Source organism: Collinsella sp. AF14-35, assembly GCF_003464565.1.
Taxonomy (GTDB): Bacteria; Actinomycetota; Coriobacteriia; order Coriobacteriales; family Coriobacteriaceae; genus Collinsella.
This window is the reverse complement of the sequence record NZ_QRZD01000006.1, coordinates 57672-106991: the sequence shown is the minus strand read 5'-3', so window position 1 is coordinate 106991 and position 49320 is coordinate 57672. Positions and strand designations below refer to the sequence as shown.

Annotated in this window: 38 protein-coding genes, 4 tRNA genes and 1 other RNA gene (1 of these 43 cut by a window edge); 7 read left to right on the top strand and 36 right to left on the bottom strand. The window is 62.1% G+C overall.

Translation table 11 applies throughout. The features are described 5' to 3' along the window. Positions 1-198: 198 nt before the first annotated feature. Together thrS and DWW12_RS03600 are read right to left on the bottom strand one after the other, a co-directional pair. Positions 199-1962, bottom strand: coding sequence for a threonine--tRNA ligase (gene thrS / locus DWW12_RS03605; protein ID WP_117855028.1), 1764 nt, complete (start codon positions 1960-1962; stop codon positions 199-201). Positions 1963-2191: 229 nt separating this feature from the next. Further along, a complete protein-coding gene (locus DWW12_RS03600; RefSeq protein WP_117855026.1) occupies positions 2192-2623 on the bottom strand; it encodes a zinc ribbon domain-containing protein in 432 nt (143 codons plus the stop codon). A gap of 486 nt (positions 2624-3109) precedes the next feature. Between DWW12_RS03600 and DWW12_RS03595 the strand changes: the two genes are divergently transcribed. The 4 genes from DWW12_RS03595 to DWW12_RS03580 all read left to right on the top strand — a co-directional run bounded on the left by DWW12_RS03595 (position 3110) and on the right by DWW12_RS03580 (position 7522). Continuing rightward, positions 3110-4564, top strand: a complete 1455-nt coding sequence (locus DWW12_RS03595; RefSeq protein WP_117855025.1) for an NAD(P)/FAD-dependent oxidoreductase — start codon at positions 3110-3112, stop codon at positions 4562-4564. A 1-nt stretch (position 4565) separates the two neighbouring features. Further along, on the top strand, positions 4566-5912 hold the full coding sequence (locus DWW12_RS03590; RefSeq protein WP_117855023.1) for an NAD(P)/FAD-dependent oxidoreductase: 1347 nt from the start codon (positions 4566-4568) through the stop codon (positions 5910-5912). Positions 5913-5915: 3 nt separating this feature from the next. Next, on the top strand, positions 5916-6308 hold the full coding sequence (locus DWW12_RS03585) for a DUF1667 domain-containing protein (protein ID WP_117855021.1): 393 nt from the start codon (positions 5916-5918) through the stop codon (positions 6306-6308). Positions 6309-6433: 125 nt separating this feature from the next. After that, positions 6434-7522: a Xaa-Pro peptidase family protein gene (locus DWW12_RS03580; RefSeq protein WP_199570669.1), complete on the top strand. Its 1089-nt coding sequence runs from the start codon at positions 6434-6436 to the stop codon at positions 7520-7522. A gap of 347 nt (positions 7523-7869) precedes the next feature. On the opposite strand, the gene DWW12_RS03575 is transcribed toward DWW12_RS03580, so the two are convergent. From DWW12_RS03575 to glp, 28 genes are all read right to left on the bottom strand, one after another. Then, complete coding sequence (locus DWW12_RS03575; RefSeq protein WP_117855020.1) at positions 7870-9213, bottom strand: folylpolyglutamate synthase/dihydrofolate synthase family protein; 1344 nt, start codon at positions 9211-9213, stop codon at positions 7870-7872. A 246-nt stretch (positions 9214-9459) separates the two neighbouring features. After that, the gene (locus DWW12_RS03570; protein ID WP_117855018.1) at positions 9460-12156 is read right to left on the bottom strand and encodes a valine--tRNA ligase; all 2697 of its coding nucleotides are present in this window, start codon (positions 12154-12156) and stop codon (positions 9460-9462) included. Between the two features lie 211 nt (positions 12157-12367). Continuing rightward, positions 12368-13780 (bottom strand): ATP-dependent Clp protease ATP-binding subunit ClpX, encoded by a 1413-nt coding sequence (clpX, locus tag DWW12_RS03565; RefSeq protein WP_117855017.1) that lies wholly within the window; start codon positions 13778-13780, stop codon positions 12368-12370. 1 nt (position 13781) lies between these two features. Then, positions 13782-14402, bottom strand: coding sequence for an ATP-dependent Clp protease proteolytic subunit (locus DWW12_RS03560; RefSeq protein WP_022095182.1), 621 nt, complete (start codon positions 14400-14402; stop codon positions 13782-13784). A 162-nt stretch (positions 14403-14564) separates the two neighbouring features. Continuing rightward, positions 14565-15866: a trigger factor gene (tig, locus tag DWW12_RS03555; RefSeq protein WP_233544219.1), complete on the bottom strand. Its 1302-nt coding sequence runs from the start codon at positions 15864-15866 to the stop codon at positions 14565-14567. Between the two features lie 88 nt (positions 15867-15954). Continuing rightward, a tRNA-Leu gene (locus DWW12_RS03550) sits at positions 15955-16038 on the bottom strand. A 254-nt stretch (positions 16039-16292) separates the two neighbouring features. Next, the gene (locus DWW12_RS03545; RefSeq protein ID WP_117855013.1) at positions 16293-19124 is read right to left on the bottom strand and encodes a molybdopterin cofactor-binding domain-containing protein; all 2832 of its coding nucleotides are present in this window, start codon (positions 19122-19124) and stop codon (positions 16293-16295) included. Further along, positions 19124-20038 carry a xanthine dehydrogenase family protein subunit M gene (locus tag DWW12_RS03540; RefSeq protein ID WP_117855012.1) on the bottom strand — a complete coding sequence of 305 codons (915 nt, stop codon included), beginning with the start codon at positions 20036-20038 and terminating at the stop codon, positions 19124-19126. The genes DWW12_RS03545 and DWW12_RS03540 overlap by 1 nt, the downstream gene beginning before the upstream one ends. 230 nt (positions 20039-20268) lie before the next feature. Then, entirely contained in the window at positions 20269-21624 is a 1356-nt protein-coding gene (gene gdhA, locus DWW12_RS03535; protein ID WP_117855010.1) for an NADP-specific glutamate dehydrogenase, read from the bottom strand. Positions 21625-21887: 263 nt separating this feature from the next. Beyond that, a tRNA-Sec gene (locus DWW12_RS09820) sits at positions 21888-21984 on the bottom strand. Positions 21985-22046: 62 nt separating this feature from the next. Further along, on the bottom strand, positions 22047-24011 hold the full coding sequence (selB, locus tag DWW12_RS03530) for a selenocysteine-specific translation elongation factor (RefSeq protein WP_117855009.1): 1965 nt from the start codon (positions 24009-24011) through the stop codon (positions 22047-22049). After that, on the bottom strand, positions 24008-25465 hold the full coding sequence (gene selA, locus DWW12_RS03525; RefSeq protein WP_158564368.1) for an L-seryl-tRNA(Sec) selenium transferase: 1458 nt from the start codon (positions 25463-25465) through the stop codon (positions 24008-24010). The genes selB and selA overlap by 4 nt, the downstream gene beginning before the upstream one ends. A gap of 185 nt (positions 25466-25650) precedes the next feature. Further along, a complete protein-coding gene (locus DWW12_RS03520; protein ID WP_117855005.1) occupies positions 25651-26487 on the bottom strand; it encodes a formate/nitrite transporter family protein in 837 nt (278 codons plus the stop codon). Between the two features lie 323 nt (positions 26488-26810). Next, a tRNA-Gly gene (locus DWW12_RS03515) sits at positions 26811-26884 on the bottom strand. Positions 26885-26890: 6 nt separating this feature from the next. Further along, positions 26891-26967 (bottom strand) — tRNA-Pro (locus tag DWW12_RS03510). A 91-nt stretch (positions 26968-27058) separates the two neighbouring features. Next, positions 27059-28417, bottom strand: a complete 1359-nt coding sequence (brnQ, locus tag DWW12_RS03505) for a branched-chain amino acid transport system II carrier protein (protein WP_117855003.1) — start codon at positions 28415-28417, stop codon at positions 27059-27061. A 66-nt stretch (positions 28418-28483) separates the two neighbouring features. Beyond that, the gene (locus DWW12_RS03500) at positions 28484-29623 is read right to left on the bottom strand and encodes an aminotransferase class V-fold PLP-dependent enzyme (RefSeq protein ID WP_117855001.1); all 1140 of its coding nucleotides are present in this window, start codon (positions 29621-29623) and stop codon (positions 28484-28486) included. After that, entirely contained in the window at positions 29620-29871 is a 252-nt protein-coding gene (locus DWW12_RS03495) for a DUF3343 domain-containing protein (protein ID WP_117629429.1), read from the bottom strand. The genes DWW12_RS03500 and DWW12_RS03495 overlap by 4 nt, the downstream gene beginning before the upstream one ends. 18 nt (positions 29872-29889) lie before the next feature. Further along, a complete protein-coding gene (yedF, locus tag DWW12_RS03490; protein ID WP_117855000.1) occupies positions 29890-30516 on the bottom strand; it encodes a sulfurtransferase-like selenium metabolism protein YedF in 627 nt (208 codons plus the stop codon). A gap of 59 nt (positions 30517-30575) precedes the next feature. Then, positions 30576-31625, bottom strand: coding sequence for a selenide, water dikinase SelD (gene selD, locus DWW12_RS03485; RefSeq protein ID WP_117854998.1), 1050 nt, complete (start codon positions 31623-31625; stop codon positions 30576-30578). Positions 31626-31695: 70 nt separating this feature from the next. Next, complete coding sequence (locus tag DWW12_RS03480; RefSeq protein ID WP_117639211.1) at positions 31696-32460, bottom strand: acyl-CoA dehydratase activase; 765 nt, start codon at positions 32458-32460, stop codon at positions 31696-31698. 154 nt (positions 32461-32614) lie between these two features. Next, complete coding sequence (locus DWW12_RS03475; RefSeq protein WP_117637557.1) at positions 32615-33778, bottom strand: double-cubane-cluster-containing anaerobic reductase; 1164 nt, start codon at positions 33776-33778, stop codon at positions 32615-32617. Between the two features lie 150 nt (positions 33779-33928). Then, positions 33929-35212 carry a double-cubane-cluster-containing anaerobic reductase gene (locus DWW12_RS03470; RefSeq protein ID WP_117854997.1) on the bottom strand — a complete coding sequence of 428 codons (1284 nt, stop codon included), beginning with the start codon at positions 35210-35212 and terminating at the stop codon, positions 33929-33931. A gap of 429 nt (positions 35213-35641) precedes the next feature. Further along, positions 35642-36712 carry a sulfate/molybdate ABC transporter ATP-binding protein gene (locus tag DWW12_RS03465; RefSeq protein WP_117786470.1) on the bottom strand — a complete coding sequence of 357 codons (1071 nt, stop codon included), beginning with the start codon at positions 36710-36712 and terminating at the stop codon, positions 35642-35644. Between the two features lie 3 nt (positions 36713-36715). Further along, complete coding sequence (gene modB / locus DWW12_RS03460; protein WP_233539111.1) at positions 36716-38158, bottom strand: molybdate ABC transporter permease subunit; 1443 nt, start codon at positions 38156-38158, stop codon at positions 36716-36718. A gap of 68 nt (positions 38159-38226) precedes the next feature. Then, positions 38227-39099, bottom strand: a complete 873-nt coding sequence (gene modA, locus DWW12_RS03455) for a molybdate ABC transporter substrate-binding protein (protein ID WP_117854994.1) — start codon at positions 39097-39099, stop codon at positions 38227-38229. 204 nt (positions 39100-39303) lie between these two features. Next, positions 39304-39783 carry a molybdenum cofactor biosynthesis protein B gene (locus tag DWW12_RS03450; RefSeq protein ID WP_117786467.1) on the bottom strand — a complete coding sequence of 160 codons (480 nt, stop codon included), beginning with the start codon at positions 39781-39783 and terminating at the stop codon, positions 39304-39306. A gap of 10 nt (positions 39784-39793) precedes the next feature. Beyond that, positions 39794-41056, bottom strand: a complete 1263-nt coding sequence (gene glp, locus DWW12_RS03445) for a gephyrin-like molybdotransferase Glp (protein ID WP_117786466.1) — start codon at positions 41054-41056, stop codon at positions 39794-39796. Positions 41057-41267: 211 nt separating this feature from the next. On the opposite strand from glp, the gene DWW12_RS03440 reads away from it, so the two are divergent. Next, positions 41268-42689, top strand: a complete 1422-nt coding sequence (locus DWW12_RS03440) for a chloride channel protein (protein ID WP_199570665.1) — start codon at positions 41268-41270, stop codon at positions 42687-42689. 86 nt (positions 42690-42775) lie between these two features. Next, entirely contained in the window at positions 42776-43738 is a 963-nt protein-coding gene (locus tag DWW12_RS03435; RefSeq protein ID WP_117854992.1) for a diacylglycerol kinase family protein, read from the top strand. A gap of 21 nt (positions 43739-43759) precedes the next feature. On the opposite strand, the gene DWW12_RS03430 is transcribed toward DWW12_RS03435, so the two are convergent. From DWW12_RS03430 to DWW12_RS03415, 4 genes are all read right to left on the bottom strand, one after another. Beyond that, on the bottom strand, positions 43760-44140 hold the full coding sequence (locus DWW12_RS03430) for a peptide chain release factor-like protein (RefSeq protein ID WP_369832413.1): 381 nt from the start codon (positions 44138-44140) through the stop codon (positions 43760-43762). 83 nt (positions 44141-44223) lie between these two features. After that, entirely contained in the window at positions 44224-44802 is a 579-nt protein-coding gene (locus tag DWW12_RS03425) for a xanthine phosphoribosyltransferase (protein WP_117854990.1), read from the bottom strand. A 157-nt stretch (positions 44803-44959) separates the two neighbouring features. Further along, positions 44960-46264: an MFS transporter gene (locus tag DWW12_RS03420; RefSeq protein WP_117854989.1), complete on the bottom strand. Its 1305-nt coding sequence runs from the start codon at positions 46262-46264 to the stop codon at positions 44960-44962. Between the two features lie 142 nt (positions 46265-46406). Further along, positions 46407-47690: an O-acetylhomoserine aminocarboxypropyltransferase/cysteine synthase family protein gene (locus DWW12_RS03415; RefSeq protein WP_117798163.1), complete on the bottom strand. Its 1284-nt coding sequence runs from the start codon at positions 47688-47690 to the stop codon at positions 46407-46409. A gap of 137 nt (positions 47691-47827) precedes the next feature. Between DWW12_RS03415 and DWW12_RS03410 the strand changes: the two genes are divergently transcribed. Next, positions 47828-48370, top strand: coding sequence for a C-GCAxxG-C-C family protein (locus DWW12_RS03410; protein ID WP_233544217.1), 543 nt, complete (start codon positions 47828-47830; stop codon positions 48368-48370). 67 nt (positions 48371-48437) lie between these two features. Here DWW12_RS03410 and DWW12_RS03405 read toward each other — a convergent pair whose 3' ends face one another. Beyond that, positions 48438-49076, bottom strand: a complete 639-nt coding sequence (locus DWW12_RS03405; RefSeq protein WP_199570661.1) for a YigZ family protein — start codon at positions 49074-49076, stop codon at positions 48438-48440. 78 nt (positions 49077-49154) lie between these two features. After that, positions 49155-49320: RNase P RNA component class A (rnpB, locus tag DWW12_RS03400), an RNA gene on the bottom strand; it runs 196 nt beyond the window's last position.

The window sequence follows — 49320 nt, the reverse complement described above, 5'->3', positions numbered from 1 at the left end:
AACGACCTATTTGCTCAATGTGTTCGGCTGAGATCGGAAATCAACCGAAAGGACACATCTCCATAGCCCTCTACAAAAACCTGTACCTTTTTGCACAACAAAAAAGGCGCTCTACCAGCGGCTTTTTCTCGTTTTGGCATTAAAAAAGGCGACCGCCCTTTGTGGACGGTCGCCTTTCGTTGTTTCTGTTGGGTTGCCTTAGGCGCGGGTTTTAATCTCCTCGAGTACCTTGGCAACAAACTCGTCAACGCTCATCTGAACGGTCTCGTTGGAGCGATCGCGGACGGAGATGTTGCCGGCCTCGACCTCCTTCTCGCCCAGGATAAGCATGTAGGGCACGCGGTCGATGCTGCGGGCCTCGCGGATCTTGTAGCCAATCTTCTCGTCACGGTCGTCGCAGACCACGCGGATGCCGGCCTCCTCCAGCTTGGCGCACACCTCGTGGGCGTAGTCGCGGCTCTTCTCGGAAACCGGAAGCGCCTTGACCTGCACGGGGGCCAGCCAGGTGGGGAACTTGCCAGCAAAGTGCTCAATCAGAATACCGATGAAGCGCTCGATGGAGCCAAAGCACACGCGGTGCAGCATGATGGGGCGCTTCTTGGTGCCGTCGGCGTCTACGTACTCCAGGTCAAAGTTGAGCGGCATCTGGAAGTCGAGCTGGACGGTACCGCACTGCCAAGTGCGGCCGAGCGAGTCCTCCAGGTGGAAGTCGATCTTGGGGCCGTAGAAGGCGCCGTCGCCCTCGTTGACCTCATAGTCCATATGCAGCTGCTCCAGAGCGGTGCGCAGGCCCTCCTCGGCGCGCGCCCAGTCCTCGTCGGAACCCATGGAGTCCTCGGGGCGGGTAGAAAGCTCAACGTGGTACTTAAAGCCAAACTTTTGGTACACGGAGTCGATGAGGTTGACCACGCCCACGATCTCGTCGGTCAGCTGGTCGGGACGCACAAACAGGTGAGCGTCGTCCTGGTTAAAGCAGCGCACGCGGAACAGGCCGTGCAGGGCGCCGCGCAGCTCGTGGCGGTGCACCAGGCCAATCTCGCCGGCGCGAATGGGCAGCTCGCGATAGGAATGCGGCTTGGAGGCGTACACCAGCACGCCGCCCGGGCAGTTCATGGGCTTAATGCAGTACTCTTCGTCGTCGATGACGGTGGAGTACATGTTGTCCTTGTAGTGGTCCCAGTGACCCGAGGTCTTCCACAGCTGCTTGTTCATGATGAGCGGCGTGGAGATCTCCACGTAGCCGGCCTTGTGGTGGATCTCGCGCCAGTAGTCCAGCAGCGCGTTCTTAAGGATCATGCCGTTGGGCAGGAAGAACGGGAAGCCGGGGGCCTCGTCGCGCATCATAAAGAGGTCCATCTCGCGACCGATCTTGCGGTGGTCGCGCTTCCTGGCCTCCTCCAGCATGTGCATGTGCTCGTCGAGCTCTTCCTTGGTGGCAAAGGCGACGCCGTTGATGCGGGTGAGCATCTTGTTGTCCTTGTCGCCCTTCCAGTAGGCGCCCGAGACGCCGGTGAGCTTAAAGGCCTTGAGGGCCTTGGTGTAGCAGATGTGGGGGCCGACGCACATGTCGATGTAGTCGCCCTGCTGGTAGAAGGTAATGCGGGCGTCGTCGTCCAGGTCGCCGATGTGCTCGACCTTGTACTTCTCGCCGCGCTCCTCCATAAGGGCGATGGCCTCGGCGCGGGGCTTCTCGTACACGGAGAACTTGAGGTTCTCCTTGACAATCTTTTTCATCTCGGCCTCGATCGCGGGGAAATCGTCCTCGCTGATCTTGACGCCCTCGGGCAGGTCGACGTCGTAATAGAAGCCGTTGTCGGTCGCGGGACCGTAGGCAAAGTCGGCCTCGGGATAGAGGCGCTTGATGGCCTGCGCCATGATGTGCGCGGCGGAGTGGCGGATGACGTGCGTGACCTCGTCCTGCGGGAGCTCGGCCACCGAACCGTCATTGTAGAGTGCCTTCATGGGTATGTTTTCTCCTCTCGGATGCCTGATGCAAGTGCGTGCGATGCGCTCGGCGTTTTTGACTTGCATCATTATAGGCAGGTTGCCTTGGTATACAAGCGCCCGCCGCACCTTAATGGCACGGCGGGCGATTTTCTACGCATGCTTCATCGTGTGGGGCGGGGTGCGCGTGTGGCTTGCGCGGGACGCGCGCTGCCCGTGGCTTGCGGCCGGCCCGGCGATGGATGCGTTACTGGATGCGAGTTCGGCAGTAGGGGCAGACCTTCCAGTGCGCATCGAGCGGGCGATGGCAGCTGGGGCACACGTTGCGAACCTGGGTGTCGCACACCGGGCAGACGACGAAGTCCTTCTCGATGGGCGCGCCGCACTGCGGGCAGGTGCCGTACTGGGCAAGCTGACGCTCGCGCAGGGCCATGTCCAGCTCCTGCTCCTCGCGGTCGGCCGCGTAGGAGTGCGGGCGCAAGACCAGGTAGGCGATGAGGCCCACAAACGGGATGAGGGCGATGATGCCCCATGCCACGTAGGCGCTGGCGCCGCGGCGGCGAGCGTCGATGAACACATAGACGACCGACAGCACATACAGGGCGATGATAAAGCCGACGAAGGCATAGACGACGCCCATAAGCTGCGGCGACATGAGCTCGTTGATGTATTTGGACATTGAGGTGTACCTTTCGGAATATTTACAGTTCAGTCAAGTTTACCACGGGGTTTGTTTATATGGGACCACGGCTGGATACGGGGCTGGCGCGGACACAAACATCTCAATCTGTAACAGGTGGGAGCGGAATTCAGGTCTAGATGTTACAGATTGAGACACAGGGGTCCCTCCCCGACTTCAATCTCGATCTGTAACATCTTGGGCCCCAAAACCCCTCTTACTGTTACAGATCGAGACATTCAAAATCCGCCGGAAGGTTTGTCTTGATCTGTAACATCTAGAACCCAAATCCTCGTCTAACTGTTACAGGTCGAGACAAACGGTTGCCGTAGCTGTCGGCAGACGAGCTTGTCGACGTTGCTGGGTCTCCTCTCGTCTGCCGTTGGCGGGTGTTGCGGGGCTGTTCGCCGCATTGCCGCCGCGCTGGGGGTGTGCAGACCGTAGGATAGTCGTATTGACAGCCTGTCAACTCGTCTGGGAGGCACTGTGACAGAAACGTTTGATATCGCGATTGTGGGCGCGGGCATCACCGGATGCGCCATCGCGCGGCAGCTCGCGCGGTTTGACCTGTCCATTTGCGTGGTCGAGGCGGCTAACGATATTGCGCTGGGCGCGTCGAAGGCCAATGGCGGCCTGGTGCACGCCGGCTACGATCCGACACCGGGCACCGTAAAGGCGCAGGTCAACGCCCGTGGCTGCGAGTTGTACGGTGCGTGGGCGCAGGAGCTGGGCTTTCTGTTCTGCCGCACCGGGTCGATGGTGTTGGGCTTTAACGACGAGGACCGCGCGCATCTGGAAAAGCTGCGCCAGAATGGCCTGGCCAACGGGGTGCCCGAGCTGTCAATCGTCGGACCCGACCGCATCCACGAATTAGAACCGCGCGCCAGTACCAAGACGACATGCGCGTTGTGGTGCCCATCGACTGGGTTTGTCGACCCGTTTGAGGTTGCCATCGCCGCGCTGGAGAACGCCGTGGCCAACGGGGTGACGTTTATGCGCTCCGCACCGGTGGAGGCGATTGAAATCGCGGGCTCGGGCGACGACGTGCGCTTTACGTTGGCGACGCCCGCCGGAGACGTGCGCTGCCGCTACATGATCAACGCCGCGGGCAACGGCGCCGCGGACATCTCGCATATGGCGGGCGCCGAGGAGTTCCGGATGGTCTGGCGCCAGGGCAACATCGTGGTGCTGGACAAAGAACCGCGCTCGCTGATGCCACTCTACCCCGTTCCCACGCCGGTGTCCAAGGGCGTTATCGTCACGGGTACCGTACACGGCAACACCGTGATTACCGCGACCGCCGCCGTGCGCGAGCCGGGCGATACACAGACCTACGCGACCGATATCAACGCGCTCCTGACCGGTGCGCGCAAGCTGGTGCCCGATCTGGACACGCGCCGCGTGGTGCGCGCGTTCGCCGGGGGGCGCCCGGTCATTCAGGGTACAAACGACTTTTCTATTGGGCAGTCGGCCGTGGTGCCGGGGCTATTCCAGGCGGCGGGCATCCAGTCGCCGGGCGTGGCGAGCGCACCGGCCATTGCCGAGCGCATGGAGCAGGTACTGCGCAATTCCGGCGTAGCCCTGCGCGAACGTGCCGATTGGAACCCGATCCGCCGCGCGCAGGACGACTTTGACCGCGCACCGCTGGCGCGCAAGGAGGAGCTGATCGAGTCCGATCCCGCGTGGGGACAGATTGTTTGCCGCTGCGAGACGGTGCCCGAGGCCGAGATTGTGGCCGCGATTCGACGCCAACCGGGCGCGGTTTCGGTCGAGGGCGTCAAGCGCCGCTGTCGTGCCGGCATGGGTCGGTGCCAGAGCGGCTTTTGCCAGAGCCGTGTGGTGACGATTCTTGCCCGCGAGCTGGGCTGCGACCCCAGCGAGGTATTACTGGAGGACGCCGGCTCCTGGCTGGTCGAGGGGCCTTTGAAGGGGGTGCGCTAGGATGGCGGAATTCAAATCGAACGCGATTGATTGCGGCGTCGTGGAAGACGTACAAACGCAAGTCTTCGACGTGGTCGTTATCGGAGGCGGACCCGCCGGCATGGCGGCCGCGCTTGCCGCACACAAGGCCGGCGCGCGCGTGGCCATCGTGGAGCGCGAGCAGCATCTGGGCGGCATCCTGCGCCAGTGCATCCACCCCGGCTTTGGCCTGTCGCACTTTAAACAGGAGCTTACCGGTCCCGAGTACGCGCAGCGCTTTATCGACCAGGTGCACGCAACCGACATTGCGCTGTTCCTAAACAGCATGGTGCTTGGAATTGATTCAGGCGAGCCTGCGGAACACACCGCGGTCCATACCGTCACGCTCATGAGCACCGCCGGCATGCTGCAGCTCACCGGACGCGCGGTCGTCCTTGCTATGGGATGCCGCGAGCGCACGCGCAGCGAGATCAAGATCCCCGGCAGCCGTCCCGCCGGCGTGTTTACGGCGGGCCTGGCGCAGCGATACATCAATATCGAAAACCTCAAGCCCGGCTCGCGCACCGTCATTTTGGGCTCGGGCGACATCGGGCTTATCATGGCGCGCCGTTGCACACTCGAGGGGATTTCGGTCGAGGGCGTGTACGAGCTCATGCCGTACGCCAACGGCCTGCGCCGCAACGTCAAGAACTGTCTGGACGACTTTGGCATTCCGCTGCACCTGTCCACCACCGTCACGCGCGTGATCGGACACGATCGCGTGGAGGCCGTCGAGGTAAGCCAGGTCGACGAGCACCTGGCGCCCATTCCGGGGACCGAGCGCATTGTTCCGTGTGACACGCTGCTGCTTTCGGTGGGCTTGATTCCCGAGAACGAGCTTTCGGTTGCCGCGGGCATAGAGCTTGACCCACGCACGCGCGGCGCCGTGGTGGACCAGAGCCTGCAGACGGGCGTGCCCGGCATCTTTGCCTGCGGCAACGTGCTGCACGTGCACGACCTGGCCGACAACGTGACGGCCGAGTCCGAGCGCGCCGGTGCGGCTGCGGCGGCGTACGCGCTGGGGACCGGCGCGGGCGCCGTTCCGGACTGCGAGCTCACCGTCTCCCCTGCCGGCATTGCGGGATACGCGCTGCCGGGACGCATTACGGCTGTGGCGCTCACCAAGCTCAACTTCCGCGTACGCCGACCGGTCGATACCGCTCGAGTACGCATCTTGGCCAACGACGAAGAAGTGTTTGCGGGCAAAGTCCGCGCGTTTAAACCGAGCGTCATGGAAAGCTTCCCGCTGCCGGCTAAGGTGATTCAACGCGCACTCGACCTGGGTGCCAGCGAAATCGTCCTGTCCGTCGATCCCGTTGAGGAGGCATAGCTCATGAGTACGAATGTGACCGAGACGCTGCAGTTCAACTGCACCACCTGCCCATCCGAGTGCCTCCTGACCGTAGAGGTGGAGCACGACGCCAATGGCACCGTGGTGGAAGTGCGCTCCGTAACCGGTAACAACTGCCCGCGCGGCGATACGTTCGCACATCAGGAGCTCACCTGCCCCATGCGCGTGCTCACAACGACCGTGGCCGTCTCCGGCGGCGACGAAGCCCTACTCCCCGTGCGCACCGCCGAAGCCATCCCGCTAGAACTCCACGCCCAAGCCATGGCCCTCATCCGAGGCCTAGTCGTCAACGCCCCCATCCGCATGGGCGACGTCGTGCTGAAGGACCTCCTCAACACCAATATCAACCTAATCGCCAGCATGGACATCGAGTAGCTAAATTGGGACGGGGCTCTTTTAGCTGCTTTTGCAAGGAGTGTCCCCCGGTGCCGTCATAAAAGGAACGTCCCTATGTGCCGGGCTTGGGATACCATGGTGGCAGCCTAGCGAAAGGACGATGTATGGCACATATCGATGACCAGCGTGTGGTGCGCGTGCTCGATGCGCTCGAGGCTCAGCACCCCGGCGCGCAGCTGCTCGTAAACGACCCGTGGTCGATTTATTACCTGACCGGCTTTTATGCCGATATGTTCGAGCGTTTTTGCGGCGTGCTGCTCGCGCGCGATGACGAGCCCGTGATCTTGGTCAATGCCCTGCATCAGCTGCCCGAGTACGACAATGCCCGCGTCGCCTACCACATCGATACCGATGTCGTGACCGACGCCATCGCGAGTGAGATCGACCCAGCCAAGCCGCTTGGCATCGACACTGTCATGCGTTCCGGCTTTTTGATGCCGCTCATGGAGCGCCACGCCGCGAGCGAGTTTTTCCTGGGCGACTTTGCCGTCACCGCCGCGCGCACCTACAAAGACGCCGCCGAGCAGGAGCTCATGCGCGTGTCCTCGGCAGTCAACGACGCCGTGATGGCCGACGCGATCAAACTCGTCCACGAGGGCGTGACGGAGCGCGAAATCGCCGACCAAATGCTCGGCCTGTATCGCAAGCACGGCTGCGAGGGCTTTAGCTTTCCGCCCATCGTGAGCTTTGGCGCCAACGCCGGCGACCCGCATCACGAACCCGACGACACCGTGCTCAAGCGCGGCGACGTGGTGCTGTTCGACATTGGCGGACGCCGCTGCAACTATTGCTCGGACATGACGCGCACGTTCTTTTGGGGCGAGCCGGACGAGGAGACGGCACGCATCTACGACATCGTGCGCCGCGCCAACGAGGCCGCCGAAGCGCTCATCGCACCGGGCGTGCGCATGTGCGACCTGGACCGCGCCGCACGCGATGTGATCGAGGACGCAGGCTATGGGCAGTACTTTACGCACCGCTTGGGACACTCGATCGGCCTGCAGGACCACGAGCCGGGCGACGTCTCGCTGGTCAACGAGCAAGTCGTAGAGCCAGGCATGACGTTCTCCATCGAACCGGGCATCTACCTCCCCGGCCGCACCGGCGTCCGCATCGAGGACTTGGCCCTGGTGACCGAGTCCGGCGTCGAGATCCTCAATGCCTACCCCCACGATCCGGTCCGCCTAGACTAGGCAATGCGGCAAAGGGGCTGTCCCTTTGCCGCATCACATGAATGCCGCCACAAAAACGGCCTATCTACTACGTTTAGCCCGCATGGGTCGACCATACCCGTGTTTTCGCAAAACTGGTAAGCCATCTACCTGCGGTTTTCATTTCGCAATTCTCGGTGTGGTCGGGGGTAGTCGGTAAAACGTAGTAGATAGGCCCATTTCGTGGCAAGCGAGTCAACTCGGGGCACAGGGCAGCCAAAAAGCCCCGTCCCAAATTGACTGCTTTTGAGTTGCGGTGATATACGGACTGTTTGAGGCTTCTTGCTTGTAAAACAGTCCGTTTTCACCGCAACTGATGTGGGGATGGGTTAACGGAGCAGGCCCGCTACTTCGCCGGCCAGGGTGATGGTGCCGGCGGCAACGAAAGCCTCGCCCGCGGCATCGAGGGCCGCGAGGGCCTCGGGCACGCTGGGATACACACCCGCGAGCTTGTCGGCGTCCACTAGGGCGGCGAGCTCCTCTGCCGGCAGAGCGCGGTCGGAATCGGTCTGGGTCACGACCACGCGCGGGAAGGCCGGGATCAGTACATCGACGATGCCGGCCACGTCCTTATCGGCCAGCGCGGCGCACAGCAACGTGGGGCGGTTCTCCACGCACGGATCGATCTCGTCCAGCGCGCTCACAAAGTTCTCGCAGCTCTGAGGGTTATGACAGGCGTCAATCAGCTTGAGCGGATCGGTTCCCAGCACATCAAAGCGACCCGGCGTGGGACAGCCCATAAACGACGCATCGAGCTTGTCATGATCGAGCTCGCGACCCAGATACCCCTCGCACAGCATAATCGCGCACGCGGCATTCTGCGGCTGATACGCCGGCTTGACCATGCTCGACGTATAGATCGCACGCGGCGTGGTGCAGCTAAACTCAACCGTGTCGCCCACATGTGCCGGCACCGTGGTCGTGGCATGGTTCACCACCAGCGGTACTATGCCGCACTCGCGACAACGTGCATCCATCACGCGCTGAACGCTCGCCTCGTGCGTGCCCTCGCCCAGCACAACCAGGCGTCCGGGCTTAATGACCGCAGCCTTCTCCCCCGCAATGGCCTCGAGCGTATCGCCCAAAATGCGTGTGTGGTCGAGTCCAATGCCCGTAATGGCAACGGCGACGGGATCGGTCGCGCTCGTGGCGTCCCAACGACCGCCCATGCCAACCTCGAGCACGGCAACATCCACCGCGGCCTCGGCAAACACCACAAGCGCAGCGGCCGTCAGCAGGTCAAACGGCGTGATGGTATAGGCACGCTCCCCCGCCGCCACACGACGGGCATTCACGCGATGTCCCGCCTCAACAGCGGCGGAAACGCCACGGGCAAAGGCCTCATCGCTCACGACGCGCCCATCGACCTCCATGCGCTCGGGATAGCGCACCAGCTGCGGCGACGTATACAGCGCGGTCTTTAACCCCTCACCACGCAAGATAGCAGCCGAAAAACGCGTGGTCGAAGTCTTGCCATTAGTACCGGCAACCTGAATGCAATCGAAATACTCGTCCGGACGTCCCAGCTCATCAAGCATATCGACAACGGTCTCAAGCAGAGGCCCAGCATCCCCAGAAATCCGCCCCGTGTCGGCAGCAAGCCCCACAGCCTCATTAAACGAAAGCAAATCAAACTCAAAAGGAACGGTATACAAGCCAGAACGCTTAGGCATTTTTAGAACCGCCATTCATAGATAAATAAAACAGTATAGGTTGAGGATAGTCAGCGAAAACGCCTCTGATGAGCCAAGGTGCCGTGAAACAAGGGCGCATAGGGCTTATGCCCATGCGCCCGAAGTTGAACGGCAGATTGGCCATCAGAGGCGTTTGCAGCGTCGAGTCAGCCGCCGTTCGTTAGAACGGCGGAATAGGTGTCCGCAGTAGCGAGCAATGCCCCAAACCGCGTCCCCCAGTAACGCCTACGAGAAGTCAGCAACCTGCGAGGTCAGCGCCGCAAGGATCTCCTTGAGCTCAGCTGCACGGTCCCTCTTCTTCTGGACCACCGCGGGCGCGGCCTTGGCCACAAAACCCTCGTTGGCGAGCGTCTTCTCGCAGCCGGCGAGCTCCTTCTGGGCCGCGGCAATCTCCTTCTCCAGGCGTGCCTTCTCGGCCGAAAGGTCAACCTTGCCCTCGAGCACCACAAAGACCTCGACGCCGCTGTCGACCACGGCGATGCTCGCGGCCGGCTTCTTGACGTCGGTACCCATGACCAGCGAGGCGGTGTTGGCCAGCGGCTCGATGGTCGAGCGCAGGCTCTCGAGCTTCTCGATGTCCTCGGCACCGGCGCGCACGACCACGTCGAGCTCAGCCTTGGGGCTCAAGCGATAACGCGAACGCGTGGCGCGGGCGGCAGACACGACGGTACGGCACAGCTCAAATGCGCGCTCGGCGTCCTCGTCAACATACTTGGCGTAGTCGGCGGGCTCGGGCCACTTGGCGATCATGAGCGCCTCGGCGCGGTCAACGTTGCCCTCGGCGTCCAGATCGAGCACGCTCGCCGGCATGTTGTCCCAGATCTCCTCGGTGACAAACGGCATAAGCGGGTGCATCAGGCGAATGGAGGTGTCGAGCACAAAGATCAGGTTGCGCTGCGCCTGCAGACGGCCCTCGCCCTTCAGACGGGCCTTGGTGACCTCGACGTACCAGTCGCAGACCTCGTTCCAGAAGAACTGCTGCACGCCGCGGGCCATATCGCCAAAGGTGTAGTTCTCAATACCCTCGGTGACCATCTTGACGGCCTTGGCCAAGCGGCTGAACATCCAGGCGTCGGCCGGCGTCTCCACGACGGGCTCGCCGGGCGTGTAGCCCTCCATGTTCATAAGCAGGAAGCGGCTGGCGTTCCAGATCTTGGTCACAAACGACTTGGCCTGCTCGGTGCGCGGGCTGTCGATGAGCTTCTTGGTCTTCTTGTCGATGTTCGCGTCGAACTTGACGTCCTGGTTGTTGGTGCACAGCGTAAGCAGGTTGAAGCGCATGGCGTCGGCGCCGTACATGTCAATGAGGTCCATGGGGTCTACGCCGTTGCCCTTGGACTTGGACATGCGGCTGCCGTCCTTGGCCAGAATCGTCGGGTAGATGACGACGTCCTTAAACGGCACCTCATCAAGGAAGTACAGCGAGCTCATGACCATGCGGGCGACCCACAACGCGATGATGTCACGCGCGGTGACGAGCGCCGTCGTGGGGTGATGGCCCTCGAGCAGCTCCGGCTTTTGCGGCCAGCCCTGCGTGGCGAAGGTCCACAGCTGCGAGCTGAACCAGGTGTCCAGCACGTTCTCGTCCTGATGCACGTGATGGTCGCCGCACTTGGGGCACACGTCGGTGTCCTCGGTGAGGGCGTCCTCCCAGCCGCAGTCCTCGCAGTAGAACACGGGGATGCGGTGGCCCCACCACAGCTGGCGGCTGATGCACCAGTCCTTGAGGTTCTCCATCCAGGTGGTGTAGGTCTGCGTCCAACGCGCGGGGTGGAAGGTGACCTTGCCAGAGTTGACGGCGTCGAGCGCCGGCCCCTTGAGCTTGTCGACGGCGACGAACCACTGCTCGGACAGCCACGGCTCCAGGGCGGAGTCGCAACGGTAGCAGTGCATGACGGAGTGGTCGAGCTCTTCGACGTGGTCGAGCAGGTCGTGCTCCTCGAACCACTTGATGACCGCCTCGCGGCACTCGTCGCGGTTCATGCCGGTGAACTCGCCATAGCCCTCGACGACCACAGCGTGCTCGTCGAAGATGTTGATCTGCGGCAGATCGTGGGCCTGACCCATGGCGTAATCGTTGGGGTCGTGGGCCGGGGTAACCTTGACAAAGCCGGAACCGAAGTTGGCGTCGACATGCCAATCCTCAAAGATGGGGATCTCGCGGTCGACGATGGGGAGCATGACGGTCTTACCCACAAAGGCGGCCTTCTCGGGGTCCTTCGGGGAGACGGCAACGCCCGTGTCGCCGAGCATGGTCTCGGGGCGCGTGGTGGCGACGACGATGTAGTCCTGGCCGTTGACCGGCTCGGTCAGCGGGTAGCGCAGGTGCCACAGGTGGCCCTTCTCGTCCTTATACTCGGCCTCGTCGTCCGAGATGGCGGTGGTGCAGTTGGGGCACCAGTTGACGATACGCTTGCCACGGTAGATCAGGCCGTCGTGGTACCAGTCGCAGAAGACCTTACGCACGGCCTGGGCGTAATCCTCGTCCATGGTGAAGCGCTCGTTGTCGAAGTCGACGGAGCAGCCCATGCGCTTGATCTGCTCGACGATGATGCCGCCGTACTCGTGGGTCCAGTCCCAGCAGGCGTCAACAAACTTGTCGCGACCGATCTCCAGGCGGCTGATACCCTCGCTCTTGAGCTTCTTGTCGACCTTGGTCTGCGTGGCGATACCGGCGTGATCGGTGCCCAGCACCCAGCGCGTGGACTTGCCGCGCATGCGGGCCATACGGACGATGGCGTCCTGGATGGAGTCATCGGTGGCATGGCCCATGTGGAGCTTGCCAGTCACGTTGGGAGGCGGAATGGTGACGGTGCAGTCGCCCACGCCCTCACGGCGCTTGTAGTAGCCGCCGTCGAGCCACTTCTGCAGGATCGCCGGCTCGTTGGTCGACGGATCGTAGTTCTTGGGCATCTCTTCCATATATCTCTCCCTGTCCCGCCGGGGAGGAATGTAGGCCCGCTAGGGTCTGCATTCCTCCCCTTAGGTATCGATTACTTCAGTCTGATATGACTTCGCTGAGGCTTAAACAAACACACAGAATAACACAGGTAGTTGGGGTTATTGCGTATATATAAAATAGCCTCCGACCGCGGATGGTCGGAGGCTATTTGCAAGCACGTTTTTGGCTGGTTTACCCGTAGATGCGTTGGGGCTGTTCTTCGCCCTTAACCGCCGCTTCGGTTACGACGACCTTAGCGACGCCCTCCTCGCTGGGGAGGTCGAACATCGTCTGCTGCAGCACGTCCTCGCAGATGGCGCGCAGGCCGCGAGCGCCGGTCTTGCGGGCGAGCGCCATGCGGGCGATCTCGTGCAGGGCCGCGTCGTCAAACTCAAGATCGACGTCCTCGAGCTGGAACATCTTGCGGTACTGGCGCACCACGGCGTTCTTGGGCTCGGTCAGGATCGACACCAGGTCGTCCTCGTCGAGCGCCTGCGTCTGGGTCACGACGGGCGTACGGCCCACGAACTCGGGGATCATGCCAAAGGCGTTGAGGTCTTGCGGGAGCACCTGGCGCAGCAGGTCGTTCTCGTCGACCGAGGTGGGGCCGGCGATCTCGGAGTTAAAGCCCACGCCCTTGTTGCCCACGCGATCGGCAATGATCTTATCCAGACCCACAAAGGCACCGCCGCAGATGAACAGGATGTTCGTTGTGTCGATCTGCAGCAGCTCCTGCTGGGGATGCTTGCGGCCGCCGGTGGGCGGAACGCTGGCCACCGTGCCCTCAAGGATCTTAAGCAGTGCCTGCTGAACGCCCTCGCCCGAAACATCACGAGTGATGGAGAGGTTCTCGGCCTTGCGGGCGATCTTGTCGATCTCGTCCACGTAGATGATGCCCACCTGCGCGCGCTCAATGTCGCCATCGGCAGCGTTGATGAGCTTGAGCAGGATGTTCTCAACGTCCTCGCCAACGTAGCCAGCCTCGGTGAGCGCGGTGGCGTCGGCGATGGCAAACGGCACCTCGAGGATGCGCGCGAGCGTCTGGGCCAGCAGCGTCTTACCGGTACCGGTGGGGCCGAGCAGCAGAATATTGGACTTGGCGAGCTCCACCTCGTCCATATCGTCATCAAACTGGGCGTCCATGCCCGATGCCTCGTCTAAGGCGGATACCGCGGCACCGCCCTCGATCACGCGACGGTAGTGGTTGTACACGGCCACCGACATGGCGCGCTTGGCGTCCTCCTGGCCCATAACATAGGCCGAAAGCTCGTCATAGATCTCGTGCGGCGTCGGCACGTGCGTGATGACCTGACGGTCGTCCTCGAGCTCAAAACCCTCGGCCTCGGGGTCAACGGCGGGCTGGGACGCAGCCTGGCCGTGGTCGCTGAGGAAACCCGGCAGTTTGCCGTTGCGGGCGGCGTCCATAAAGTCCGAAGCCAGCGACTCCTCAAGAATCTCGGAACAGGCGGCGACGCACTCGTCGCAGATAAAGATGTTGGTCGGACCCTTAACAAGGCGGCGAACCTGGCCCTGCTCTTTTCCGCAGAAGGAGCAGCGGATGGGGTTGCCGTTCTCGTCAAAGTTGTCCTGCATGTTACCTGCCATCCTAGGCGTCCTTCGCGGCGAGATCGCGCGAGGTGACGATACGGTCGATCAGGCCGTAGTCGAGGGCCTCGGCAGCGGTCAGGTAGTTGTCGCGCTCGGTATCGGCCTGGACTTTCTCGATGGGCTGGCCCGAGGCGTCGGACAGGATCTGGTTGAGCTCGCGACGGGTCTTCTTGATCTCCTCGGCCACGATCTCGATCTCGGTCTGCTGGCCCTGGGCACCGCCGCTGGGCTGATGAATCATGACCTTGGAGTGCGGCAGGCAGAAGCGCTTGCCCTTGGCGCCGGCCGAAAGCAGCACGGCGGCCATAGACGCGGCCATACCGACGCAGATGGTGGAAACCTGCGGCTTAATAAAGTTCATGGTATCCAGAATCGCCAGACCGGAGTAGACCTCGCCACCGGGCGAATTGATGTAGAGCGAGATATCCTTCTCGGCATCCTGGCTCTCAAGATGCAGCAGCTGGGCAACGACCAGGTTGGCGCTGACGGAGTTGATCTCCTCGCCCAAGAAGATGATGCGGTCGTTGAGCAGGCGCGAATAGATATCGTAGCTGCGCTCGCCGCGCGGCGTCTGCTCGATAACGTATGGCACGAGGGCGGAATCGAACTTAGCGATCATACGCATCTCCATTTCTCTTACGGACCAATAATGGTTCTAGACAGACGTACGGTGCCCGCATGCTGTGCATTGGCTGGCACCGTACGAAGCAACCGGATAACCGGCTTATAACTTTACCCCATCACGGGCGCATCCATGCGCTCGCGGGAAAGGTGGCGAGAATTACTCGGCGTCCTTGGCGGTCTCGTCGACCTCGGTCACCTTGGCGTTCTCGACCAGGTGATCGACGGCCTTGGAGCGACGGATGGACTCACGGACGGCAGGCATGCGGCCATCGGCAATGAACTCGGCCTTGGAAGCCTCGACGTCCTTGACGCCGGCCTTCTCGAACTCGGCGTTGATGTCGTCCTCGGTGACCTCGATCTTGAGCTCACGGGCGAGAGCGTCGAGCGCCAAGGACTCACGGGCAACGTCGTTGGCCTGCTTGTGCAGGTCGCCGACGAACTGCTCCATGGTCAGGCCGGATGCGGGCAGCCAGGTGTCCAGCGTCATGCCGCGGGCAGCGAGGTTGGACAGGAAGTTCTGGCCGAGCTCCTCAAAGACGGACTGCTCGTAGTCGGCGTCCATCTCGTCGAGCTGCAGACGCTCGGCGAGAGCGGAGACGCAACGGTTCTCCTTCTCGGCCGGCAGGCGGGAAGCCTTGTCCTGCTCGATCTCGAGCTTGATGGCGTCGCGCATGGCGTCGATGCTGTCGAAGCCAAAGTCGGACTTGACGAGCTCGTCGGTGAGCTCGGGGGTGTTGCGGACCTTGATGCCCTTGACGGTGACCTCGACGGTGTGAGTCTCGGCCTCCTCGCCCTCCTCAGCCTCGTCGGTCCAGGTGACGGTCTTGACGTCGTCAACGTTGGCGCCGATCAGGGCCTCGTTGAGCTCGGCGGGGTTGCTGTCGCTGCCGGCGATGAGCATGCGACCCTCGGCGGCGAAGTTGTCGGCGTTCTCGACGGCCTTGAGGTCGACGGTCACGTAGTCGTCAGCCTCGACGGCGCGGCCCTCGACGTCCTCGAAGGTAGCGCGGTAGTTGAGGAGCATCTCGACCTGGTTGTTGATCTCGGACTCGGTGACCTCAGCGGGAGGCATCTCGATCTCGACGGCGTCGTAGGAGGAGAGCTCAGCGGCGGGACGCAGGGAGAACTCGACGGTATAGGTGTAGTCCTCGTGATCCTTGGCGAGGTCGAGCTCCTTGTAGTCACCGTTCTTGGTGGGGACGATGTCCAGCTCGTTGAGGACGGCGGGCTCGTTGGCAGCGATCAGGTCGTTGGTGGCCTGAGCGAGGGTAGCCTCGACGCCCAAGGCGGAGTCGATGACCGGACGGGGAGCCTTGCCGGCGCGGAAGCCTGGGAAGCGGTACTTCTTAGCGGTGTCCTTGTAGGCCTTCTTGATCGCGGCGTCGACGTCGGCGGCCGGGATGGTGACCGTAGCGGTGAGCTTGGCGTCCTTGACGTCAGAAGCGGTGATGTTCAACACGTTCCTCCTCATACTGCCCAGCTTATCTGAGGTGCTGGTACCTTTATGCAACAAAGAGTCGCGACGGCGGGAGCCGACGCAGGTGCGATGGTGCGGGCGAAAGGACTCGAACCTTCACGGGAATCCCACCAGAACCTAAATCTGGCGCGTCTACCAATTCCGCCACGCCCGCATGAGCGCACAGACTAGGAATGATAGCAGATACAAACGACAAGAGCACGCACACGTTTTTAGCTCACGACCTCACCACGAGTTACAGCGGAACAGGGTAGCTAATTTGGGACGGGGCTTTTTTAGCTACCCCGCTTGTGGGGGTAGCTAAAAAAGCCCCGTCCCAAATTAGCTACCCTGCAGCCCACAATTCGGTCGAAAAGTGGGCTGCAGTTTCTCCGGGCTTGTCAAAGAGCGGCGACAGCCGCGCCTCGCCTACTCCCCCAGCAGAGCCTTCTCCGGTGTGATCGGCAGCGAGCGGACCTGGTGGCCGGTGGCGTGCGCGACGGCCGAGGCAACGGCGGCGAGCGGCGTGTTGATGACGACCTCGCCGATCGACTTGGCACCAAACGGGCCCGTCGGCTCGTAGCTCGGCTCAAAGGCCACGCGAATGCTGCCGATATCCAGGCGTGTGGGCAGCTTGTAGCTCATGAAGTTACCGGTGCGCAGGCGGCCGCGGTCATCGTGCTCGACAATCTCGTAGAGCGCGTGGCCGATACCTTGGGCAATGCCGCCCTCGGCCTGGACGCGCGCGAGCGCCTCGTTGATCACGGTGCCGCAGTCCACGGCCGCCGCATAGTCCACCACAGTCACCTTGCCGGTGGCCTTGTCGACCTCGACCTCGGCAATGCCGGCCATAAACGGCGGAGGCGAAACGGGCAGGCAGGCAGAGGCGTGCGAGGTCAGCGCGTCGCCGCCCGCGATGTTCTTGACGCACAGGTTGGCAAAGTCGCGCAGCGTGAGGTAGCGGCCGCACTCACGGGCGGCGCGCTCGTCGGACAGGCGCACGTACTGGCCGTCGAAGACCACGTCGGCGGCGTCCACACCCCACATCTGGGCAGCCTTGGCGCAAATCTTCTCGCGCAGCTCGGTCGCGGCGTTCTTGGCTGCCAGACCCGTCACGTACGTGCCCGAGCTCGCGTACGAGCCGGCGTCGAACGGCGACACATCGGTGTCCACGCCGCGCACCACAATGAGAGAGCTCTCCACGCCCAGCTCCTCGGCGGCAATCTGCGCCAGGATCGTGTCGACGCCCATACCGTTATCGGTGGCGCCGGTGCCGATGGTAATGAAGCCGTCCTCTTCCAGGCGCATGTCGATGCCGGCGATATCCACGTTGGAAATGCCCGAGCCCTGCATGGTAAGCGCACAGCCCAGAGCACGCACGCGGTCGCCCAGGTCCACGGCCAGCGGCTTGTCGCGCCAGCCGATCATATCCATCGCGCGCAGCAGGCAGCGGTCGAGCGCGCAGGCGTTGAGCTTCTCGTTGTAGTACTGCGGCATGATCTCGCCCTCGTGCACCATGTTCTTAAGGCGCAGATCGGCGGGGTCCATGTGCAGCATGTCGGCGAGCTCGTTGACGGCGCTCTCCACGGCAAACTGGCCCTGGGTGGCACCGTAGCCGCGATACGCGCCGCCGCGGTTGGTATTGGTGTAGACGGCGTCCCACCTAAAGCGGCTCGCCTTCACATGGTTGTAGATGGGCAGGCTCTTGTGGCCCGACAGACCGATCGTCGTGGTGGCGTGCTCGCCGTACGCGCCGGCGTTGGACAGCGTATGCAGATCGATGGCCGTGATGGTGCCGTCGTTCATGGCGCCCAGCTTGACGGTCATCTGCATCTGGTGACGCGAGTTGCCCGCGGTGATGGTCTCCTCGCGGGTATAGCAGCAGTAGCTCGGACGGCCGGTCTGCTGGGTGACGAACGCCACGAAGATCTCGCAGCAGCCAGCCTGCTTGGAGCCAAAGCCGCCACCGATGCGCGGCTTAATGACCTGCACCTGCGACTGCGGAATATCGAGCGACTGCGCGACCATGCGGCGCACGTGGAAGGGCACCTGCGTAGAGGTGGTCACCGAGATGCGGCCGAAGGCGTCGGTCGTCGCGAAGGCACGGAAGGTTTCCATGGGCGCGGTCTGCGTGGCCTGGCTGGTGTAAGTGCGCTCAAAGACGATGTCGCTCTGGGCGAAGGCCTCTTCAAGGTCGCCATAATCGCTGGTACCGCTGCACACCAGGTTGCGAGCAACGTCGCCGCCCTGCGGGAACATAAAGGTCACGTCGCCCTCGGGGTGGACCACGATGTCGTTATCGAGCGCCTGGGTAAAGTCGAGCAGGGGCTCGAGCACCTCGTAGTCGACCTTGATGAGCTTGAGCGCCTTGTCGGCGGCCTCCTCGGTCTCGGCGGCGACAATCGCCACCTCCTCGTTTTGGTAGCGCACGAGGTTCTCGAGGATCAGGCGGTCGTAGGGCGAAGGCTGTGGGTAGCTCTGACCGGCAATGGTAAAGCGGCGCTTGGGCACGTCCTCGTAGGTGTAGACGCCCACGACACCGGGCACCTTCAACGCGCGCGAGGTGTCGATGGAGCGGATCTTGGCGCGGGCATAGGGGCTGCGCTTGAGTTTAACAATGAGCGCGCCGGCGGGCACCATATCGCCGGTGTAGACCGGACGGCCCTCGAGCAGGGCCTTCGAGTCCTTCTTGGGCTGCTTGTGGGTAATCTGCTTGTAGGTAACGCCGTCAGAGCTGGTGTTATTGACCGGCAGCTCGGGCATCTCGAAGCCCACCTGTACGCCGGACTCGTTAAGAAAGCGGACGATGGCGCGCAGCTGGCTCTCGTAGCCGCTGCAGCGGCAGAGGTTGCCGGCGAGCTGGCGCGACAGCTCCTCGCGCGTGGCGACGAGGCTCGGGTCATCCTTGGCGGCGCGGGCAAGCGCCAGCACATTCATGATGAGGCCGGGGGCGCAAAAACCGCACTGCTCGGCGCCTTCGGCAGCCATCGCGCGGGCGAGCGCCTCGGACTCGGCCTTGAGACCCTCGAGCGTGGTGATGGCATGGCCCTCGACGCGCGCGGCGGGAACCGAGCAGCTCAGCACCGGGTCGCCGTCGAGCCACACCGTGCACAAACCGCAGTTGGTGGTCTCGCAGGCGCAGCGCACCGACGCACAACCCTGCTCGCGCAGCAGCGCAAAGAGCATGGTGTCGGGGGCAATCTGGACCTTGACCTTACGGCCGTTGAGCGTAAAGGAAAGATCGATGAGTTTGGCAGCCATTAGCGCACCTCGCTAGAATCGACGCCGGGCACGCGGCGGCAGGAATACTCGTCCGTGGCAAATTTAGGGATCTGCACGCCCTCGAGCTCGCGGGCAAGCGCGGCCGAAAGCTCGATGCCGGCGGCGCGGCGCACGGCCTGCACGGCGAGCGGCGCCGAGATGCAACGGCGGTACTCGGCCGAGCCCCACAGGTTGGTGCCGTAGCTCAGCGCGCGTACGGACGCTGCAAGGGCACGCAGCTCGTCCTCGGAAGGCTGCTCGCTGGCAAGGCCGCATGCCTCACCCTGCAGCAGGGTCGCGCGCAGCGGACGGGCGCCCACGGTGACATGCCAGCTGTTGTCCCACCAGGCAGCGGTGACATTGAGCGAGGGGAAGTCGGTCGCGGCCTTGCGCACGGCCTCATAGCTCGCGCGGTAGTCGTGCTTAACGACCACGACGCGCTCGATCACGTCGCGCACGTAGCCCATCCGCACAAACTCCGCGAGCGGTACGCGGCCGGCGCCCGTCAGCTCAACATAGGAGTCCAGCGCCAGGAACGCCGAGAGCACGTCCGAGAAGCCAAAGCGACCGTAGATGCTGCCGCCCACCGTGGCGGTGTTGCGCAGCTGAACACCCACGATGTCGTGGACGGCAAACTCAAAGACATTGTTGACAAGCGCGTTGAGCCCGACATGGCGCTCGAGCTGGCGCAGGGTGCACATGGCACCGATGCGAAACTCGGTCTCGGTCTCCTCGATCTGATCGAGTCCGCAGGCCGAAAGGTCAATCGCCGTCGCGACGCGACGCGAACCCAGGCGCATCCAAATGCCACCGCCCACAATCTTGTTATTGCGGTTCTTCTGTAAGAGCTCATAGGCTTCGGCCGCGTTTCCAACACGGACGTAGGTACCGAACTTGAGCACGTTCTCCCCCATCTCTTCACTTGTCCAGTACTTTTAAGTGTACCAAACGAGGGGCCGCACACCGTTTTAGGACAAAATCCACCCACCCATCCATAACTTGCGGTGATATACGGACTGATTAGCCGTTCTGGAACGCAAAACAATCCGTATTCCACCGCAAGTTATGAGGAGTCCTCCGGGATAGAGAAGGCTCCCAGCCAAGATGACTGGGAGCCTTCTGCGATGCTATATCGAGCGAAGATTTAGCAGACGCCCTGAGCGAGCATGGCGTCGGCGACCTTCAGGAAGCCGGCGATGTTGGCGCCCATGACAAAGTTGCCCTCCTGGCCATACTCCTTGGCGGTGTCGTCCACGTTGTGGAACATGCCGCGCATGAGCTGCTCGAGCTTGCCGTCGACCTCGTCGAAGGTCCAGGACAGGTGCTCGGCGTTCTGGCTCATCTCCAGGCCGGACACGAGCACGCCGCCGGCGTTGGCAGCCTTACCGGGCATAAAGGCGACGCCGTTCTCCTGGAAGTAGGTCGTGGCCTCGATGGTCGTGGGCATGTTTGCGCCCTCGCCGACCACCTTGCAGCCATTGGCGACGAGCTCCTGGGCGTCCTCGAGCAGCAGCGTGTTCTCGCGAGCGCAGGGCAGCGCGATGTCGCAGGGCAGCTGCCACACGCCGCGGCCGTCGCCCTCGTGCCACACGGCGTTGGGCTTCTCGTCAACGTACATGGCGAGCGTGACGCCCTTGTCGTGGCCGGAGCGCTTCTGGTTGTAGACGTGCTCGAGCACGGAGTAGTCGATGCCGTCGGGATCCTCGACCCAGCCGTGGGTATCGGAGCAGGCAAGCACCTTGCCGCCGAGCTGGGAGACCTTCTGGACGGCATAGATAGCAACGTTGCCGGAACCGTGAACGACGACGTTCTTGCCCTCGAAGGAGTCGCCGCGGCTCTTGAGGTACTCGTCCACAAAGTAGACCAGGCCGTAGCCGGTGGCCTCGGTACGGGCGAGCGAGCCGCCAAAGGAGAGGCCCTTGCCGGTGAGGACGCCGGTCCACTCGTTGGTCAGGCGCTTGTACTGACCGAACATGTAGGCAACCTCACGGCCGCCAACGCCCAGGTCGCCGGCGGGAACGTCGGTGTTGGGGCCGATGTGGCGATAGAGCTCGGTCATGAAGGACTGGCAGAAGTGCATGATCTCGTTGTTGGACTTGCCCTTGGGGTCAAAGTCGGAGCCGCCCTTGCCGCCGCCCATGGGAAGGGTGGTCAGGCTGTTCTTGAGGATCTGCTCCAGGCCCAGGAACTTGAGCATGCCCAGGGTGACCGTCGGGTTAAAGCGCAGGCCGCCCTTGTAGGGCCCAATGGCAGAGTTGAACTCGACACGATAGCCGCGGTTGACCTGAACCTTGCCCTGGTCATCGACCCAGGGGACACGGAACATAACGATGCGCTCGGGCTCGACGAGGCGCTCAAGCAGGGCGGCCTCCTCGTACTCGGGATGGGCGTCGAGCGCCGGCTGGATGGTGCCGAGGATCTCGGTCGCGGCCTGGATGAACTCAGGCTGCTCGGGATAGCGGGCCTTGAGCTCGTCGAGAACTTTCTGCGTGTAGCTCATGCTTCCTCCAATGATAGGAAACGAAAAGTGTCGGTCGCGGCACCCTGTGCGCCGCGAACTTTATCGTGTATGGATAATATCGCACTGTTGCGGGAAAGTTTCGCATAAGCAGACGAGCAGATGTTTCGTTTTGATTACGATGCAGGTAGATAGCTTTTTGACCGCCTGACGAGCAAATCGCGTGTTTCGAAGCTGTTTCCCGCACGTTTCGAAACCACCACAAAGGGGACAGGCACCTTTGTGGTGGTTTTGGCGAGATGCGTTGGCGGGAACGGATGTGAATCGAACACATCCAAGACGTTTTGCACGCCTCACAACGGTTTTGAAGACCGCGGGGCCCACCGGAGCCCATCCGCTCCCAAACGTGGCGGTATTTTACCAAACCCAACAGACCACAACCGAAAAGAGCGATGCGGAAACCGCTAACGCAGCGATCTCAGACCGCCGGCCTCCTTGTCGAGTACTGTAAAGCGCACGGCATCCAGGTGCTCCAAGATGCTAATGGTTCGTTTGCGCGACACGCCCAGGGCTTCGCGCAGCACACTCGTGGTGGCGGCGCCGCCAGCAGCCTCGATAGCCGTCGCAACAACCTCACGCGCATGGGCCTCGGCAGCGGCGGACAAGGCAACGTCGCGCTCGACCTTAACGATCGAGTGGTTGAGCGAAAGCTCGCGCAGTGCACGCGTCATGGTGTCGCGATCGAGCTGCAACTGTTCGCTCACCTCGGGAAGCGTCGGCGCATTAAGACCGGCCTCATCCAGCAGGGCCACGATACGCTGGCCAGCCTCGCGCACCACGCGTATCGCCGCGGCGGCGGAATGCGGGTCGAACACCTCGGCACCGTCGACGGCGCACACGCCACGTGCACAGCCCTCGGCAATAAGTGCCATCGCGACATCGTTACCGGCGCCCGGCCAAGCCGCGTGCGCGACCGCACCGGACGTAAAGCCGATCTCCTTGGGAGCCGCCGCGTGCATGGAGGACAAGGCCGCAGCCAGCACATCCATTGCAGCATCGAGAGCCGAGGCATCTGCGTAGAGCACCGCACCGCCCGCAGCAAGCTCGCACACGGCAGCCTGGTCCACAAGCCCACGCAAAACGATCTCGACCTCGCCGGTAACAAGATCGAGCGCTGCGGCAACACCGGCAGCAGCAACAGGCAGCGTTTGCAGCGCCAGCCACGCGTGTACGCCGTCCGCGACATCTCCGGACTCAAGCGCCGCATACAACGCGCGCTCCCCCGCCGACAGGACCCGCGCGCGGCGACAGCGCGATAGCAGGACGCGTCCGCCGCCAAGCAGCGAAATCGGCGAATACGACAGAATGACGGCATGATCGCCGGCGCGCAACGGCAGCGGCCGTTCCAGGCGCACCTGCACCACACGCGTCTCGCCGACCGCAATAGGCGGCTCGTCGTCTAAAAGCATAATGCGGCCGAGCACCTCAGCCGTGCCCGCCATAACGTGCACGCGTGTACCCGAAGCAAGAACGCCGGCTCGCACGCCATCGCGCCCCACATATGTCAGTTGCATCAAAAAGCGCAGCGTCTGGCCCACGCGACCCTCGACGCCGAGCATCTCGCCGCGCTTGAGGCCCGCCACGCCATCGTCCACCAGGTTCAGGGCGACGCGCTGGCCGGGAACCGCGCACTGGGTATCCCCGTGAACCTGCACCCCGCGCACGCGACAGCGCGTTTGCGACGGCAGCGCAACGAGCTCATCGCCAACCGAAACGGGACCGTCGTGCAGCGTACCCGTCACGACGGTTCCGGTGCCGCGGATGCTAAAGCAACGGTCGATGGGAAGACGGGGCGCGGCGCCCGAGCCAGCGGTCGCCTCCAGATGCTCCGACCAGCACGAACAAACCGTGTTATCGAGCGTCGTAAGCAGCTCGTCCAGGCCCTCGCCCGTCTTGGAGGACACCGACACTATAGAGGCACCCGCAAACACGGTCCCGTCCAGAAACGCCTCGACATCGAGCTCCGCCAGCGCGGCAATCTCGTGGTCGGCCAAATCGCGCATCGTGAGTGCGACGACCATGCGCGTCACACCCAACAGCTCCAGAACCCGAACGTGCTCGCGGGTCTGCGGCATCACGCCCTCAACGGCCGAAACCGCCAGCAACGCAACGTCCACGCCGGTGGCGCCCTGCACCATGGCGCGCAGATAGTGCGCATGCCCGGGTACGTCGACCAAGCCGACAAGCTTGCCGCTGGGAAGCTCGAGCTCGCCAAAGCCGAGCTCAGTGGTCATGCCTCGGCGCCGTTCGACCTCCAGACGGTCGGGATTTTTGCCGGTCAGCGCCTCGATAAGGGCCGACTTTCCGTGGTCGACGTGTCCTGCCGTTCCGACGATAACGGGACATTCGACAAGCTCGCGCGCGGTCATCGACGCAAACCTGCCCGCACGGCATCCGCCAACGCAGACGCACACAGGTCAAGGTCGGTGTCGCGCAAAAGCGTGCGAACGTCAAAAAGCACCTGGTCGTGCCGCACGCGCGTCACAACCGGCGTATCGGGCTCCTGTACCATAGCGCGCTTTAGGCCATCGGCGGATAGGCGCCCATCGACGGGACAGACGGCAACGCAAAAAGTTGGGAGCTCGACGGTCGGCAGCGAACCGCCGCCCGGAGCAGACACGCCCTCGACAACCTGCAGCTCCACCGCCTCCTCACACTGAGACTCGCGAAGCTTGCGCAGCATGCGGTCATGCAGGCGCTTGGCCTGACGCTCGAGCGGAGCCGGCGCGCCGGAAAGCATGTTGAGCACCGGGATCTCCCGATGCGCTGTATCGGATCCGGTCACATACAGGCGCAAAGTGGCCTCGAGCGCCGCGAGCGTGAGCTTGCCGGGGCGAAGCGCGCGCATAAGCGGATGCGAGGCACAGGCGGCGATTACCTGGGCGCTACCGAGAATAATGCCCGCTTGCGAGGCGCCGAGCAGCTTGTCGCCCGAGCACGAGACGACGTCAACGCCGGCGCAAAGCGAGGCGGACGTGGGCTTCTCCCCAGCATCGACGAGCACCTCATCTGTAAGCAAAGCGCCCGAGCCCTGGTCCTCGTACAGTAACAGCCCGTGCTCATGCGCCAGCGCAGAAAGCTCCGCCGCGGAAACCTCCTCGTGGAAACCCTCGATACGGTAGTTAGAAGGATGAACTTTCAAGATCATCGCCGTATTGGGCGTAATGGCGCTTCGGTAATCATCCAGATGCGTGCGGTTGGTGGAGCCCACCTCGACAAGCTTGGCACCCGAAGCCGCCATGATATCGGGAATGCGGAAGCTGCCGCCCACCTCGACCAGCTCGCCGCGACTCACGATGACCTCTTTGCCGCACGCATGCGCGGCAAGCACCAGCAGCACCGCCGCGGCGTTATTGTTGACGACCAGGGCGTCCTGCGCCCCCGTGAGCGTGCGCAGCAGACGCGCGGCATGCTCTTTGCGGCCCCCGCGAGCGCAGGTTGAGACGTCATACTCAAGCGTGCTGTAGCCGCGAGCGACATCGGTCACCGCCCGCACCGCCGCGGGCGCGAGCGGAGCGCGGCCCAGGTTGGTGTGAATCACAACGCCCGTCGCGTTAACGGCAGGGCGCAGGGTCGGCAGCGACAGGCGGTGGCACCGCCGCTCGATAGCCAAGGCGAGCTCGCGCTTATTCCTAGCGGGGGCGCCAGAGCGAATCGCCGCGCGCTCGGCATCGAGCTCGGCGTCAATCGCCTCGCGCACCAACGTGTCGCCCGCATCGCCGGCAGCCTTCATGACCGGCCACTCGGCCAGCAGCTCGTGCACGGCGGGAATGGAGCGCAGGCGGTCGCGCACCTCGGCAGGCATGGATTCGCAGTCGCTCATGGAAAGCCCTTCGACATAATCAATAAAAAGCAGGCCCCCCTTGGTCGTCATCGGCCAAAATGTGACGACGCGAATACAAAAGGGACAGGTCCATTATGGCAGCTCGCGACAAGACGGCGAAGCGCCTCGTCCAAAACCTGCCAAAATAAACCTGTCCCTTTTTGGTCGGTTATGGGTTGGGTCCTTTAGGACTCTTTGTTGGCGTAGATAAACCAGTAGCCCAGCGCCACGATCAGGGCGCCACCTACGATATTGCCCAGCGTGGCGACCGAAAGGTTGAGCGCCAACCCGGCGGCGTTGAGGGCATCGGCGCCGGCGACATCGGCTCCATAGCCGCACGCGTGCATCACGGCACCCATGGGCAAAAAGTACATGTTGGCAACGCAGTGCTCAAAACCGCATGACACAAAGGCGGCGATAGGCAGCAGAATACCCACGACTTTATCGACCACGGTCTTGCCGGCGGTACCGATCCATACAGCCAGGCACACAAAGATGTTGCACAAAATGCCGCGGAAGAAGATGGTAACGGCGTCGATCGCAACCTTACCGGCGGCGACGCTCACCATGGTATTGGCGACGGCCTCGCCGTTGAGCTTATAAATAGCTGCCATGTAAATCAAAAAGACAACGAACAGGGCGCCGGCAAAGTTGCCGATCCACACAACAGCCCAAGCCTTGAACATCTGGACGAGCGTAATCTTTTTGCTCTTAAGCGCGCATACCATAAGCGAGTTACCGGTAAACAGCTCCGCGCCGCAAATGAGCACGAGCACCAGTCCCAGGCAAAAAGCAAGACCGCCCACGAAGCGCTGGGCGCCCCAGCCAAGCGTGGGATCGCTCAGAAAGACCGTGAAAAACAGGCCGCCGAAGGCGATAAACGCTCCGGCGAACATGGCGAGCAAAAAGGCCTTCGAGACCGGCAGGTTGGCCTTGGTAACGCCGGCGGCCTCGGACTTAGCCTCGATCGCGGCGGGCGCCAGGCAGTCGGGGGTGGGGTATTCTGCCTTACTCTGTGCCATGGCAATCACTACTTTCTTACGATGTGGGACAAACGCTCTTGGTTCATTTGCCCCGCGAGGTCGGACGGTATAAAAATAAACGCGAGCCAAATTAGCATATTGGCCTGCGATTATATAGCTTGGAGCGGGCGACGGGAAGTCCAAGGATTTGCTTCGCAAATCCTTGTTTCGCTGCGGGCCTTCGGCCCTTGCGTGCTGCGCTGGAAAATGCTCACGCATTTTCTCAGCTCCGCACCCTGACGGGTTCGATTCCCGTCGCCCGGCGCGTAAACGAAAACAGCTCTGATTCCCAAAGGAAACCAAAGCCGTTAAAACAATTCTTATGGAGCGGGCGACGGGAATCGAACCCGCGTCATCAGCTTGGAAGGCTGGGGTTCTACCATTGAACTACGCCCGCAAGATATGGTCGGGACGACAGGATTTGAACCTGCGACATCCTGCTCCCAAAGCAGGCGCGCTACCAAACTGCGCCACGTCCCGAAGGTGTTGAGCAGCTAAGGTCTAAACCTTGCGTGTCCCAAAGCGAAGGAAATTATAGGGGAGACTCCCCGCCTGCGCAAGCGACGATACCCTAGCTCCTCGAATGTGCGACAAACCGGCTGTGGAGCAGGCCAATCACAAACGCCACCACGGCAACCGGCGCCCATGCGGCTCCAATGTCGGCCAGCGGCAGCGCATCGAACGGCAGCCACACGCCTGCAAAGAACGCGTCGCGGATCGAGGTGATCACGCTCTGCACCGCGACAACGCCGCCGACCCAGACCCACACCTGCGGATGCGCGTCGCAAAAACCGTGCACTAGGCCCATAAGCACCAGAACAATTGCAACAGGGTACAGGGCGTTGAGCATGGGCACCGAGAACATGAGGATCACGTCGAGGCCCACGTTTGAGAGCACGCACGAAAACGCCGCGAACACAAAGGCGAGTATCGCAAAGGGACGGCGCATGGCCTCCTCGGAAGCCTCTGCTCCCCCTTCGACCACATACGTCTCGCAGAAGTAACGCGAGCAGCAGCTGATGAGGCCGATGCATACGTTCATGCAGGCGAGGAAGAAGATCGCAAAGACCACGACCGTGCCGGCAAGGCCAAAGTGCATGGAGGCCGAGCGGGCGAGGATGGCGGCTCCGTTGGTGGCATCGGGCATCACGGTGCTCAGCTGCGTGCCGGCAAGCGCCAGACCGCAGTAGATGATGGCCATGAGCACACCAGCGATCACGCCGGAGCGCGAAATCTCGAAGGCCACGCGCTTGTCGTCGGTAACGCCCAGCTCGTGGATGGTCTCGGCGATGATGATGCCAAAGGCGAGCGACGCGAGCAGGTCCATGGTCTGATAGCCGGTCAAAAAGCCCTGCACGGCGGCACCGGCATCGTAAGGAGCCTGCGGCGCGGCAGCGGAACCCAGCGGCAAGACCACGGCAGCGCCCACGACCAATACGATAAGGGCGATGAGCGCGGGGCCCGTAATGCGGCCGAGCACGCGCGTAATGACACCCGGGCGCAGCGTGAGCACAAAGGCGACGGCAAAGAAGGCGACGGCAAACACCAGGCGGGCCGTGCCGAGCGAGACACCCTCGGGCAGCAGCGGCACCAGCATCTCGAAGGCCGTGGAGCTCGTGCGCGGAATGGCCAGACACGGACCGATAGCCAGATACACCGCCGCGACAAAAAACTCGCCAAACTTGGGGTGCACACGACCGGCAAGCTCGCGCGCCGTTCCGGCAAGTGCCACGGCGATAAAGCCCATGACGGGAAGGCCGATGGCGGCAATCAGAAAGCCGAGCATGGCGAGCGGCGTGGCAGAGCCCGCCTGCAGCGCCAGCAGCGGCGGAATAATGAGGTTGCCGGCGCCAAAGAGCATCGAGAACAGGGCGATGCCGACGGTGAGGACATGGTCGGAGCGCAGACCGCGCGGGGCGGATGATGCCATAGGACCACCTTTCGGGTCGAAACAAAACGGGACGGGCAAAAGACCCGTCCCGCAAGTATATACGCTTTAGCAGGCTAAATCGTGCAGAGCGTCAATCGCGGTGTCGACTTCCTCGTCCGTGTTGAAATACCCAAACGAGAAGCGAACGACACCCTGGCGCTCGGTCCCCAGTGCGCGGTGCATGAGCGGAGCGCAGTGGGCGCCGGGGCGCGTCGCAATCCCCCACCCTTGCATGAGCGCGTCCGAGACCTCGGCCGAATCGATATCGCCCACGTTAAGCGAAACGATCGCCGAGCGCACGGGCTGGTCAAACGCACCGTAGAGCGCAATGCCGGGAATGTCGCGAACGCCGGCGAGGAAGCGCTCGGCAAGCGCACGTTCGCGTGCCGCAATCGCCTCTACCCCGCCCTGGGCCTCGATAACGTCGAGGCCGGCGGAAAGGCCGGCGATACCGTGACCGTTGAGCGTGCCCGCCTCAAGACGCGTGGGCCACTCTTGCGGCTGCAGCGCATCGAAGCTGCGCACGCCCGTGCCACCCATGGCCCAAGGAGCCACGTCAATGCCTTCCGCCACGGCTAGGCCACCGGTCCCCTGCGGGCCCATGAGCCCCTTGTGGCCGGTAAAGCACACCACGTCGAGCCCCATGACCTGCATATCGATATGCGCCGTGCCGGCAGACTGCGAGGCATCGACGATCACAAGCGCGCCGGCCGCATGGGCCATGGCAGCCACGCGTGCAATGTCGACCGCGTTGCCGGTCACATTGGAGGCGTGTGTCACCACCACGGCACGCGTGCCCGGCGTGACCAGCTGCTCGAGCTCGTCGTAGTCGAGCACGCCGTTCGCGTCGCAGCCCGCATGCTCAACAGTCACGCCCTGCTCTGCCGCCAGGCGGTTGAGCGGACGCAGCACGGAGTTGTGTTCGAGCACCGTCGTGACCACACGATCGCCGGGGCGCACCACGCCGTTGATGGCGGTGTTGAGCGCCGCCGTGGAGTTGGGCGTAAAACAAATATGGTCCACCCGCGGGCAGCCCAGCAAGCGCGCAAGCTTGGTGCGGCAGCTGTGGATGGTGCGCGCCGCGTCGAGCGCACCCGACGTGGCGCCTCGCCCAGCATTGCCGAGCGAGCACATCGCCTGCACCACGGCATCGATGACCGCCTGAGGTTTGTGCATGGTCGTCGCCGCGTTATCCAGGTAGATCATCGCACGACCTCCCACATATCGATCACAGTAAAGCCCTCGGTGGGAACGTCCGCCGCGGCAAGCTCGCTTCGCAGCAGTGGTTCATTTTCAGGCAGGGCTTTCCATGCCAGGCCGCAGCCGGCAGCAACCTCTCCGGGTACGGGAATCGTTCGCCCGGGAAGGCCACGCTCACGGCACAGAGACTCGCAGCCCATGGCGGCCGCCGTGGTGGGAAACGTGATGACAAGCGCCGGGCGCTTTTCTCTCATGGCAATCCCACCCAGGCGCTACGGACGCACGACGCGGCCGGCCTGCTCCATCTTTTCGACGATCACGTACATGTTCGTGACATCGCCCACGGCAAGCTGGTCCTTAATGCCAAAGTGGTCGAGGCAGGTGCCGCAGGTAAGGATCTCGACACCCTGCTCGGCCAGGCCCTTGAGGTCGTCAAGCACCGGCGACCCCTCGACGGTGAGTTTGGCGCCGCCGTTGTAGAAGAGCATCGTGGCGGGCAGCTCCTCCTGCTGCGTCACGGCAAAGATAAAGGCCTTCATGAGCTTGTGGCCCAGCTCATCGTCGCCGCGACCCATGCAATCGGTGTAGACGGCCACGACCAGCTTGCCCTTGCCGGCGCTGGCGTCGCAGAAAGCGGCGCCGTCCTGCTCAGGATCGGCCACGGCAACGGCGCCGGCGGCCGCCACGATCACGTGCCACTCGGCATCGGCGACCTTCTCGACCGAGGCCGTGCAGCCCTTTTCCTGTGCCATCTTGGAGATGTTCTTGACGGCCGTCTCGTTGTCGACCGAGGTCACCACAGCACCCTCGCCATCAAGCTGCTTCAGAGCTTTGAGCGTCTTGACGACGGGCAGCGGGCAGGCATCGCCCATGGCATTGACTTCAATTTTGGTAGACATAGCAAATCCTTTCAAAAGGGACCGCCCAGAACAGTAGACGGTCGCATAAACGGTTTTCCTTAATGCACAACGTGAACGGCAGGACCACCCGGCACCGCCTCGCACACGCGGCCGATTGTGGCGGCAACGCGACCTTCGGCATGCAGGCGGCGGGCGAGCTCATCCACATCGGCAGCAGGCGCTGCGATGAGCAGGCCGCCCGAGGTCTGCGGATCGTACAGCGCATCCAGCATTCCCGGCTCCAGGTCATCGTCGGCCGCCACGCGCGGGCCAAAGAAATCCTGGTTGCGGTAGGCGCCGGCAGGGATAATGCCCAGACGCGCCATATTGAGCACCTGGTCAAAGAGCGGCACCGCCCCCGACACAAGCTCAATCTGCACACCTGAGCCCTCGGCCATCTCGCACGCGTGCCCGATCAGGCCAAAGCCCGTGACATCGGTGCAGCCGTGAAGCTCGAGGCCCTCGGCCAGACGAATCGGGGCCTCGTTGAGGGTGCGCATCGAGTCGAACATGGCTGCGGCCTCGTCCTGCTCGATGAGCTCGCCCTTAATGGCCGTGGTGATGATGCCAGAGCCGATCGCCTTGGTCAGCAGCAGGACATCGCCAGCGCGCGCGCCGCTGTTGGCGAGCATGCGGTCGAGCGAGACAAAGCCGCTCACGGACAGGCCGTACTTGGGCTCGTCGTCGTTGATGGTATGGCCGCCCGCGATGGAGCAACCCGCCTCGACGCACTTATCGGCGCCACCCGCCAGAATCTCACCTGCGACCTCGACGCCCAGGCAACTGGGAATGCACAGCAGGTTCATGGCATGGCTCGGTCGTCCACCCATGGCATAAATGTCCGACAGCGAGTTGGCCGCCGCGATCTGACCAAACAGGAACGGGTCGTCGACCATCGGCGGGAAGAAGTCGACGGACTGCACGAGGCCCAGGTTTTCGCCAACACGAAAAACACTAGCATCGTCGGAGGTATCGAACCCCACGAGCAGGTTGTCGTTATGCACATTGGGTAAGTCGCCCAGGACCTGGGCGAGGGCTCCAGGAGCCAACTTAGCGGCTCAACCGCTCGCGGCAGTCATAGACGTGAGCTTAATCTGATCGTCAGCCATCGATACCTCCTCTCATCGGTCAATCATTTCCTCCCAGTATACGCATGAATGCAGGCCCACGGCCGATGCATTAATCGAGCGCCTGTGCGCGAATCGCCGCGCCGATGGCACCGGCAAAGCGAGCCTGGGGCGAGGTGGTCACCGGCGACCCCAGCAGCTCGCCCAACCGCTCCACCACGAAGGCGTTCTCGCACAGGCCACCGGTCAGGTAGTACGGGGCGCCCGCGGCCTGCCCGGCCATGGTCGCCACGCGCGAGACCACGCTGTCGATCACGCCACGTGCGATGTTCTCGCGCGGCTCACCGCGACCGATCAGGCTAATGACCTCACTTTCGGCAAACACCGTGCACATGCTGGAAATCTTGGTAGGCTCGCCGGAACGCGCCAGGTCGGCCATCTGCTGTTGAGAAATACCTAGGCGGTCGGCCATGATCTCCAAAAAGCGCCCCGTGCCGGCAGCGCACTTGTCGTTCATGGCAAACTTGGCCACGCGGCCATTTTTAAGCTGAATGACCTTGGTGTCCTGGCCGCCCACGTCAATCACCGTGCCGCGATCGCCAAACAGACGCACGGCACCGGCGCCGTGGCAGGTAATCTCGGTCACAACCTTGTGGGCGTATGGCACAGCCACGCGCCCGTAACCCGTGGCCACCACACGCGCAGAATCGGATGCAACGTCAAAGCCCGCCGCCGCGAGCGCCTCGCGCAACCTATCGGCGGCATCGACCGAGGAGAACCCGGTTGGCTGCACGCACGTCCACGCCACCGAACCCTCACCATCGACCACAGCAGCCTTAGCCGCCGTAGACCCGATATCGACCCCGATCCCTATCATGGCTCTCTCCTAATCCAAACATCAAAGACAGCGGCGCGTTCAGGCGCCTTAGCTCTAGGTTTCTCAGGTGCCGGAGGTTGCCCCGAAAGAGGAGCGCGGCGTACTTTGGTACGCAAGCGACGGTTTGAGGGGCAAGATCCGGTGCCTGAGGAAGCTAGAGGGTTTCGATGAAGGCGGCGATGCGGGTCTCGATCTGGCCCATGTCGCCGTTGCTGTAGTCGGTCTCGATCTTCATATACGGAATACCCGCACCCTCGACGGCCTCCTGCATGCGTGCACTCTCCACGTTAAAGGTGTGGCACGCCTGGAGCACGCTCTCCACTACGCCATCGACGTGATACTTCTCGCACATGGCCAGCGTGTTCTCCATACGACCGTCGTTGGGCGTCATAACCGAGCAGTTGATATCCAGGTAGCGGTCGGCGATCGCACGCAGGATGTCGGGCGCATCCGGGTCGACCATCATGGCCGCCGTGCGCTCACCCGAGCAGTCATCCATACACACGACCACGCCGCCGTTGGACTCGATGGTGCGACCGATCTTGTTGATTACGCCGCCCACCGGGCAACCGGTGATCAGGATGCGCTTGGCATCCGCCGCAACCGGGTGCTCGCCGGCCTCGTAGGCCTCGCGCAGGTTAGCGACCTTTTGCTCCAGCTGCTGCGTATAGGCCTCGATATCAAAGCTGAACGTACCGGCAAACATGGTGCTCATCAGATCGACGCCGCTCATGGCCGCCGGCTGGTTGGCCTGCAGCGCAAACATCTCGAGCTGGGCCGCACGCAGGCGATTGCGACGACGGGCAGCAGCGCGTAGGTCGCCGTCGGTAATCGTAATGTCGTAGAAGTTCTCGAGCTCCTCCTTGAGCAGACGGCACTCCTCGTACCAGCCCTCGCGCTCGTAGGCGCGGTCGCGGCCCTGCGGTAGGTGCAGAATGTGCGTGCGCTTGAGCTCGTTGAGCAGCTCGTACATCTTCTTCTTGCCGTCGCAGGTGGTCTCGCCGATGATCATGTCGCTAAAGTACGTAAACGGGCACTTTTGCGAATAGGCAAAACCATACGTCGACTTGATGAGCGGGCAGAGGTTTGCCGGCAGCACCTTCTCGGCCTCGGGAATCACCTCGTCGGACGTACCGCACAGAGCCACGCTCGAGGCGCCCGCGGCATCGATAATCTCGAGCGGCGTATAGCTGCACAAAAAGCCGACCAGGCGATTACCCGCCTGCTTGTAATCCTTAACGCGAATAAACGCCGCCTTGCGTTGTTCGTTAAACTCCTCAAACGTGCTGGGCAACGGCTGCTCAATATTTTCCGACATATAACTCCTAAACCTTTTAACCAACCAAGGAAGCGGCTTTCCCAGGTGCCCGAGGTTGCCGTGAAAGAGACGCGCCGCGTACTTTCGCACGCAAGCGACGGTTTGAACGGCAAGATCGGGTGCCTGGGAAAGCCGCCGGGACGGATAGCCCTAAATGGTTTCCAAGAAGGCCTCGATCCTGGTTTGCAGTTGGCCTGCATCCTCACCGGCGTAGTCGGTCGTGATGTGCATAAACGGAATGCCGGCTTCCTCGGCGGCCTTCTCCACGGCAAACGACTCCATCTCATAGAGCGTGCAGAACTGCAGGGCCACGTCGACGATGCCGTCGGCATGCAGGTCCTTGGCCATCTGGACAATGTCCTTCATACGCTGGTCGTTGGGCGTAAAGACGGCGCAGTTGATCTTAAAGTAGCGCTCGGCGATGGCATCGAGCATCTCGTCCACCGTCTCACCGGACTCGTCGACCAGGTCCTTGTAGTAGCGCGAGCCCGTGCAGGACTCCTCGCCTACCACAACGCCGCCGGCTTTCTCGATGAGGTTGAACAGCTTCCAGTTGGGCACGGCCATGGGCGTGCCGGTGTACAGGATGCGCTTGGTCCCCTTGGGCGCCACGCCCTCGCCAGCCTCGACACGCTGCTCGCACTCAGCCGCCATATCGTTGATGGCTCCGGTCAGACGCGGCGTGTCGTCCATAAAGGCGGCCTGAACGGTCAGTAGGCTGTCGAGACCGCTAATAGGTGCAGGGTCGGCAGCGCGCGTGGCAGCGAGGCGCTGCAGGGCGCGGCGCTTCTCATTGACGGCGTGGATGGCAGCCTTCAGACGCTCGGGCGTAATCTTGACGCCGCACTCTTCCTCGATCTTGGCGGCGAGTTTCTTGACCTCGGCCTTCCAGGTCACGAGCGTCGACTCGTCGTGCACGTTGGGAATATCCATGACGTACATGTTCTTTTGCGTTGCAAAGAACTCGTAGGCCTTCTTCTTGCCATCGCAGGTGTTCTCGCCTACCACTAGGTCACTCGACTCAATGTAGGGGCAGACCTCGCCCAGCTTAAAGCCGGCAAAGCTCTTGATAAGCGGACAGGTGTTGCGCGGCAGATGCTCCTCGACCTTGTCCGTTGCCCAATCGGCACCCGTGCACAGACCAACGGGAATGCCGTCACAGGCAAGCACGATCTCCTCGGGCACGTACACGCAGAACGAGCCCACGATTTTGGTGGCCTCGCCAGCCTCCTTCTTGTCGAGCATCTCCTTAATGCGGCCGCTATGGATGTTGGTGGCCACAAAGTCCAGGTAGGACGTGGACTTGGGGCGATTGTTCTGCGTCAGGAACATGTCGCCGTACATCTGGCCCACGGCGCCCAGCAGCATATCGTGGTCGGCAAGATTCATGCCGAGGCTCTCCCACATCGGATGGAAATCGAATTCTTCAGCCATAACGGTTCCCCTCTCGAACCAAAAACGGATAACAGCGGTATCGATGCACGACGGACGGCGATTGCCCGACCGTGCTCAAACCCGGAATTTTGGGGAACCTGCTTTGCGGTCGATTATTTAGTTGTGCGTCGTCTCTCCCGGAGCCGTGAACATACCTGCTCATATGCGACTCCGAGCCATATAGAGGGCGCGCGGCAATGCGGCGAATATATGTCGTCTGCGGCATGTGCGCACCCTCCTTAACAAGTTGAAGTCAACTATATCAACGGTCATCGACCATGCGAACACCGTTGACATTCGTACGACAGCATCGTGTGCCGTCGTTTAATAAATAATTATCTTGATTGATAAGAATTTGTCATTCCTCATTCGGCGAACGGCAAAAACAAAGCCGCCGAGGCTTATATCCCCCGACGGCACTACCCGGCGCTATCGACAAACCAAATGGATCCTGCTGGCATCAAAATGCATGCGCAGCGTCTCGCCTGCTTGCGGCAGCTCGTCGACAGGCATGCCCACTTTGTTGACCTTCCACTGCAGGCGCGTCGGCGCATCGGCACGCGGCGCGTCCAGCAGCACCAGGCGCTCAAAACGCGAATCGCTCACTCGGGCCACGTGCAGGTCATAGCTGTTGCGACCCCGCTCGGCACGGTTGTCCACATGGAAGTAGCTCGCACGAATACCCAGGTACGCCACGTTATCGGGAACCTCACGGCCCACGTTGAAGGTCATGCCCCAGTCCAGGGCCTCAACTTCCTGAAGCCCGATCTTGCGCGCGCGGCTCGTATTCTTGCAGCCCGTCAGGCGCAGCGCAGCCAAGGATTGCGGCCGGCGGACCACGTCCTCGACGGAGCCGATCTCCTCCACATGTCCGTTATGCATCACGCAAATGCGCTCGCACAGGCGGCATGCCTCGTCAATATCGTGGCTCACGTAGAGCACGGTACGGTTACAGACGTCGAACAGGTCGAGCATGTTCTGCTCAAGCGCGCTCTTGAGATACGCGTCGAGCGCGCTCATGGGCTCATCGAACATAAAAATGCCCGGGTGTGCCGCCACCATGCGAGCAAGCGCCACACGCTGCTGCTGGCCGCCCGAGAGGCGCGCGGGATAACGGTCGGCAAAGTCGACCAGTCCAAAGATACCCAGGTAGCGCTCGGCAAGTCGTCTGCGCGCTGCGGCGTCGCCTGCACCCTCAACGCCGGCGCACACGTTATCGGCCACCGTCATATTAGGGAACAGCTGATAGTTTTGAAACATCAGGGCGCATTTTCGCTCCTGGGGCGAAAGGTTGATGCCCGTCGCAGAGTCAAAGAAGGTCACGCCGTTGACGACGATCTTGCCCTCGTCGGGCGTCTCCACGCCGGCAATACAGCGCAAGGTGCAGCTCTTGCCGCATCCGGAGGCGCCGAGCAGCGCCACACGCTCCTCGCCGGCATCGAGCTGCATGTCGAGCATAAACCCGGGATAGCGCTTTTTGATATCCAGGACAAGCGACATGGTCTATCGACCTCCCTTCGAGACGGCGTCATCGCGCATGAGCTCGGCCAGCGCCTCGCGATCGATACGCAGCGCATCGCCGCCCACTGGGTCGAGCGAATCGATCTGGCTACCCAGCTGCTTGGCCTGTTTGCGCTCTGCACGGGAGAGACCACGCTCGCGATACTTTTGCGAATGCGCCGTGTACATGTTGATGAACAGGATGACCAGGAAACTAAACACGATCACGACGACGACCCAAAAGAGGGCCACCGAGGTGTTGCCGCCCATCCACTCAAAGTAGATGGCGATAGGGATGGTCTGGGTAATGCCGGCGTAGTTGCCCGCAAGGAACAGGGTGCAACCAAACTCGCCCATCGCGCGGGCAAAGGCGAGCACCGTGCCGGCGGCAATCGAGGGCCAGCCAAGCGGCATCATAAGCTTGGTAAAGATGCGACGCTCGGACCATCCCAGGGTTCGCGCCGCATCGAGCATCTGCGTGTCAAGGCTCTCGAAGGCTCCGAGTGCCGTACGGTAGACCAGGGGAAACGACACCACCACGGCAGATATCACCGCCGCGGGCCACGTAAAGACGATCGAGATACTGTGTGCAATAAGCCACTGGCCAACCCCGGTTGAGCGGCCAAACAGCATGAGGAGCAGAAAGCCACACACCGTGGGAGGCAGCACCATCGGGATGGTAAAGACCGAGTCGAGTAGGCCCTTCACGCGGCTCGTCGTACCCATGGTCTTCCATGCGGCAAACAGGCCCAGCGCAAAGGAGATCAGCAGGGCAAGGCCGCTCGTTTTGATAGACACCCAAAACGGGCGATAGTCGATGTTGCCCAAAAAGGAGGCCAGAGAGGCCAAGGGCCCCTGCTCATCCCGCAACACGACAGACGATGCTTCTACCATTTGAGCGCTATCAAGCCAACGCGCGCCGCCCTTGGCATCACCCGAGGCTGACGCAATCACCACATAGCGGTCCCCATCCGCACCACGCACATCAAAGCCATAGGTATACCCGCCGGCATCAAACGTTGTTTCCGCCGTGACATACCAAGGAAGATCCACGTCCCCCAGCTGCGCACCTCCCATGCAGTTTGCGCTGTCGAGCTCACAGACGAGAGCCTTGAGACCCGATACGCACTCGTTGTCCTGCGGATCCAAACCATACTTCTCGACTGCCTTGGGCGATATCCACACCACAACGCGATCGGCAGCGGGCGCCACTACAAGGTCCACATCCTCGTCAACGGGAAACCGATAGCCCTCAGGCTGGCCCTCCATGGCACGAGCGGTCCCCTTGGCCAACCGCTCAAAACCCTCGATCCCATAGGAAAGCCCATGAGCGGTCGCAGCAACCTGGGCCCCGTCCTCAGCGTCCCCAGCAAACGCAAGTCCCGGCACCCAGCAAAGCGCGAGGGTCAAAGCACAGACGACAAGCATGCGGAATCTATTAAGCACGAAAAGCTCCAAGCGAACACAAGGACGGAGTGAGACACAAAACGATGGAATTATCGCGCCAAGCCGCACTACTCGGAAAGCTCAAAGCCGTACTTAGCCCAAATCTTCTGAGCCTTCTTGTTGGTCAGACAGAAGTCGATAAATGCCTTGGCCTCGTCGGCGTGCTCGGAGCTCTCGGCAACGGCGCCCGGGTACACGATGGGCTTGTGCGAATCCTCGGGGCACACGAAGGCCTCCTCGATGCCGTCATAGCGGAAGATATCGGAGCTGTAGACAAAACCGGCCACGCAGTCGCCCGTAGACACATAGGCGGCGGCGGTACCAACTTTGTCGGCCAGTGCGACCTTGTCGGCGATCTCGGGTGCGTACTCGCCATCGTCACCCTCGGCACCGGTGTAGAGGCCCGCGGAGGCCAGTGCCTGATTGGCGTACTTGCCGGCAGGAACGGTCTTGGCGTCGCCGATGGCGATCTTGCCGTCCAGGCTCGCGATGTCGGCGATGGCCTCGACCTTGGTGTCGGAGCCCTCGGCGCGAATGACCACAAGATCGTTGACGAACATATCCTCACGCGTGTCGGCGTCGACGAGCTCGGCGGCCTCGGCGTCGTCCATGGTGCCCTTGGAGGCTGTGATGAGCACGTCGACCGTGGCGCCGGCGCGCATCTGCTCGACAAGGTCGCCGGACGCCTTAAACTGCGTGTCGGCAAAGGTGGTACCGGTCTGCTCGGTGTAGAGCTTCTGAACCTCGGGCAAAGCCTTCTCGAGCGAGTTGGCAGCAAAGACCTGCAGCTCGACAGCCTTCTTGGACGAAATCTTGGCGGAACCGGCATCGGAACCGGTCGACTCAGGCTCCTTGTTGCCGGAGCAGCCGGCAAGGCCAAGGCCGGCAGCGGCGACAGCGGAGAGTGAGACGAATCCGCGGCGAGAAACCATATCGAACATGTTCAACCCTTTCGGACCTTGTGCCCGGGTACCCCACCGCAGGCTTTATTCTGTAATTAGATTATACTTTCGTGCGAATAATATCAGTGATAAAGATTTCTCGCCTGATAATTTTCTTTTACCAATAACCACGAGACGGCCCGCGCTGTCGATGCATAAAAAGGCGGAGCGACTCGCAAGGTCGCTCCGCCGCAGGTAGTGCGCTTATTTGGTGTGCCCGCCGCCCGCCGTCATCTGGGCCGCATGCTCCAGCTGGTCGCTCACGGCCTCCCAGCTTTCGCGGGCCGCTTTCGTGGATCCCGGAAAGTTGATGACAAGCGTATACCCACGCTGCATGCACACGGCGCGCGAGAGCATGGCGCGGCGCGTCTTGGTCATGGAGTACGCACGGATCGCCTCGGCAATACCCGGCACATCGCGATCGCAGACGGTACGCGTCGCCTCGGGCGTCACATCGCGCATCGAAAGCCCCGTGCCGCCGCAGGTGAGCACGACATTGGCGTGGCACTCATCGGCGGCTTCCACAATGGCATCACCGATCTCGCTGACGTCGTCGCGCACGACCACATGCGAGGCGACCGTCCATCCCTGCGCCTCGATAAGCTCCTCGAGTGCGGCACCCGCCTCGTCCTGGGCAAGGTCGCGCGTATCCGAGCACGTCACGATCGAAATCTTTAGCTCCATAACATTCCTCCTATAGCACCGTGCCCTCAGGCAGGTCGACTCGCACGACATCCACGACATCGCCCGCCTTGAGGTCGCACGGTCCTTCGTCAATACGCAGCAGGCAGTTAGCCCGCTGCATTGTGCCGAGCAGCGCCGAATTCTGTGTCTTGGCCTCGGTCACCAACAGCTCACCGGTCTCGGGGTCGCGCAAAACCGTGGCGCGATCGAAGAAGCGGCGATGCTGTCGCTTTTTCACGCCGTGCGTGAGCGTCGCCTGCTGCACGGGACGCACGCCCTCGGCAAAGCCGCGCATCTTGCGAATCGCCGGACGCGCAAGCATCTCAAAGCCTACATACGCCGCGGCCGGATTGCCTGAAAGTCCCAGGTAGGGCTTACCCCCAAGCAAGCCAAACGTGATGGCCTTGCCCGGACGCATCGAGATGCGATCGAACAGCACCTCACCCTCGCGCCGGACGAGCGCCGTCACGTAGTCGTAGTCGCCTGCCGAGGCGCCACCGCTCGTAATGACAAAATCGCACTCCTGCACGGCACGATGCACCAGCTCGGCAATCGCCTGCTCATCATCGGGCGCAATGCCGTAGAACACGGGCTCGGCTCCTGCATCGAGCGCTTCGGCCATCAACGCCGACGAATTGGAGTCGCGAATCTGCCCGCGCGCCGGCAGCTCACCCGGCGCGACCAGCTCCGTGCCCAGCGAGATAATGCCCACACGCGGCGCGGCATGCACCTTCACGCTCGCATAACCGGCGCTCGCCAACAAGCCGGCGCCCGCCGGAGCCACGACCTCGCCAGCGCGCATCACGACATCGCCGGCATGGGCCTCCTCGGCGGCAGAGCGAACGTTCTCCCCTACCTTGGCAGGCGCCGAGAAGCGAACGCGCGAGCCCTCGTTGCCGTCGCCATCGAGTACGTCGACGATCTCGTACTTCACCACGGCATCGGCACCTTCGGGTACCGGCGCGCCCGTCATGATGCGGACCGTCTCGCCCGCGCCGATTGTGTCCTCAAACACATGGCCCGCGGCCTCGTGTCCGATAACGTCGAGCGTCACCGGCGCCTCGTCAGACGCCTGCGCCAAGTCCGCCGAGCGCACGGCATATCCGTCCATAGCGCTGTTGGCAAACGGCGAGATGTCGATATCGGCCACCGCGTCCTCGGCCAAGGGAAGACCGGCGGCCTGCCACACGGGAATCTCGATGAGATCCGTCGGAGCAACGTGCGACAAAACAATCGATTGCGCATCCTCCAGCGGTATGAGTTTCTCTGCCATATGCACCTCTTAATGCCACGGCGCACAACAAGGGCGCCGATTCATTATGCTTGTCTCAGTATAATCCCCCCGACGCACGACCGTGACTCGGCCTGTACCCGCAAATACACCTGTCGGTTGCAGGCCGCGAAACAGAATGGAAACCAACCCACCGGCTCGTCGCGTTTACCGCGTTTTATAATGCTCGTGTTGCAACCCAAAAGAGGAACGTATGGCTCATAACGACAAACCCGAAAGCGCAAACGAAGCGCAGAATCATTCCCAGCCGCTCGACGACGGCGGATTTTTCTCCCTTAATGACGTCATCACGGCAGGCAGGCATCAACTTACCCGCTCCGAGCATCTCTTGGCTGCCGACACGCGCTGCAACGCCCGCAACCTACTAGCGAGCGCTAAGTTGCTCGTACTCGTCGTCATCGTCTCGCTCGCCATGGGCGTTGCCGCTTGGGCGTTTTTGGCCTCGTTGAATATCGCGACCGACTATCGCGAGCACCATGCGTGGATTTACGCGCTGCTTCCCGTTGTGGGCGTTGCCACCGCATGGGTGTACAAAAATCACGGTCTTGCCGCCAAACGCGGTAACAACCTGGTCATCGACTCCGCTCTGGGCACACGCCTCATCCATATGCGCATGGCCGTCCTCACCTTCGTCTGCTCCACGCTCACGCACCTAACGGGCGGATCGGCCGGTCGCGAGGGGGCCGCGGTGCAGATTGGCGGGACCATCGCCAGCAACATCTCGAGCCTCGCCCACCTCAAAAAACATGACCACCACGACCTCATGCTCGCCGGCATCTCGTCGGCCTTTGGCGCCGTATTCGGCTCGCCCCTTGCTGGAGCTTTCTTTGGCATGGAGATGTGCTTTATCGGCAAGATCGACTACACCGCGGGCATCTACTGCCTGGTCGCCTCGTTTACCGGCTACTTTACGTCACTTGCCTTGGGAACCGAGTACGAGGCGAATGTCATCGCCAGCGTTCCCAACATGACACCACGGACGGTTGTCATCGTTGTTATCAGCGCAATTATCTTCGGTCTGACGGCACGCCTCTTTGCCTGGTCGGTTCGAACCGTCAAAAGCCTTTACGGTCGCTTTATCACCAATTACCTTACTCGCGCACTCGTGGGCGCACTCGTGGTTTTGGCCGCCTATGCCCTCCTTGACGCCTGGGACTACGCCGGCCTTTCCACATGGCTTTCCGGCGCCGGATTTGCAGGCAACACCACCCTGGCGGACGCAGCCATCAAGTTGGTCGTCACAGCGCTTACCCTGGGCGCGGGCTTCCAAGGCGGCGAGGTCACGCCCCTGTTTGGCATCGGTACGGCACTCGGTGGCTGGATCGGTTGCCTTACCGGGCTTGACCCCAGTTTTCTGGCGGCTCTCGGCATGCTCGGCGTGTTCTGCGCCGGCCTCAACGTGCCCATCACCACCTGCATGATGGCCATCGACCTGTTCCACGGCACGGCCGCCGGGTTCTTTGTCATCGTGGCCTTTATCAGCTACCTAACCGGCGGACACCGCGGCGTGTACCCCGCCCAGCGCATCATCTCACCCAAGCGCCGCTCGCTTATTGTGGATGAGGGAGGTACGGTAGCGGATGCTATCGAGCGCCACAACGACCTGATAGAGTAGATGTAATAATCGCCGTGCAGCCACAATCGGGGGTAATTCGACCTGAGCGCGACCGCACTATCATGTCACACGCCGGGAGTCGCCCCATGCACGCAACTGATTTTGGTCGCACGCTCATCATCGCCAACCCAGCCGCCCAGTCGGGCGCGGCACGCGAAGTTGCCGAGCGCCTGCAACGCTTTTTGGACATGACTGCACGCGCATCCCAGTTTGACCTGGTGCTGACCGAGCGTATGGGACACGCCAAGGAGCTGGCCGCGCAGGCTCAGGGCTATCGCACCGTTATCGCTCTTGGCGGCGACGGCGTGATTCACGAGGTCGTCAACGGGCTTATGACGCAAAAGCAGGACGCCCGCCCCGCTCTTGCCGTCCTGCCCGTGGGCTCCGGCAACGATTTTGCCCAGACGCTCGGTATCGACGATTTCTCCGGCAAGGATTTTGGCGCGCTGCTCACCTGCGAGCTGCAGCATCAGGACATCGGGCGCATTCGCTCGTGGAACCCTGCGAGCGGCAGCGGCGATGCTACCGTTGAGTACTACGACCAGACGCTTTCGGTCGGCATCGATGCCGCCATCGGCCTTGGCACCACCGAGCTGCGCAAAAAGACCGGCTTGACAGGCGCGCCGCTCTACACCCTCTCGGGACTTGAGCAGTTTGGTCTGCGCTATCGCAACTACCCCATGACAGTCAGCTTTGACGGCGCGCCCGCCGAACGCGTGAGGGCGATCATCATGGCGATTCAGCTGGGCCCCACCTATGGCTCGGGCTATCGCATCTGCCCCGATGCCGACCCCTGCGACGGCATCCTCGACGTCTGCTACGCCTGCGGCCCCGTCCCCCGCGCCGTTGCCCTGCCTATGTTTCTTTCGGCCAAGGACGGCCACCACACCAAGTTGCCGCCGGTTCGTATGCGCCGCTGCCGCCATGCCGAGCTCACCTTCGAGCAGCCCGATTACCCCATCCAGGCCGACGGCGAGCCCATTGTCGCCTCGCGCATCGAGGTTGACGTCCTCGGCAGCGCCCTCCAAGTTTGGCACCCCGCCCGCTAGCAAGGCCAGTGGAGCACTCGACTACTCGTCGCTGCCCGGCTTGCGGCGGTTGGCCTTTTTGATGGCGTTGAAGTGCTTGTCGTTGAGCCTGCGCTGGCGGGAGCGCTGGGGCACCTTGGTCTTTACGCGTCGGCGCGGTGGACGCCCGCGACGCTCGAGCTCGGCGCGTAGTTTGCGCAGGCAGCTCGCGCGATTCTGGAACTGGCTGCGGCTCTCGCGCGCCGTCACGGTAATCCCCGAAGGGATATGCTTCATGCGCACCGCCGAGTCCGTCGTGTTCACGCCCTGGCCGCCCGGACCCGTCGCGCGAAACACCTGGACCTCGCAATCACGCGCCAGCTCCTCGGCCGACACCTCGGCATAGCGCGCATACTCGCGCCACCCCATCTTGTTCTCATCCATATCAACACCTCCCCTCATACAAAAAATGTGACAAAGGGAAAGTCCCTTTGTCACATCGCATACCAATCGCTTGTGTTGCGCGCTTAGGCGAAGGTGATCTCGCCGTTCTCGCAGTCCATATCGGCGATACGGGCCAGGCTCTCAACGCGGAAGCCGCGCTCGCGGAGCTTATCGCCACCGCCTTGGAAGCCCTTCTCCACCGCGATGCCAATGCCGGCAACCTCGGCACCCGCAGCCTCGCAGATCTTGATAAGACCCTCGAGTGCGCAGCCGTTGGCCAGGAAGTCGTCGATAATCAGGACCTTGTCGCCCTCGGACAGGAAGCGCTTGCCAACGATGACCGGGTACTCCTTCTGCTTGGTAAAGGAGTAGATGGTCGTGGCATACTGCTCGCCGTCGAGGTTGATGGACTGTGCCTTCTTGGCAAAGACCACTGGCACGCCGCCAAAGTGCTGGGCTGCAATGCAAGCCATACCAATGCCCGAAGCCTCAATCGTCAGAATCTTGTTGATCTCGACATCCTTGAACAGACGGGCCCACTCGGCGCCCATGTGGTCGAACAGCTCAACGTCGCACTGGTGGTTGAGGAAGGCATCAACCTTAAGGACGTTACCGGCCTTTACGATGCCGTCATGGCGAATACGATCCTCAAGCTCCTGCATGGCGCAACCCCTTCTCGCGGCAACGATACCGCGCGATTAATAAACGTTGTTCGATAGTCTACCACGGACCGACCCCCGCCCGCCCCACAAGCCGCATCGCACCACAAACCAGTCTTTTTGGGACGGCGCGATTCGTGGCAGACAGCCTCCCAACACGCTAATGACGAGCGCGCATCTTCACCAAACGCACCATGGCAAGCGCAAAGCCCACAGCGGCCACGGCCATCAACACATAGAACACCGAGCGAAAGCCGAATAGGAATACATCCGGACGGCCTGCAACAAAACTGGTCACGGCCTCGCCCATCGCCACGCTCATCTGCCCATAGAGGATATGCGAACCTGCCGTAATACCCAGCGCCATGCCCGCATAGCGCGCCAAGCTGCCCAAGCTACCTGCAAAGCCAAGTGCCTCGCGCGGAGCCGAGCCCATGTACAGCGAGTTGTTGGGGCTCTGGAAAATCGACGTACCGCACGACATAAATGCGACGCAGCACACGATCACAGGGATCGATGAATGCTCGTCGAGCGTGCTCACTGCAAAGAGCCCGCACACGTACACGCCCAGGCCAACGGCCGTGGGGCCCTCGCAACCAATACGATCGGAAATCGTGCCCGAAAGCGGGCCGATAAAAGCATTCACCATCGGAAGCGCCAAAAAGAGCAGTCCGGAAATGTCGGAACCAAAGCCGTGGGCGTCCTGAAAATAAAACGGCAGGATAAACTCAGATGCGCCAATACCAACGAACACGATGAGCATGCAAGCAAGGTTGATGGTGAAGGCCGAATTTGCAAAGCAGCGACGAGCGGCCTCGATCAGGGACATGGGGCGCTCGCCGGCCTCCGGCTTAACATGCGGCAACGTGTAGAGCCCCACGATAAACGAGATAACGCCAATGGGCAGGTTGATGAGGAAGATGCTCTCCCAGGGAAAGCTCGCCACCAGCATGCCGCCAAGCACGGGACCACACATCATGCCGAGGGCCACGAAGGTCGCAAGGATGCCCATGGCACGGCCGCGCTCGCGCGCCGGAAACGACTCGGTGATGATACCCATGTTGTTAGCCATGGCCGCCGCGCAGCCGACGCCCTGCACAATGCGTGCCAGAATAAGAACTTCGAGCGAACTCGAAAGGCCGCAAAGCAGCGAGCCGGCCGTAAAAACGATTACGCCCAGCTGGAATACGCCCACCTTGCCGCGCACGTCGCCCAGACGGCCAAACGGCAGCATAGCCACGCATGTCGCAAGCAGGTACACCGAGCTCACCAGCTGGATGCGGTCGAGGCCCACGCCCAGCTCCTTTTGCATCACGGGCAACGCCACGGTCACGACGGTCGAATCCAGACACGACATAAACGTCATGATGAGCACGGTAAACAGAATCGCCCATTTGTTCTTGCCATGGGTGTCGCCCTCAAGGGCAATGTGCTCGCGGCGCAGCTGCTCTGCAGTTTTCTCCATATCCATCCTTTCGAGTGGCCCAACGCAAAAAGCGGGGCCCCAATCGCCTGCAAACAGCCGCGATTGGGGCCCCGCCTACGGAATCGGAACTAAAGGTCGCCGAAGCTTTCTGCCAGCATCGGCGCCTTGTGCGAACGCTAGCCTAGCACTGCTCAAGCGCCTGCTCAAGGTCGGCAATCAGATCGGCCGTGTCCTCGAGGCCGCACGACAGGCGCACCATGTCGGCGGAGATGCCACAGGCGATGAGCTCCTCATCGTTCATCTGGCGGTGTGTGGCATTAGCGGGATGCAGGCAGCAGGTGCGGGCGTCAGCCACATGCGTGGCGATCTGGGCAAGTTTAAGGCTCTTCATAAAGGTCTCGGCCGCCGCGCGACCACCGTTAAAGCCAAAGCTCACCACGCCGCAGGTACCGTTAGGCATGTACTTCTGAGCGATGTCATAGTACTTATCGCCCTCCAGGCCCGGATAGCTTACAAAGCGCACCTTGGGATGGCTCTGCAGGAACTTAGCAACGGCCAGGCCGTTCTCACAATGACGCGGCATACGCACATGCAGGCTCTCGAGCGAGCTATTCAGGAAAAACGCCGCCTGCGGGTTCTGCATGGGGCCGAGGTCGCGCATGAGCTGAGCGGTTGCCTTGGTAATGAAGGCACCCTCGCGACCGAACTTCTCGGCATAGGTCACGCCGTGGTAGCTCTCGTCGGGCGTGGTGAGACCCGGGAACTTGTCCGCATGGGCCATCCAGTCAAACTGGCCGTGGTCGACGATTACGCCGCCCAGGTAGGCAGCATGTCCATCCATGTACTTGGTGGTGGAGTGCGTAACGATGTCGGCGCCCCACTCAAAGGGACGGCACATCACGGGCGTCGGGAAGGTGTTGTCGACCATCAGCGGCACGCCGTGGTCATGCGCGGCCTTGGCAAAGCGCTCAATATCGAGCACGGCAAGGGCGGGGTTGGCAATCGTCTCGCCAAAGACGAGCTTGGTATTGGGTTCAAATGCTGCCTCGAGCTCCTCGTCGGTGCAGTCAGGGGCAACGAACGTGCAGGTCAGGCCCATGCGCTCCATGGTATGGGCGAGCAGGTTATAGGTACCGCCGTAGATGGCAGAGCTCGCGACCACGTGATCGCCGGCACCGGCAACGTTAAAGATCGCAAGGAAGTTCGCAGCCATGCCCGAGCTCGTGAGCATCGCAGCGGTACCGCCCTCCATCTCGCAGATCTTGGCGGCGACCAAATCGCACGTAGGGTTCTGCAGACGGCTGTAGAAGTAGCCCGACTCCTCCAGGTCAAACAACTTGCCCATGTGCTCGGACGTGTCGTACTTCCACGTGGTGGACTGGTAGATGGGCACCTGGCGCGGCTCCGCGTCGCCCGGGCGATAGCCGCCCTGAACACATGTGGTACCGATAGTCTGCTCGCTCATATCTTGCTCCCTTGCCTGGGTTACGTTTTATTCGGTTCACGATACCGCTACCCCGCACCCCTCTCAACCCATCCCGCCGATAGGTTATGGGACAAATTAATCAAGTTTATTTGTCCCAAATCTTAAGAAAGTGTTCGATGGCGAAAAACAATGAGATATGCACTGCGGTCTCGACAAGCGAATGCGACGGCAAGGGTACCATAGGCGGGTACACCGTGATCAAGGAGACAACGATGAAGCAAATCGATACGGCCCAGCTCGACATCACCACCTGTCAGGCTCAGGCTGCCGAATACCACGCCCGCGGCTTTAACTGCGCGCAGGCCGTCGCCTGCACGCTCGCGCCCGCCGTCGGGCTCGACCCCCAGACCGCCTTTACCCTCACCGAGGGCTTTGGCGCCGGCATGGGTGGCATGACCGAAACCTGCGGCGCCATCTCGGGCGCCGTGGCCATCATGGGCTTTGTAATGAGCGACGGCATGGAAAACCCCAAGACCAAGGGCCAGACCTACAAGCTGTCGCGTGAAATCGCCAAGCGTTTTGGCGAGAAGAACACGACGACCGTCTGCGGCACGCTCAAGGGCGTCGGATCGGATAAGGGTCCGCTCCGCAGCTGCCCCGGCTGCATCGACGATGCCATCGAGATCGCCTGCGATGTGCTAAAGCAGCTCGCCGAGTAAACGGCAGCAACATAAAACGACGGTCGGCGCGCTTGGGATCCATCCAAAAGCACGCCGGCCGTCGCCGTTAGAACTCGGAAAATTCGGGAGCGCCGACCTCGATCTCCTCGCGCCCCGCCATAAGCTCGCGCATCTTGGCGCAAAACGGCTCCTGCTCCCCCGCCTTAAACACCAAATGAAGTGTCACGGCATCCGCGTAATCGGTATCCGAAACCTTGGCACCAGAATCCTGCGCCAAACGAAGCACCTGTTCATACTGCGGATAGGCCACATGCACGTCAACCGGCACGACGCTCGTCATCTCTACGACCTGCCCAGCCGCCTGAGCAGCTGCCACCGCCGCCTGCGTCGCCGCGGTATAGGCGCGCACCAAGCCACCAGGCCCCAACAGCGTGCCGCCAAAATAGCGCGTCACCACGCAGCAAACATTTTTGAGCCCTGCGCCGCGCAACACCTCGAGCGTCGGCATGCCGCTCGTGCGGCTCGGCTCACCGTCATCGCTCTGACGCTCACGTCCATCGACCAAAATCCACGCTGGAACATTGTGTCGAGCGTCGTAATGACGCTTGCGAACCATCTCGATAAAGGCATTCGCCTCGTCCTCGGACTCAATATGGACCAGATGGGCAATAAACCGGCTCTTGCGGTCCACAAACTCGCCCGAAACCTCAATATTCGATTGCAGAGTAAAATAGCTGTCCAACAAAGCCCCTCAACAACAAGCAAAGCAACAAACAGCCTCAATAATACGGCAAAGGGCATATCGATTGTCAGGGTAACAAAAATGCCAAGTGGGCCGATAAGCCGGGTTCTGTCGTGAACGGTCATTTATCTTGTCTGCACGTTACCGTGCAGCTCCACGCACGCTACCCGAACGCGGACCGGGCCGGCCCATAGCGTTCCTATTCGCGCTTGCTCCGGATGGGGCTTGCCAAGCCGCCATGTTGCCA

Bases quoted from the DNA above. Each gene is read 5' to 3' on its own strand.
- DWW12_RS03475 (WP_117637557.1), bottom strand. From the start codon at position 33,778: ATGTCGGAAAATATTGAGCAGCCGTTGCCCAGCACGTTTGAGGAGTTT.
- selA (WP_158564368.1), bottom strand. From the start codon at position 25,465: ATGAGCGACTGCGAATCCATGCCTGCCGAGGTGCGCGACCGCCTGCGC.
- DWW12_RS03440 (WP_199570665.1), top strand. From the start codon at position 41,268: ATGGCTCATAACGACAAACCCGAAAGCGCAAACGAAGCGCAGAATCAT.
- DWW12_RS03410 (WP_233544217.1), top strand. From the start codon at position 47,828: ATGGCGAAAAACAATGAGATATGCACTGCGGTCTCGACAAGCGAATGC.
- DWW12_RS03415 (WP_117798163.1), bottom strand. From the start codon at position 47,690: ATGAGCGAGCAGACTATCGGTACCACATGTGTTCAGGGCGGCTATCGC.
- DWW12_RS03480 (WP_117639211.1), bottom strand. From the start codon at position 32,460: ATGATAGGGATCGGGGTCGATATCGGGTCTACGGCGGCTAAGGCTGCT.
- gdhA (WP_117855010.1), bottom strand. From the start codon at position 21,624: ATGAGCTACACGCAGAAAGTTCTCGACGAGCTCAAGGCCCGCTATCCC.
- DWW12_RS03495 (WP_117629429.1), bottom strand. From the start codon at position 29,871: ATGAGAGAAAAGCGCCCGGCGCTTGTCATCACGTTTCCCACCACGGCG.
- DWW12_RS03590 (WP_117855023.1), top strand. From the start codon at position 4,566: ATGGCGGAATTCAAATCGAACGCGATTGATTGCGGCGTCGTGGAAGAC.
- modA (WP_117854994.1), bottom strand. From the start codon at position 39,099: ATGTTCGATATGGTTTCTCGCCGCGGATTCGTCTCACTCTCCGCTGTC.
- clpX (WP_117855017.1), bottom strand. From the start codon at position 13,780: ATGGCAGGTAACATGCAGGACAACTTTGACGAGAACGGCAACCCCATC.
- DWW12_RS03560 (WP_022095182.1), bottom strand. From the start codon at position 14,402: ATGATCGCTAAGTTCGATTCCGCCCTCGTGCCATACGTTATCGAGCAG.
- DWW12_RS03465 (WP_117786470.1), bottom strand. From the start codon at position 36,712: ATGTCGCTTGTCCTGGATATCAAAAAGCGCTATCCCGGGTTTATGCTC.
- DWW12_RS03420 (WP_117854989.1), bottom strand. From the start codon at position 46,264: ATGGAGAAAACTGCAGAGCAGCTGCGCCGCGAGCACATTGCCCTTGAG.
- DWW12_RS03450 (WP_117786467.1), bottom strand. From the start codon at position 39,783: ATGGAGCTAAAGATTTCGATCGTGACGTGCTCGGATACGCGCGACCTT.
- DWW12_RS03430 (WP_369832413.1), bottom strand. From the start codon at position 44,140: ATGGATGAGAACAAGATGGGGTGGCGCGAGTATGCGCGCTATGCCGAG.
- DWW12_RS03540 (WP_117855012.1), bottom strand. From the start codon at position 20,038: ATGGGGGAGAACGTGCTCAAGTTCGGTACCTACGTCCGTGTTGGAAAC.
- glp (WP_117786466.1), bottom strand. From the start codon at position 41,056: ATGGCAGAGAAACTCATACCGCTGGAGGATGCGCAATCGATTGTTTTG.
- DWW12_RS03435 (WP_117854992.1), top strand. From the start codon at position 42,776: ATGCACGCAACTGATTTTGGTCGCACGCTCATCATCGCCAACCCAGCC.
- DWW12_RS03500 (WP_117855001.1), bottom strand. From the start codon at position 29,623: ATGATCTACCTGGATAACGCGGCGACGACCATGCACAAACCTCAGGCG.
- brnQ (WP_117855003.1), bottom strand. From the start codon at position 28,417: ATGGCATCATCCGCCCCGCGCGGTCTGCGCTCCGACCATGTCCTCACC.
- DWW12_RS03570 (WP_117855018.1), bottom strand. From the start codon at position 12,156: ATGGAAGAGATGCCCAAGAACTACGATCCGTCGACCAACGAGCCGGCG.
- DWW12_RS03470 (WP_117854997.1), bottom strand. From the start codon at position 35,212: ATGGCTGAAGAATTCGATTTCCATCCGATGTGGGAGAGCCTCGGCATG.
- DWW12_RS03600 (WP_117855026.1), bottom strand. From the start codon at position 2,623: ATGTCCAAATACATCAACGAGCTCATGTCGCCGCAGCTTATGGGCGTC.
- DWW12_RS03520 (WP_117855005.1), bottom strand. From the start codon at position 26,487: ATGGCACAGAGTAAGGCAGAATACCCCACCCCCGACTGCCTGGCGCCC.
- DWW12_RS03575 (WP_117855020.1), bottom strand. From the start codon at position 9,213: ATGCCTAAGCGTTCTGGCTTGTATACCGTTCCTTTTGAGTTTGATTTG.
- DWW12_RS03585 (WP_117855021.1), top strand. From the start codon at position 5,916: ATGAGTACGAATGTGACCGAGACGCTGCAGTTCAACTGCACCACCTGC.
- DWW12_RS03580 (WP_199570669.1), top strand. From the start codon at position 6,434: ATGGCACATATCGATGACCAGCGTGTGGTGCGCGTGCTCGATGCGCTC.
- DWW12_RS03545 (WP_117855013.1), bottom strand. From the start codon at position 19,124: ATGGCTGCCAAACTCATCGATCTTTCCTTTACGCTCAACGGCCGTAAG.
- selB (WP_117855009.1), bottom strand. From the start codon at position 24,011: ATGACCGCGCGCGAGCTTGTCGAATGTCCCGTTATCGTCGGAACGGCA.
- yedF (WP_117855000.1), bottom strand. From the start codon at position 30,516: ATGTCTACCAAAATTGAAGTCAATGCCATGGGCGATGCCTGCCCGCTG.
- DWW12_RS03425 (WP_117854990.1), bottom strand. From the start codon at position 44,802: ATGCAGGAGCTTGAGGATCGTATTCGCCATGACGGCATCGTAAAGGCC.
- thrS (WP_117855028.1), bottom strand. From the start codon at position 1,962: ATGAAGGCACTCTACAATGACGGTTCGGTGGCCGAGCTCCCGCAGGAC.